This window comes from Pseudomonas sp. SJZ074, from assembly GCF_007828215.1.
GTDB lineage: Bacteria > Pseudomonadota > Gammaproteobacteria > Pseudomonadales > Pseudomonadaceae > Aquipseudomonas.
The window spans coordinates 1-55,782 of record NZ_VIUE01000032.1 but is presented as its reverse complement, the minus strand read 5'-3'; the positions used below and the strand labels follow the sequence as shown (position 1 = coordinate 55,782).

The following is a 55,782-nucleotide window of genomic DNA, read 5'->3' as shown; positions in this document are numbered from 1 at the left end:
GCAGTGATGGCCGAAGAGGCCAAGGAAGCAAAAGAGGGGGAGGCGCCGAAGGTCAGCTACATCACCCTGAGCCCGCCCTTCGTGGGTAACTACGGTCTGGATGGCACGGCGAAATTGAAGGTCTATAAGGCCGACGTAGCCCTGCGCGTGACCGGCGATGCCGCTGCGGCGGCGGTGAAGGCCAATGAACCGCTGATTCGCAACCAATTGGTTGCGCTGTTCGCCCAGCAGACCAGCGAGACCATGAACAACCTTGAAGCCAAGGAAAAGTTGCGCCAGGAAGCGTTGAAGCAGACCCAGCAAGTGATGAACGATGAGACCGGCAAGCCGATGGTGGATGATCTGTTGTTCAACAACCTGATCATTCAGTAAGGCATGTATTACCTGGGCGGGCCCCTTCGCGAGCAAGCCCGCTCCCACAAGAAACATCATCAGTCCTTGTGGGAGCGGGCTTGCTCGCGAAGGCGGTGTGTGAAACGCCGCATCTTTACGGCTTCAACGCAACTACCGCCGCCCACTGCTCTGCCGTCACCGGCATCACCGACAGTCGTGAGCCCTTCTGCACCAGTGGCATCTCGGCCAGGGCGGTCTGTTGTTTGAGGTAGTCGAGTTTCAGCACGCGGGGAAAGGTTTCGACATGGGCGACATCGATCGCGGTCCAGGGATTCTTATCCAGGCTGGCCTTCGGGTCGAAGTAGTGGCTGTCGGGCTCGAGTGCCGTCGGGTCCGGGTAGGCCGTCCGGACAATCTGTCCGATGCCGGCAATGCCCGGCTCCGGACAGCTGGAATGGTAGAAAAAGAAGCTGTCGCCCTGCGCCATGGCCCGCAGGAAATTGCGCGCCTGGTAGTTGCGGACCCCGTCCCAGCGGGCCTGGCCGAGTTTTTCCAGGCCTTGGATGGACAATTCGTCGGGCTCGGATTTCATTAGCCAATAGGCCATGACTTCTACTCCTGGGCGGTGTGCTAAAAATAGTTCAGCGATTTTATGACAAACCGACGGTCGGTTGACGCCAGCGTTTGCGTGACGATCAAGGTTGTCGCAAAATGCCGGCCTTCCAAGCTTGACGCTGCTGCACGGCCAATAAGAAAACCGCTGCTGTCATCGTGTGTGATATGCCTTGAGGGGGGCAATCGATGAAACGCAAACCGGATTTGTTGTGGATTCTGGTCATTCTGTTCGGTCTGGGTGTCGTGACCACGGGTTACGCCCAAAGCCTGTGGGCCAGCAAGACCGAGGCGCCGATGGATGTCACCCAACCCGCGCCACCGCTTAAACGCTGAAACTGTCTTCCAGGCGCCGCTGAGTTTCGCGGCGCCTACCCTGCAATATACCAATGCCTGTCACTGACCGTTCCTTGCAATGGTACATCCCAGCTCGCCTGCGCCAGTCTTTCGACTTTCTGGCATTCATGGGCCAGCCCCAGCAACGTCGGCTTGCGCCATAGCTTGCGTCGCGCCAGGTACGCCAGGCTGCGGTCATAGAATCCGCCTCCCATGCCCAGTCGGCCGCCCACATCATCGAACCCTACCAGCGGTAGCAATACCAGGTCCAATGCCCAGACCTTGCGTTGCCGGGCGAGGTCGATCCGTGGTTCGAGAATACGAAAACGATTGGGGTGTAGTTGTTCCCCGGGGCGGATGCGTTGGAAAACCATCTTGGTCCGCGGCCATGGGCTGAGCACTGGCAGGTAAGTAGCCTTGCCCCGGCGCTGGGCGGCGCGCAGCAGCAGGCGTGGATCGATCTCGCCGTCGTTGGGCAGGTACAGGGCGATGTGCCTGGCGCGGCGAAACATCGGATGTTGGGCCAATTGCCGGTAGAGTCCCTGGGCGGCTTGTCGTTGTTGGGCGGGCGTCAGGGCGCGACGGGCCTGGCGCAGCAGGCGTCGAAGTTGGGGGCGGGGCAGCAACGCGGGTTCGGACATGATCGATGCTTCGAGTCTGGCTTGGATGGCACAGCGTAACCGCAAACGTTGTCGCCAGAAATGCCTGCGCCAGACACGACAATGCCAGTCTTGAAGACTGGCATTGTCTGGAAATCAGGCTCCCCGGATGAACCGCTGCCGGCTTAGCCCTTGAACCCGAGAGTTCAAGGTGGAAGTTGCAGGAGGCGTTAAGGCTTTCCGTCAAGCGGACATGCACACCGGCCCCAACGTGCAACCCCCGTGGTTGTGCGTATCGGCTCAGGGACATCACCAACTGGCAAGCACCCCAGGGAGTGACGCAAGTATACCCCAGGCAGCTTCGCGAATCAGCCCTTGCTGACGTCCGGATCGGTGGCCAGCACCAGATCCACCCGTTCCAGCAGGTCGCGCACCTGTTCACGGGTCGAGCCGCTGACCTGCATATCCGGCGTATCCTGGCGATGCAGCAGGTCGTGGGTGATGTTCAAGGCAGCCATCACGGCGATGCGGTCGGCGCCGATGACTTTGCCGCTGCTGCGGATCTCGCGCATCTTGCCGTCCAGGTAACGGGCGGCGCTCACCAGGTTGCTGCGCTCTTCCTGGGGGCAGATGATCGAATATTCTTTGTCGAGGATCTGCACGGTAACGCTATTGCTTGAACTCATGAGTCTTGCTCCAGGGCCTTGAGGCGCGAAATCATCGATTCGACCTTACGCCGGGCGATTTCGTTTTTTTCAATGAGGTGAGCGCGTTCCTCGCGCCAGGTTTTTTCCTGAGCTAATAAGAGTCCGTTCTGGCTCTTTAGTTGCTCGACCCGGTCAATTAGCAATTCGAGTCTGGCCATCAGCGCTTGCAGGTCGGTGTCTTCCATTGTGTCCACTGAAGATTGTGTCTGATGGGGAGGTGTGTCGCACAGCCTCTGATAGTCTTGGCGAGTCTGTCGATGTAGGATACAAGGCCTCCATTCTAGACATAGCGCCGTCTGGCGCCTAGCTGCCCATGCCCATTCAGAATTCCCCGTATCAAGCTTTCGCCACCCTGCTGAGCACCAGCGGCCACCCCGTATCGCCTGCCGAACTGCATGGCCTGCTGCTCGGCCGTAGCTGCGCGGGCGCCGGCTTCGACGCCGAAGGCTGGCTGGCCGACGCTGCCGAGCTGCTCGAAGGCGAGCCGGCTGACAACGTCCGCAACGCTCTCATCGGCTTGCAGGAAATGGTCAAGGGCGAGCTGACCAGCGATGACATGACCGTGGTCCTGCTGCTGCCCACCGACGACGCGCCGCTGGCCGAGCGCGCTGCTGCCTTGGGTCAGTGGTGCCAGGGCTTCCTCGCTGGCTTCGGCTTGACCCGCCGCGAATACGCGCTGAGTGAGGAGGCGAAGGAAGTGCTGCAGGACCTGGCGGCGATTTCCCAGGTCCAGGATGCACTGGAAGAGTCCGATGACGGCGAAAGCGACTACATGGAAGTGATGGAGTACCTGCGGGTCGCGCCATTGCTGCTGTTCACCGAGACCCGGAAAACCGATGCAGCGGCCCCCAAGCCATCCTTGCATTGAATTTTAGAGGGAATACCGTCTGCCCATGATTCATATCCCGAAGTCGGAATACAGCCGTCGTCGAAAGGCCCTGATGGCGCAGATGGAGCCAAACAGTATCGCAATCCTGCCCGCCGCCGCCGTTGCGATCCGCAACCGCGACGTCGAGCATGTCTACCGTCAGGACAGCGACTTCCAATACCTCAGCGGCTTTCCCGAGCCGCAGGCGGTGATCGTGTTGATGCCTGGACGGGCCCATGGCGAATACATCCTGTTCTGCCGCGAGCGCAACGCCGAGCGTGAGTTGTGGGATGGCCTGCGCGCCGGGCAGGAAGGCGCGATCCGGGATTACGGCGCCGACGACGCATTTCCCATCACCGACATCGACGACATCCTGCCGGGCCTGATCGAAGGCCGCGACCGGGTGTATTCGGCCATGGGCAGCAACCCGGAATTCGACCGGCACCTCATGGAGTGGATCAACGTGATTCGCTCCAAGGCCAACCTCGGCGCCCAGCCGCCGAACGAATTCGTTGCCCTGGATCATTTGCTGCACGACATGCGCCTGTATAAATCGGCGGCGGAAGTGAAGGTCATGCGTGAAGCGGCGCGGATCTCCGCCCAGGCGCATGTCCGGGCGATGCAGGCGGCGCGGCCCGGGCTCTACGAGTACAGCCTGGAAGCCGAGCTGGATTACGAGTTCCGCAAGGGCGGGGCGAAAATGCCGGCCTATGGCTCGATTGTCGCGGCGGGCCGCAATAGCTGCATCCTGCATTACCAGCAGAACGACGCGCTGCTCAAGGATGGCGATCTGGTGCTGATCGACGCCGGTTGTGAAATCGACTGCTACGCCAGCGACATCACGCGGACCTGGCCGGTCAACGGCCGGTTTTCCCCCGAGCAGAAGGCGATCTACGAGCTGGTGCTGGCGGCCCAGGAAGCGGCGTTTGCCGAGATCGCGCCGGACAAGCACTGGAACCAGGCCCATGAGGCGACGGTCCAGGTCATTACCGAGGGGCTGGTGCGCCTTGGGCTGTTGGAGGGTGAGGTGGACGAGTTGATCGCCAGCGAAGCCTACCGGGCGTTCTACATGCACCGCGCTGGCCACTGGCTGGGCATGGATGTGCACGATGTGGGCGAATACCGCGTCGGCGGTGAATGGCGGGTGCTGGAAGTCGGCATGACACTGACTGTGGAGCCGGGCATCTACATTGCTCCAAACAACCGCAGCGTAGCGAAAAAATGGCGCGGCATAGGTGTGCGTATCGAGGATGATGTGGTGGTGACCAGAAGCGGTTGTGAGATCCTGACCCGGGGCGTGCCCAAGACCGTCGCTGAAATCGAGGCCCTGATGGCCGATGCACGGGAACAAGTGGCATGAGTCGGGTCACTCTGGCCATCATTGGCGGTGGCCTGGTCGGTGCGAGCCTGGCACTGGCCCTGCAAGCTGGTGCCAAGGCCCGGGGCTGGAAGATCGTCCTGATCGAGCCCTTCGCCCCTGGCCATGCCTGGCAACCGAGCTACGATGCCCGGTCCTCGGCGTTGTCCTTTGGCTCCCGGCAAATCTATCAGCGCCTGGGACGCTGGCAGGAAATATCCCAGCGTGCCGAGCCTATCAAGCAGATCCATGTGTCCGATCGGGGACGGTTTTCCACGGCGAGGCTGTCGGCCAGCGAGGAAGGTGTCCCGGCCCTGGGCTATGTAGTGGAAAACGCCTGGCTTGGTCAGTGCCTGTGGCAAGGCCTGGACAAGGACGTGGTCAGTTGGCGTTGCCCGGCGCAAGTCACTCGGATGGAGCCGCAGGAGGGCGGTTATCGCCTGACCCTGGATGACGAAACGCTCTTGGAGTGCGACCTGGCGGTGCTGGCCGACGGCGGCCGTTCCGGTCTTCGGGAACAGTTGGGCGTCGGTGTACGCCATCGACCGTATGACCAGAGCGCGTTGATTGCCAACATCACTCCCGGTGAAGCCCACGACGGCATGGCCTTCGAGCGCTTCACCGATGACGGCCCGATGGCCTTGCTGCCGCTGCCGGAGAATCGCTGCGCCCTGGTCTGGACCCGTCAGGGCATGGATGCACAGCGGCTGGCGGACCTCGACGAGCGCAGTTTCCTCAGCGAATTGCAGAGTGTGTTCGGCTATCGCCTGGGTGCCTTGAAACAGGTGGGCGTGCGACATCTGTACCCCTTGGCGCTGGTGGAGGCCGAGGAGCAGGTGCGCCCGCATCTGGCGATTCTGGGCAATGCCGCCCACAGCTTGCATCCGATTGCCGGGCAGGGCTTCAACCTGTCGCTGCGCGACGCCCAGGCTCTGGCCGATGCCTTGCTGGACAGTGAAAGCGCCCCGGGGGATTTTGCCGTGCTGCAAGCCTATCGCGAGCGCCAGCGGATGGACCAGGTCTTGACGGTGGGTTTCTCCGACCAGGTCACGCGGCTGTTCAGCAGTCGCCTGCCACTGGTGTCGGTGGCCCGTAACCTCGGCTTGCTCGGTCTCGACGCGTTGCCCCCCGCCAAGCGCTGGTTCGCCCGTCAGGCCATGGGCCTTGGGACCCGGCCCGATGTGTAGGCATGGGATTGAATATTCTTTTCATGGGCGGCTCATGTCGCCCGCAAAACAGGCATAAAGCATGGAATTGCGTGCAGATCTGCTGATTGTCGGCGCCGGTATGGTCGGCAGCGCCCTTGCGCTGGCGTTGCAGAGCAGTGGCTTGCAGGTGTTGTTGCTCGACGGCAGCCCGATGAGCGTCAAACCCTTCGATTCCCAGGCGGCATTCGAACCCCGGGTCAGTGCCTTGTCGACGGCCAGCCAGCGGATCCTCGAACGCCTTGGCGTCTGGGATGGCATCGCCACCCGCCGCGCCAGTCCCTACACCGACATGCACGTCTGGGATGGCAGCGGCACCGGACAGATTCATTTTTCCGCCGAAAGCCTGCATGCCGACACCCTGGGGCATATCGTTGAAAACCGTGTGGTGCAGGATGCATTGCTGGACCGGTTGCATGATTGCGACCTGGGTCTGCTCGCCAACGCGCGACTCGAGCAGATGCGCCGCTCCGGCGATGACTGGCTGCTGACCCTGGCCGATGGTCGCACCCTGCGGGCACCGCTGGTCATCGCCGCCGATGGCGCGAATTCCGCCGTGCGCCGCCTGACGGGGGTCGCCACCCGCGAGTGGGATTACCTGCACCATGCCATCGTCACCAGCGTGCGCAGTACCAAACCCCATCGAATGACGGCGTGGCAGCGCTTCACCGACAACGGTCCGCTGGCTTTCCTGCCCCTGGAGCGCGACGGCCGGCACGATTGGTGTTCGATTGTCTGGTCCACGACCCCTGGCGAGGCGCAGCGCTTGATGGCGCTGGATGACGGCGGTTTCTGCACCGAGCTGGAGCGGGCCTTTGAAGGCCGGCTCGGCCAGGTCCTCAGCGCCGATCCGCGCCTGTGCGTACCCTTGCGCCAGCGCCACGCCAAACGCTACGTGGCCGAAGGCCTGGCCTTGATCGGCGATGCGGCCCACACCATTCACCCGCTGGCCGGGCAGGGCGTGAACCTGGGTTTCCTTGATGCGGCGGTGCTGGCCGAAGTGCTGCTGCAGGCCGCCGCACGAGGCGAGCGGCTGGCGGACGTCAAGGTGCTGAGCCGCTACGAGCGGCGGCGCATGCCCCATAACCTGGCGCTGATGGCAGCGATGGAAGGTTTCGAGCGGCTGTTCCAGGCCGATCCATTGCCGGTACGCTGGTTGCGCAATACCGGGTTGAAGCTGGTGGACCGCCTGCCCGAGGCCAAGGCGTTGTTCGTGCGCGAGGCGCTGGGGTTGATCGGGGATCTGCCGGATCTGGCCAAGGCTTGAGATTTTGGCCTTGGGCTTATGGCCTCATCGCGAGCAGCCATCCCATTCCCCACGACAGCAACATTTGGAAATGTCTCCACCCACTGTTTGATTGAGCTGCCAAATGTGAGTCTTTATCATTTGCGCTCGTTCACCCATCGAGAGACCGCTTCCATGTTGGCACCCAAGCGCCTGCTGTCCGCCCTCGCCCTGACCCTGATCGGCTCCACTGCCGCGCAGGCCGCCGATGAGGTGGTGGTCTACTCCTCGCGCATCGATGAGCTGATCAAGCCGGTCTTCGATGCCTACACCCAAAAGACCGGTGTATCGGTGAAGTTCATTACCGACAAGGAAGCGCCGTTGATGCAGCGCATCAAGGCCGAAGGTGAAAATGCCACCGCCGACCTGTTGCTTACCGTGGACGCCGGCAATCTTTGGCAGGCCGAGCAGATGGGGATTCTCCAGCCCTTCACCTCCCCGGTGATCGACGCCAACATCCCCTCCCAATACCGTGCCTCTTCCCATGCCTGGACCGGCTTGAGCCTGCGGGCACGGACCATTGCCTACTCCACCGACCGGGTCAAACCCGACGAGCTGACCACCTACGAAGCCCTGGCAGACGACCAATGGGAAGGTCGTCTGTGCCTGCGCACTTCGAAGAAAGTTTACAACCAGTCCCTGACCGCCACCCTGATCGAAACCCATGGTGCGGAAAAAGCCGAGAAGATCCTCAAGGGCTGGGTCCGGAACCTATCCACCGACGTGTTCTCCGACGACACCGCGCTGCTTGAGGCGATCAATGCCGGGCAGTGCGACGTCGGCATCGTCAACACCTATTATTACGGCCGTCTGCACCAGCAGAAGCCGGACCTGAAAGTGAAGCTGTTCTGGCCGAACCAGGCCGACCGGGGGGGGCACATCAACCTGTCGGGTATCGGCCTGACCCGGCACGCACCGCACCCGGAGGCGGCGAAGAAACTGGTGGAGTGGATGACCACGCCCGAGGCGCAAAGTATCTTTGCCGACGTGAACCAGGAGTTTCCGGCCAATCCCAAAGTGGAGCCGTCAAAGGAAGTCGCAGCCTGGGGCAAGTTCAAGGCCGACACGCTGCCGGTGGAGGTGGCGGGCAAGCGCCAGGCCGAAGCCATTCGTATGATGGACCGGGCGGGTTGGAATTGACATACGGGGCGAGGTTCCCTGTGGCGAGGGGATAAATCCCCTCGCCACAGGTTTTGTGTGAGCCTGCCCATGCATCATTTGAACGAGCACCTTCCTTGACCCATCCCGCCCAACGCCGCTGGTACCCCCTGGTCTTCGCCGTCGCCGCGCTGGTCCTGTTGCCCTTGAGCGTGCTGCTGCTGTCCTGGCAAAGCATCGACCCGCAGATCTGGTCCCACCTGTGGGACACCCAGATGCCGCGTCTGTTGGGCAACACCGTGACGCTGATCGTGGGTGTGGGTTCAGGTGTGACGGTGCTGGGTGTCAGTCTTGCCTGGCTCACCAGTCTGTGTGAGTTCCCGGGCCGTCGTTGGCTCGACTGGGCATTGATGCTGCCGTTCGCGATCCCGGCCTACGTGCTGGCGTTTGTTTTCGTGGGCCTGCTGGACTTTGCCGGTCCGGTGCAGACCCTGCTGCGGGACTGGTTCGGCAGCGGTCTGCGCATGCCCCGGGTCCGTTCCACCGGCGGGGTGATCCTGGTGCTGGTCCTGGTCTTTTATCCCTACGTGTACCTGCTGGCGCGCAGTGCGTTCCTGGCCCAGGGCAAGGGCTTGATGGAAGCGGCACGGGTACTTGGACAATCGCCGTGGCAGGCGTTCTGGCGCGTGGCATTGCCGATGGCCCGGCCGGCCATTGGGGCGGGTGTGGCGCTGGCGTTGATGGAAACCCTGGCGGATTTCGGAGCGGTGTCGGTGTTCAACTTCGACACCTTCACCACTGCCATCTACAAGACCTGGTACGGCTTCTTCAGCCTATCCAGTGCTGCCCAACTGGCCAGCCTGTTGTTGCTGGCGGTGATGCTGGTGCTCTACGGCGAACGCCGGGCCCGGGGGGCCCAGCGAGCCAGTAACGAACGACCCAGGGTCAAGGCTTTGTATACCTTGCGCGGTCTCAAGGCAGCAGCGGCCAGCGGTTGGTGCCTGCTGGTATTCGTCTGCGCATTTGTCATCCCGGTTCTGCAACTGGTGGTGTGGTTTTGGCAACGAGGCCGTTTCGATCTGGATGAGCGCTATGCCGGGTTGATTGTCCACACCCTTTACCTGGGGGGGCTGGCGGCGCTTGTCACCGTTTGCGTGGCGTTGTTGCTGGCCTTCGCCCGGCGCCTGGCCCCGACCCGGGCTATTCGCGCCGGCGTGGGGCTTGCGAACCTGGGGTATGCCTTGCCGGGTTCGGTGCTGGCGGTGTCGATCATGCTTGCGTTCAGCTATCTGGATCGTGAGCTGGTTATCCCTCTGTCGACCTTGCTCGGTGGCGCGGGCAAGCCCTTGCTGCTGGGCAGCCTGTCGGCCCTGCTGCTGGCCTATCTGGTGCGTTTCCTGGCCGTGGCGTACGGCCCCCTGGAAAGCAGCCTTGGACGAATCCGCCCATCGTTGCCTGAAGCCGCACGCAGTCTCGGTGTCAGTGGGTCGCGATTGTTTTTCAAGGTGTATCTGCCGTTGCTGCTACCGGGCACTCTGAGCGCCGCGTTGCTGGTGTTCGTCGACGTGCTCAAGGAAATGCCCGCGACCTTGCTGATGCGCCCGTTCGGCTGGGACACGCTGGCGGTGCGGATTTTCGAGATGACCAGCGAAGGGGAGTGGGCCCGGGCCGCGCTGCCGGCGCTGACGTTGGTGCTGGTGGGGTTGTTGCCGGTCATCGGATTGATACGACGTTCGGCCCATCGAAACAGCTAGTGTCCTGTCTCGGAAATACGTTCTCTTTTGGCGAGTGGCTTGGGTGTCCGGACAAGGCGCCGCGACGAGTCATAGCAGGGCTATGGCGAGGAGTGGCAACGCCGGCCGGGCGCCCAAGACGCCGCCAACAGTGAACAGCTTATTTCCGAGACAGAACACTAGGTGCCAGTCCTACCTCATGCGGCTACAATGCGCGGCATTCGGTGCGGTCCGTCTGTCGGACCGGACAACTGAGAGCGTCAGAAAACTCCTTTTTCCAGACGCTCGCGCTACGCAGTGTCCATCCGCACCTTCGCCAAGCCCGGAAGGAGAAACCCATGGGACAGCGTACGCCTCTGTATGACCTTCATCTCGCCCTCGGCGCGAAGATGGTCGATTTTGGCGGTTGGGATATGCCTCTGCATTACGGCTCGCAAGTCGAGGAGCACCATCAGGTGCGTCGCGATTGCGGTGTGTTCGATGTATCCCACATGACGGTGATCGATGTTGCCGGTACCCAGGCCAAGGCTTGGCTGCAGCACTTGCTCGCCAACGACGTCGATCGCTTGCAGGACACGGGAAGTGCCCTCTACAGCGCCATGCTCAACGAGCAGGGCGGCATCGTCGACGACATGATTGTCTACCGCGTCGACGACGGTTACCGACTGGTCTTCAACGCCTCCACCCGGGACCAGGATCTGACCTGGATGCAGGCGCAGCTCGGGGAATACGAGGTGCAACTGCGCGAACGTCCCGAACTGGCGATGCTGGCCATCCAAGGGCCCCAGGCCCGGCACAAGATTGCCGAGCTGGTCTCGCAATCGCGCGGCCAGTTGATCCAGCAGCTCAAGCCCTTCGAAGGCCGTGTCGACGGTGACTGGTTCATCGCGCGCACGGGCTACACCGGTGAGGACGGCCTGGAGATTGTCCTGCCCGCCCACGAGGCGCCGAGCTTTTTCAATGATCTGGTGGGGGCGGGCATTTCGCCCATTGGCCTTGGTGCTCGCGATACCTTGCGCTTGGAAGCCGGCATGAACCTCTATGGTCAGGATATCCACCAGGATATTTCCCCGTTGGCCTCGAACATGGCCTGGAGCATCGCCTGGGAGCCGGCGAGCCGCCAATTCATCGGCCGCAGTGCGCTGGAAGCCGAGTTGGCGGGCGGCGTGCAACACAAACTGGTTGGGCTGGTGCTGGAAGAGCGTGGCGTCTTGCGCGCCCATCAGGTGGTTCGTATCGCCGATGTGGGCGAAGGTGAGATCACCAGTGGCAGTTTTTCTCCTACGCTTAGCAAGTCAATCGCCCTGGCGCGTGTTCCGACGGCTACCGCCGACCGAGCCGAGGTGGAAATTCGTGGTAAGTGGTACCCGGTACGGGTGGTCAAACCGACCTTCGTCCGCCATGGTAAAACCCTGATTTAACCGTTCACGGCGGGCCGCTGGCCGCTGACACTTTCTCTTGAGGACACAGAATATGAGTGATATCCCTGCCGAACTGCGTTTTGCCGAAAGTCATGAGTGGGCGAAGTTGGACGCTGACGGTAACGTCATCGTGGGCATTTCCGATCATGCTCAGGAAGCGCTGGGTGACGTGGTATTTGTCGATTTGCCGGAGATCGGTAAGGATCTTAAAGCCTCTGACGTGGCGGGCGTGGTGGAGTCGGTAAAGGCTGCTTCGGATATCTATGCCCCAGTCGACGGCGTAGTGATCGCTGTCAACGAAGAGCTGACCGGTTCGCCGGAACTGCTGAACTCCGAGCCGTACAACGCCTGGATCTTCAAGCTCAAGCCTTCCAGTGCCGATGCTGACCTCGGCAAGTTGCTTGATGCGGCTAGCTACAAGGCTACCATCGGCGAGTGACGAACAGCTGATGTGGGAGCGAGCCTGCTCGCGATGGCGGCGTGTCAGTCAGCATGAATATTGCTGACCTACCGGTATCGCGAGCAGGCTCGCTCCCACAGGAAGTTATTTGCCAGGCAAAAAAATGCCGCTCCATTGAGCGGCATTTTTCATGGGATTGGATCAGTCCTGGGCGACCGCGTTTTTCGCCAGGATCGCGTTGGCCAGTTCCATGTCGGTGGCCTGCAAGCCTGGGTTATCGGCCCGGACCTTCTGCATCGCGGCTTCCAGGTACGGGCCGCGGATGTTGCCGTCACTGGCGACAAAGCTGCCGGCGTCGTCCTGAGCGGCAACGATCAGTTTGTGATCCTTGAAAGTCAGATAGGTGGAACCGGTGGTTGCACCGGACGAGATGACGTTACGCCAAAACGTGTCGGCCATTGCCGAGCCAACAGGAAGAGACAGCAAGGCTAGGGTAGCGACAGCAAGTTTGAGACGCATGATGGTGACTCCACTGGGTTAACTATGACTTTGGATTACCTGCGCCTGTATTCAGTTCCGTGACCTGTTGCCCACGCGTCATCGGGCTCACTTGTGCTCGCTTTGCGGTGTTACCCGCAACACTTCCTCTACAGTGGTCAGCCCGGCGGCGATTTTCTGTGCGCCGGACAGGCGCAAGCTGCGCATGCCTTCCTTGAAGGCCTGGCGGCGTACTGCCAGCAGGTCGGTGTCGGCATGGATCAACCCCTTGATGCTGTCACTCAGCTGGAGAATTTCGTACACCCCGGCGCGGCCACGGTAACCGGTATCACGACATTCCAGGCAACCGACGGCTTGTTGGGCGTTGCTCGGCAATGGGGCCTGCCAGGGCCGGGTCAAGGTCTGCCAGTCCTCTTCGTCCAGGGCCAGGGGCGCCTTGCAGTGAGGACACAGCGTGCGCACCAGGCGCTGGGCCATGATCCCGAGGACTGTGGCCTTGATCAGATAGTGGGGCACGCCGAGCTCAAGCAGGCGACTGATGGCGCTCGGTGCATCGTTGGTATGCAGCGTCGAGAGTACAAGGTGTCCGGTGAGCGCCGCCTGGATCGCCATCTCGGCGGTTTCCAGGTCACGGATTTCGCCGATCATGATGATGTCCGGGTCCTGTCGCATGAGCGCGCGCACGCCTGCGGCGAAACTCAGGTCGATGTTGTGCTGTACCTGCATCTGGTTGAAGGACGACTCGACCATCTCGATCGGGTCCTCGATGGTGCAGAGGTTCACCTCCGGCGTCGCCAGTTTCTTGAGGGTGGTGTAGAGGGTGGTGGTCTTGCCGGAGCCGGTAGGGCCGGTCACCAGGATGATGCCGTTGGGCTGGCGCGTCATGTCCTGCCAGCGACGCAGGTCGTCGGTGGAGAAACCCAACTGGTCGAAATCCTTGAGCAGGACTTCGGGATCGAAGATCCGCATGACCATTTTCTCGCCGAACGCCGTGGGCAATGTCGACAGGCGCAACTCCACTTCGTTGCCGTCCGGGGTCTTGGTCTTGACCCGGCCGTCCTGGGGCTTGCGTTTTTCCGCGACGTTCATCCGTCCCAGGTTCTTCAGGCGGCTGATGATCGCCATCGTCACCTGGGGCGGGAACTGATAGACGGTGTGCAGTACCCCGTCGATGCGAAACCGCACGGTGCCCTGCTCGCGACGAGGCTCGATGTGGATATCACTGGCGCGTTGCTGGAAGGCGTACTGGAACAGCCAGTCGACGATGTTGACGATATGCGCGTCGTTGGCGTCCGGCTCCTGGTCGCTGGCGCCGAGGTTGAGCAGCTGTTCGAAGTTGCTGAGGTTGCTCGGTTGCTGTTCGGTCGTGGTGGCGCCACTGACCGATTTGGCGAGGCGATAGAACTCCACGCTCAGGCGCTGGATGTCCACGGGGTTGGCGACCACCCGCTTGATCGGCAGCTTGAGCACATGGGTCAGGTCCGACTCCCAGCTGCTGACGTACGGTTGGGCGCTGGCGACGGTGACGGCATCGTGATCGACTGCCACCGCCAGGATCTTGTGGCGCTGGGCGAAGGCGTAGGACATGAGTGGCGTAACGGCCGCGACGTTGATCTTCAGCGGGTCGATGCGCATGTACGGTTGGCCCGCCTGCTGGGACAACCACAGCGTCAGGCTCTCCAGGTCCAGGCGCTTGCCGGGACGGCTGAGGTCATCCAGATGCTGGTTGGCGATGAACTCCAGCGGATGCAACTGGCTGTTGGTGTTGTGGCGTCGCCGGGCATTGAGCGCGGTTTCGGCCGAGTCCTGGCTGATGAAGCCTTGGGCGACCAGTTGACGCAGCAGCTCATTGAGGTCCAGCCAGCGGTCCTGAGTGGCGTGTTTGGTGGACATGCGGGTTTCCTATTGGACAATTGCAGCAAAGCCGCGATACAGACGCTTGCGCGCCCCGAGTCGGTCTGCAAAAGAATAGTCTCGACCTTATGAACCGTTGGGCCACTACCCGACCAATGCGTTTCGAATTCTTGCCTGCTACCCCTCAAGCCGTCGCCTGGATCGGCGCAGACCACGCAATATCGGGGCGTTGCAGATCCACCGAGCACACGCTGATCAGGTTGCGTAACTTTTCCGCAAGCACCTGGGCACGGTGCCAGCTCAGCCCTTCGATAAGGATCTCCATCGTCAGCAGCTCATTGTGGCGTTCGACGTGGACCTGCTCTGGCATCAGGCCCTGCAGGGCGAACAGGTTAAGGGCCCGGCAGAGCAGATCGGCTTCGGCTTCGGCCAGTAACCGGTATTGCACGCGGCAATGGGCGTTGGCGGTATGCCAGACATCGGCGCGCGGGGCGACGGCTTCGAATGAGGGCATGGACGGTCTCCTTGAATAGAGAGAAATGTTTACATGCACGAGCGGGAATTTCTTCTCTAAGATGCACGTATCAGCTGCCAAGGCGAATAATTTGATTCTTTACTTGATGATTTTCGGGTTTATTTATGCATAGCGAACTGGATGGCTACGACCGCAGGATACTGGCGTTGCTTCAAGAGGACGCTTCGTTGTCCAGCGCACAGATCGCCGAACAGGTCGGTCTGTCCCAGTCGCCGTGCTGGCGACGGATCCAGCGGATGAAGGAGGAGGGGATCATTCGCGGTCAGGTGACGTTGCTCGATCGCAAGAAAATCGGACTCAATACGCAGATCTTCGCCGAAATCAAACTCAACGCCCACGGTCGTTCGAACTTCACCGAATTCACCGAGGCGATTCGCGGTTTTCCCGAAGTCCTGGAATGTTATGTGCTGATGGGGTCGGTGGATTTCCTGCTGCGCATCGTTACGGCAGACATCGAGGCCTATGAGCGATTCTTTTTCGAGAGGCTGTCACTGGTGCCGGGGATACAGGAAGTGAACTCGATCGTGGCGCTTTCAGAGATCAAGTCCACGACGAGTTTGCCGGTGGTGCGCTGATTCTGTGCCGGCCTCTTCGCGAGCAAGCCCGCTCCCACACTGGATTTTGGGTGTCGCAGGATGTGCGACCAACCCGATCAAGATGTGGGAGCGAACCGGCTCGCGATGGCGGCATTACAGACGCAACAACATCTTCCAGGCCCGATTCTGGTACACCGCAATTGCCTGATGCTTGCGCGCATCCAGGGCTTCGTCGGTAATGGGCTCGTTGGCCAGTTGTGCCAGTTTGTTCAGCTCGCCATAGAGACGGTCCATCTCCGGAATATCCAGCACCGCACGGGCATGGTGCAGCCAGACCTGGATGCGCTCGATGCGCGGCAGCTGTTCGGCCAGGTCTTCCGGTTGCTGCTGGTAGCGTTGTAACTGCAGGGATGAGGCTTCCTCGCCCAGCAGCCGTGGCAGCCAACTATTGAGTTGCGCCGCGCCCTGGCGGTTGCCGCGGGTGTTGCGCTCGGTCGTCCAGCTGCGAGCCAGCAGCCAGCGCGAAGCGTTCAGGGAAAACAGACCCCAGCGTGGGTCCTGCAGTTCTTCAAGAAACTGCTCCGGAGCGGCCTTGCGCACATCTTCGTCGTCCAGGCCGGCCTGGACCAGTGGACGCCAGTCTTCCAGCAGGGCGTCCAAGGCAGCGCGCAAGTCGTGGGTCGATTGACGCGGTGCCGCCTGGCCGAGGCTGCTGAGCAAGGCCCGCAGTTCGGCGAGGTTTTCCACCCAATCCAACAGCAGGCGCCAATGGCCATTGAAGCGATATTGTTCGGCCAGGCGCTGGCTGCTCGCCAGCAAATGCCAGCTCAGCGCGGCGAAGGCGTCGTCCAGTGGCATCTCGGCGGTCAATTGCGGGGTGGGCAGGCTCAGGGCGTAGCTGCTTGCATCGTGCAGGCGGTAGCCACGTTCGGCCTTGCTGATATCGCAGGGCATCAAGGGCAGGGTCGCGGCCAGTTCGGCGGCCAGTTCCAGCAGCGCGGCGGGTTCGCCTTCGCGCAGCTCCAGCTCCAGCTCGCAGATTTCTTCTCTCTGCTTGCCGACCACGACATGGCCCAGGTCCAGCGCGGCTTCGATGACCACTTTGCTTTTGCCACGGCCCCAGGCGATTTCGGCGCGCTCGCGGACGAAATCGGTGGTGAAGATGGCCTTGAGGGTTTTCTTGTCCAGTTCGGCCAAGGCCTCGGGCCAGCATTCACCGTCGAGTTTCTTCAGGTCGAGCTTGGCTTTGGGCAGGTGCCAGTCATATTCGTTGCGCTCGGACAGGCCGGCGATGCTCTGGCCACGGGTCTTGAGGGTCTGGATCACCTCTTCGCCATCGCGGCGCAGGCGCAGGGCGACCTTGGCCCGGGCCAGGTCACGCTCGGGCGTGTCGAAATACTGGTTCATCAGCTCTCGGCGTTCCCAGCCGCCTTTGTTGCGTTTTTTCAGCAGCGGATGCTCGCGCAAGGCTGCCAGGGTCTCGCGGCTGACGCGGAGTTTGATTTCGGTTTCTTTCTGCATGGCCGGAAAATCCAGGGATCGGGTGCGCAGCCGGGGGAAGGTGTGGCTGCCAAGGCCGTGCAGTGTACAGGAGTCCTCCGTCCTACGCGCCGCGGCGGTTTATTCCTGGTGTCCTGTTTCGCAAATACGCTCCTTTTTTGACGAGAGGTTGTTGTCGTCAGGCAAGGCGCCGCGACGAGTCATAGCCTGCTATGGCGAGGAGCGGTAACGCAGCATGACGGCAACAGACACCGTTAGAAAAGAGCAGTATTTGTGATACAGGACACCAGCACCGGATGGTTCTATGATGGTTGTCAATTTGTGAGTCCGGAGCCAGCGATGCCTTTGCCGTCCATGAAAGATCAGTTCGCTGCCCTGATCGCCGCGCCTTCGGTCAGTTGCACGCAGCCTGCGCTGGACCAGTCCAACAGCACCGTGATCGAACTGCTGGCGGGCTGGCTTGGCGACCTCGGGTTTTCCTGTGATATCCAGCAGGTCAGCCCCGGCAAATTCAACCTGCTGGCGAGCTTCGGCAGCGGCCCCGGTGGCCTGGTGCTGGCCGGGCACAGCGACACGGTGCCGTTCGACGGTGCACTGTGGCAGACCGATCCGCTGAAGCTCACCGAAGTCGATGGGCGCTGGGTCGGGCTGGGCAGTTGCGACATGAAAGGCTTTTTCGCCCTGGCCATCGAAGCGCTCAAGCCACTGCTGGACCAGCCGTTCAAGCAGCCGTTGCTGATCCTCGCCACTTGCGACGAGGAAAGCTCCATGGCCGGTGCCCGTGCGCTGGCCGAGGCCGGACGTCCCTTGGGGCGCGCTGCCGTCATCGGTGAGCCGACCGGCCTGCGGCCGATTCGCCTGCACAAAGGCGTGATGATGGAACGCATCGACATTCTCGGGCGCAGCGGCCATTCCTCGGACCCCAGCCTGGGCCACAGCGCGCTCGAAGCCATGCACGACGCCATGGGCGAACTGCGCGGCCTGCGCCTGCAATGGCAGCGTGAGTTCCGCAACCCTCAGTTCACGGTGCCGCAACCGACCCTGAACTTCGGTTGCATCCACGGTGGCGACAATCCCAACCGGATCTGCGGCCAATGCTCCATGGAGTTCGACCTGCGTCCCTTGCCGGGCATGGATCCGCAGGTGTTGCGGGCGGCGATCCAGCAGAAGCTCAACCCCATCGCCGAGCGGCACAAGGTCAGGATCGACTATGCGCCGCTGTTCCCCGAGGTACCGCCATTCGAGCAGCCGGAGGACGCCGAACTGGTCCGCGTGGCCGAGCGACTCACCGGCCACCGTGCCGAAGCAGTGGCATTCGGCACCGAAGCGCCTTATCTTCAGCGCCTTGGTTGCGAAACCCTGGTACTGGGCCCTGGCGATATCGCCTGCGCCCACCAGCCGGGCGAGCACCTTGAAATGTCACGTCTGCAACCTACCGTGCAATTGTTACGGCAGTTGATCGAACACTATTGCCTGACACCGGCCACCGCCGGCTACTAGATCGCCCTTATCCGGGCCCATGTTCAAGAGGAGAGCGCGCGTGTCGCCAAGCCTGTTCCGACGATAACCATCAGCCTGCTGTGCGTTCCGTTTCGTCTTTTTTCGGCTGTTATTTATTACAGGTCCAGGTTCATGCCCGAATACGTCAATTGGCTTCGTCACGCTTCGCCCTATATCAATGCCCACCGCGACTGCACCTTCATCGTCATGCTGCCCGGCGACGGGGTGGAACACCCAAATTTCGGCAACATCGTCCATGACCTGGTGCTGCTGCACAGTCTCGGTGTGCGGCTGGTGCTGGTCCATGGTTCACGCCCGCAGATCGAAACCCGTCTCGCCGCACGAGGGCTGACCCCGCATTATCACCACGGCATGCGCATCACCGATGCCGCGACCCTGGAATGCGTGATCGATGCGGTTGGCCAGTTGCGCATTGCCATCGAGGCGCGCCTGTCGATGGACATGGCTTCCTCACCGATGCAGGGCTCGCGGTTGCGGGTTGCGAGCGGCAACCTGGTTACCGCAAGGCCTATCGGCGTGCTGGAAGGCGTGGACTATCACCACACCGGCGAAGTGCGCCGGGTCGACCGCAAGGGTATCAACCGCTTGCTGGACGAGCGCTCCATTGTCCTCCTGTCACCGTTGGGCTATTCGCCAACCGGAGAAATCTTCAACCTCGCCTGTGAGGATGTCGCCACCCGGGCCGCCATCGACCTGGCGGCCGACAAACTGCTGCTGTTCGGTGCCGAGCAGGGCTTGATCGGCGAGGACGGGCGTCTGGTGCGCGAGTTGCGCCCACAGCAGGTGCCGGCCCATATGCAGCGTCTGGGCAGCGACTATCAGGCCGAACTGTTGGATGCTGCCGCCCAGGCTTGCCGGGGCGGCGTGGCTCGCAGTCATATTGTCAGCTACGCCGAAGATGGTGCGCTGCTGGCCGAGCTGTTCACCCGGGATGGCAGCGGTACTTTGGTCGCCCAGGAACAATTCGAAGTGGTACGCGAAGCGGCCATCGAAGACGTCGGTGGCTTGCTGGACCTGATCAGCCCGCTGGAAGAGCAGGGCATCCTGGTGCGTCGCTCCCGCGAAGTGCTGGAGCGGGAAATCGAGCAATTCAGCGTGGTCGAGCGCGAGGGCATGATCATCGCTTGCGCGGCGCTGTACCAGATTGCCGATTCGGACGCCGGGGAGCTGGCCTGCCTGGCGGTGAACCCGGAATACCGCCACGGTGGCCGGGGTGACGAGCTGCTGGAGCGGATCGAGACCCGTGCCCGCGCCAAAGGGCTCAAAACCCTGTTCGTGCTCACCACCCGTACCGCCCACTGGTTCCGCGAGCGCGGCTTCGAGCCCAGCAGCGTTGAACGTCTGCCGGCTGCCCGGGCGTCGTTGTACAACTATCAGCGTAACTCGAAGATCTTCGAGAAAGCCCTGTAGGTTCCGGTAATCCTGTGCGCCCCATTGCTGTGCAATGGGGCGCACTCTTTTTGATTTCAGACAATGAAGTGTCTGTCTCAAAACCTTCACGATTATGGTCTATGCTGCTCCGGACGCATTGAGGTAGAGAGATCGAGGCTTGTACGACGAGCCCCGATGTCTAAATTTTTTGCCCTGAAAAAGTGCATAAAAATACCCATTCAGTAAATTCCCAGGCTGGCCGATATGTCAGGTCTGCCGTGAAAAAGCGTGATGGCACCCATATGTCCAAATCGACTGAAAACTTATGAAACAATTCTTTTTGGAATTATAAATAATCCATTATTCTTCCGCCCGGTGTCGTGGGGTTAGACCTTGGTCGTAGTCATAAATGGTTACGATTGACTTGTCGGTCACGGTCTGGCGCTAATCGCGCATCAGCGGATTCCGGACGTTCGATCCGGAACCAAAGAAACACAAGAATTAGAAAACGAGAGGAGCGAAGCATGAACAAGTCCACCTTGGCCCTGGCTGTGGCCGTTGGGGTTCTGGCGCAGCAGGCAGGCGCCGCCGGTTTTATCGAAGACAGCAAGGCGTCGGTCAGTTCTCGTACGCTTTACTTCAATAACGATAACCATGAAACGGGCAGCGAGGACCTGCGCGAAACAGGCACCGGCCTCAAATTCGACTACAAGTCTGGCTTCACGCAAGGTGTCGTGGGTTTCGGTATCGATGCCCAGGCGCTGGTGGGTATTCGTCTCGATGGAGGCAGGGGCCGTAACAACGGTTCCTATATGCCAAGCGATACCGATGGTGCGGCGGTACATGACTGGAGCCGTTTGTCGGGCAACGTCAAGGCGCTGTTCTCCAAGACCGAGGCTCACGTAGGTGGTGCATTGGCACCGAACCTGCCAATCCTGGTCGCCAACGACAGCCGTCTGCTGCCGCAGACCTTTGAAGGTGGCACCATCACCTCCAAGGAAATCGACAATGTCACTTTCAACGCTGGTCAGTTGGAACACGCCACAGGTCGTGCATCGAGCAACAGCACTGGCCTGGCAGTAGCGGGCGGCACCGAGGACAGCAACCAGTTCCGTTTTGGCGGTGCTGACTGGAAGGTCACCAAAGACCTGACCCTGCAGTACTACTACGCCAACCTGCAGGATTACTACAAACAGCACTTCCTGGGTGCCGTACACGTTTTCCCGATCAGCGAAGGCCAATCGTTCAAGACTGACCTGCGTTACTTCGACAGCAGTTCGGATGGCCGTAACGGCGACGCCGGCTACCGCTTCAACAACAACGGTGGCTACGCCAAGCACGCTGGCGAGGTCGATAACAAGACCTGGAGCGCCATGTTCACCTACACCCTGGGTGGTAGCGCCTTCCTGTTGGGTCACCAACAAGTCGGTGATGACGGCGGCTTCGTCTACCTGAACCAGGGCAACGTGGTTAACAGCAACGGTCGTCCTGAAGGGGCCGGCGGTGCGAGCTTCTACCTGTTCACCGACAGCATGATCAACGGTTTTGTCCGCGCCGGTGAAAACACCACGTTCGGCCAGTACTCGTATGACTTCGCCTCGGCTGGCGTTCCGGGTCTGAAAGCATCGATTTCCTACCTGCGTGGCGACGATGTCAAAACCGCCTCTGGTGGAAGCGATTACTCCGAGTGGGAACGCGACATGCGTGTGGATTACGTGATCCAGCAAGGCGCATTGAAAGGCTTCGGCACTACCCTGCGTCAGGGTACCTACCGCAGCAGCGGTGTGGGCGACAGCCAGGATCAGACCCGTCTGATCTTCAACTACACTTACAACTTCATGTAAGACGTAGAGCCGAAAAAAAGCCCCGTCCGGCACACGCCGGACGGGGCTTTTGCGTTTTCCGGGTCCTGTGCATGGCTGCCGAACAGGTACACTGCCAATAAATCAGGCAGATGGCTTTGCAGATACGTCAGCAAGGCTTGAGTGTTCAGGCTGCCTATCCTAGCCGTTCGTCCTGAAATCGCGGCAATAATTTCCATAATGTGAATACAAAACAAAAAAGCCCCGCCCGATAACGCCGGGCGGGGCTTTACGTTTCGAGTCAGGCCCACCCCTGTAGCCCTCCTCGAACTTCTCCTCTTTACAGCAACTCGAGGCCTTCTCGAAACCTCGTCGAGAATCCTGGACCCCTAAGTACGTCCAGGCCAGTGAACAGTTTTTTATATTCACAAAAAATCTAGCGAGATCGATATTCATTCTTTTTAAAACCGCCGGAACCGAGGCACAGTCAGGCTCCACAAGATCTCATCCAGGAGCCACATCATGAGCCTCAGACTGGGCGACATCGCCCCCGACTTCGAACAGGAATCCAGCGCCGGCAGAATCCGCTTCCACGAGTGGCTCGGCAATAGCTGGGGCGTGCTGTTTTCTCACCCGGCGGACTTTACGCCGGTCTGCACCACTGAGCTGGGCCTCACCGCCAAGCTCAAGGATGAATTCGCCAAGCGCGGCGTCAAGGCCATTGCCCTCTCGGTCGATCCGGTGGACTCGCACCACAAATGGATCGAGGACATCAACGAAACCCAGAATACCGTCGTCAACTTCCCGATTCTGGCTGACGCCGATCGCAAGGTGTCGGACCTGTACGACCTGGTCCACCCCAATGCCAGCGACACATTGACCGTGCGTTCACTGTTCGTGATCGACCCGAACAAGAAGATTCGCCTCACCATTACCTATCCGGCCAGCACCGGACGCAATTTCAACGAAATCCTGCGGGTGATCGACTCCTTGCAACTGACCGACAACCACAAGGTCGCCACGCCCGCCAACTGGCAGGACGGTGATGAAGTGGTGATCGTGCCATCGCTCAAGGATGAGGAAGAGCTCAAGCAGCGTTTCCCCAGGGGTTATCGCGCAGTGAAGCCGTACTTGCGCCTGACTCCACAGCCCAATCGCTGACGCAAGGTCAGCCAAAATACTCTTTTCTGTGGGAGCGGGCTTGCTCGCGAAGGCGGCGTTTCAGGTTAACCAATGTCGTCCGATACACCGCCTTCGCGAGCAAGCCCACTCCCACAAAGGGAAGCCGTGTCCAAAGGGATTCCGGCCGTTTCGACGGCCTTTTTTCATGCCTTGAAGAAAGTTGATCGCATATTTCTATATTGAATAACTAAATGAATAAATATGATTTATGGATATATGAAGGCGCTGCTATGGTTTGACCCATCCAGCGAGATCGCCCACAGCGAATCGCACAGAACGTTAAAGGAATGGCAGGTATGTTGGTCGTCTCACTCGGTGGCAGTCCCAGCCAGCGTTCCCGCTCCGGGGTACTGCTGGAGCGCTCGCAGCGCTGGTTGCAACAGCACGGTGTGGAAGTGGTGAGCTATCGGGTGCGCGATTTTCCGGCCGAAGATCTGCTCCATGCCCGCTTCGACAGCCCGAAGATCATCGATCTGCTCCAACAGATCGAGAATGCCGACGGGCTGCTGATCGCCACACCTGTCTACAAGGCATCTTTTTCCGGCGCGTTGAAGACCGTGTTGGATCTGCTGCCCGAGCGGGCCTTGAGCCATAAGGTGGTGCTGCCCATGGCGACTGGCGGCAGTATTGCCCACATGCTGGCGGTGGATTATGCCCTCAAGCCGGTGCTGTCAGCGCTCAAGGCTCAGGAATTGCTCCAGGGAATCTTTGCCGAAGACAGCCAGATCGCCTATGGCGAAGGCAGCGCCCAAGCACAGTTGGTGCCGGCACTGGAGCAACGGCTGGATGAGGCGCTGGAACAGTTTTACAGCGCCATGGCCCGTCGCCCAAAGCCGTTGGAGCCAAGCCTATTGAACGAACGCCTGTTGAGTGCTCGCTGGAGCATTTGAACCCCGATATACCCTGATTCAACTCACCTTACTCAGCCGCCAACGGCCCAGCGGGTGCAGCCAAACCCCACAGCAAAAAGGAGAAGCGCCATGCGCTCTGTCATTTTGCGTCGCGGGCTGGTCGCTCTGTTTGCTGCGGCTGTGTCCTTCGGCGTCATTACCCAGGCTCAAGCCGAGACCTTGCGGATCGGTTATCAGAAATATGGCACCCTGGTCCTGCTCAAGGCCAAGGGTACGCTGGAAAAACGCCTCGCCGCCCAAGGCGTGGACGTGCAATGGACCGAGTTCCCGGGCGGCCCGCAATTGCTTGAAGGCCTGAACGTCGGCTCCATCGATTTTGGTGTCACGGGAGAAACCCCACCGGTGTTCGCCCAGGCGGCCGGGGCCGATCTGCTCTACGTCGCCTACGAACCGCCGGCCCCTAACAGTGAGGCCATCCTGGTGCCCAAGGACTCGCCGATCCAGTCGGTACAGGACCTCAAGGGCAAGAAAGTCGCGCTGAACAAAGGCTCCAATGTCCATTACCTGTTGGTGCGAGCGCTGGAGGATGCCGGCCTCGCATATAACGAGGTCCAGACCGTATTCCTGCCGCCGGCCGACGCCCGTGCCGCGTTCGAGCGGGGCAGTGTCGACGCCTGGGTGATCTGGGATCCATACCAGGCTGCCGCCGAACAACAACTGCAGGCGCGCACCCTGCGCGATGGCAAAGGTATCGTCGACAACCACCAGTTCTACCTCGCTACCCGAACCTATGCGCAGAAAAATCCCCAGGTCATCAGCGCCCTGGTGGAGGAAGTTCGCGCGGTGGGGGAATGGTCCAAGGCCAACCCCGAAGACGTGACCCGACAAGTGTCGCCACTGCTCGGCCTGCCTGAGCCGATCACCCTGACGTCGATGAAGCGCCAGGGGTTCGGGGCCCTGTTCCTCACGCCGGAAGTGGTCGCGGCACAGCAGAAGATTGCCGACACCTTCTACCAACTCAAGCTGATTCCCAAGCCCCTGAGCATCCGGGACGTGATCTGGACGCCGCCGGCGGCCGTTGCGAACGCGCAGTAATCCGATTTCCTTAGGAGACCACTCCATGAGCCTCAATATTTTCTGGTTCCTGCCTACTCACGGCGACGGCCATTATCTGGGCACCGTCGAAGGCGCCCGTGCCGTTGATCACGGTTACCTGCAACAGATTGCCCAGGCGGCGGATCGGCTGGGTTTCGGCGGCGTGTTGATTCCCACCGGACGCTCCTGCGAGGACTCCTGGCTGGTGGCCGCATCGTTGATTCCGGTAACCCAGCGTTTGAAATTCCTCGTTGCCCTGCGTCCCGGGATCATTTCCCCGACGGTAGCGGCGCGTCAGGCGGCGACCCTGGACCGGTTGTCCGGCGGCCGAGCACTGTTCAACCTGGTGACCGGTGGTGATCCGGAAGAGCTGGCCGGTGATGGCCTGTTCCTGGATCATGAGGCGCGTTATCAGGCTTCGGTGGAATTCACACGCATCTGGCGTCGTGTGCTGGAAGGCGAGACCGTCGACTACGACGGCGAACACATTAGTGTGAAGGGGGCCAAGCTGCTCTATCCGCCCATCCAGCAACCGCGTCCGCCGCTGTATTTCGGCGGTTCGTCTGAGGCGGCCCAGGACCTCGCTGCCGAGCAGGTGGAGATGGTGCTGACCTGGGGCGAGCCGCCCGCCGCCGTGGCGGAAAAAATCCGACAGGTGCGTGCCAAAGCCGCGAAGCTCGGCCGTACCGTGCGTTTCGGCATACGTTTACATGTGATCGTGCGTGAAACCAATGCCGAAGCCTGGCAAGCCGCCAATCGGCTGATCTCCCACCTGGACGACGACACCATCGCCCGCGCCCAGGCTTCCCTGGCGCGCTTCGATTCGGTGGGCCAGCAACGCATGGCCGCGTTGCATGGGGGGCGGCGTGACAAGCTGGAAGTCAGCCCCAACCTCTGGGCCGGTGTCGGACTGGTGCGTGGTGGTGCCGGTACGGCGCTGGTGGGCGATGGCCCGACGGTGGCTGCGCGGGTCAAGGAGTACGCCGAACTGGGGATCGACACCTTTATTTTTTCCGGTTATCCACATCTCGAAGAGTCGTACCGCGTGGCGGAGCTGTTGTTCCCGCACCTGGACGTTGAGCGCCCGGAGCTGCCGAAGGGCCAGGGCTATGTCAGCCCATTCGGGGAGATGGTCGCCAATGACATTCTCCCCAAAGCCGCATCCCAGAGCTGAGGCGGCCATGAAGAAATTTATCCACAACCTGACACCCTGGGCACTGCCGCTACTGTTGCTGGCGGTGTGGCAACTGGCGGTTTCGGCGGGCTGGTTGTCCACGCGGATCCTGCCCGCCCCGGTGGCCGTGATCGAGGCCGGGGTCAATCTGGTGCGCAGCGGTGAAATCTGGACCCACCTGGCAATCAGCGGGTGGCGGGCAACGGTCGGTTTTCTGCTCGGCGGGAGTATCGGGTTGGTGCTGGGCTTCATCACCGGTCTGTCGAAATGGGGCGAGCGTCTGCTGGACAGTTCGGTGCAGATGGTGCGCAACGTGCCGCACCTGGCATTGATTCCGCTGGTGATCCTGTGGTTCGGCATCGATGAGTCGGCGAAGATTTTCCTGGTGGCGCTTGGCACGCTGTTTCCGATCTACCTCAACACTTACCACGGCATCCGCAATGTCGATCCGACGCTGGTGGAAATGTCCCGCAGTTACGGTTTGTCCGGCTTCAGCCTGTTTCGCCAGGTGATCCTGCCGGGCGCGTTGCCTTCGATCCTGGTGGGGGTACGGTTTGCGCTGGGTTTCATGTGGTTGACGCTGATCGTTGCGGAAACCATCTCCGCCAGCTCCGGCATTGGCTACCTGGCGATGAATGCCCGGGAGTTCCTACAGACCGACGTGGTGGTGCTGGCGATTCTGCTGTACGCCGTGCTTGGCAAGCTGGCCGACCTTGCCGCTCGTGGACTTGAGCGGGTGTGGCTGCGCTGGCATCCGGCGTATCAGGTCAACAAGGGAGGTGTCGCATGACCGCCCAACAACCCCCGCGCCTGCTGCAAGGCATTCCGCTGGCGGTGCGCAAACTGCAGAAAACCTTCGGTTCACGCCAGGTGTTGCGGGATATCGACCTGCACATCCCGGCCGGACAGTTCGTGGCCGTGGTCGGTCGTAGCGGTTGCGGCAAAAGCACCTTGCTGCGCTTGCTGGCTGGTCTCGATCAACCCTCGGATGGTCAATTGCTGGCAGGCTCCGCGCCTTTGAACGCCGCGCAACAGGACACCCGCCTGATGTTCCAGGAGGCGCGCCTGTTGCCCTGGAAGAAAATCATCGACAACGTCGGCCTGGGGCTCAAAGGCAACTGGCGAGCCCAGGCATTGCAGGCGCTGGACGCCGTAGGCCTGGCCGACCGCGCCGATGAGTGGCCGGCGGCGTTGTCCGGCGGCCAGAAACAGCGGGTGGCCCTGGCCCGCGCGTTGATTCATCGGCCGCGCCTGTTGTTGCTCGACGAACCCTTGGGCGCGCTCGACGCCCTGACCCGTATTGAAATGCAGCAACTGATCGAACGCCTGTGGCAGCAACACGGCTTTACCGTGCTGCTGGTCACCCACGACGTCAGCGAAGCGGTGGCCATCGCCGACCGGGTGATCCTGATCGAAGACGGCCGGATCGGTCTCGACCTGCCCATCGATCTGCCACGCCCGCGGATTCGCGGTTCCCATCGCCTGGCGACCCTGGAGACCGAAGTCCTCAACCGCGTGCTGTCCCTACCTGGCCAACCGCCGGAACCCGAACCTGTTTCACCCTTGCCCACGCAATTGCGCTGGGCGCAATAAAGCAGCTTCAAGCGGCAAGCTACAAGAAGAGGCGCGTGCTTTTACTTGCAGCTTGCAGCTCGCAGCTCATTTCGACCCAGGAGAAATCGTATGACCATCAAAGCCATCAACGTGCGCAACCAGTTCAAAGGCATCATCAAGGAAATCGTCGAAGGTGACGTACTGTCGGAAATCGACGTTCAGACCGCCTCCGGCATCGTCACTTCGGTCATCACCACCCGTTCGGTCAAGGAGCTGGAACTGGCGATCGGCAGCGAAGTAATCGCTTTCGTCAAATCCACGGAGGTGTCGATCGCCAAGTTGTGAGCGCTGCTCCAGCCGATGCCCCGAATGGCGTTGGCCTTTTGGGGCTCGTTCCCACGCAGAGCGTGGGAACGTCCTTCAGCGGCATTTAAAAGCGTTTTATAAGGTTTAAAGAGACTTATAAGGATGCTAATCCTGAAAATTTTTAACGTTTATTGAATTTAAGCGGTGCTATAGTTCGCTTTAGAATGCCTTAGCAGCTTTTGAGCGCCGTTTATGAACGAGTTTTTCCCCATCGAGTGTGCCGACAGCCTTCACGCCATTGGGGCGCTGGTGAAAAGCCGACGCCTGCAAAATCGACAGCGACAGAAAGATCTCGCCGCGTCACTGACCATTTCGGAAAGGACGGTACGCAAGATCGAGGCCGGTGACCCGTCCGTGGAACTGCGCTCATTCATGCTAGTGCTGTGGCAATTGGGGTTGACTCAGGAAGTGTTTCAGAGCCGCCAGCAGATCGAAGCTTCATCCCTTGCGTCCGTTCAAGCACCCCGCAAAGCCCGCGTGCGGCTGGCCGGTGCCAAAGGGGACTTCTGATGCCCAGGGCATACATCTATGTGGAAAATCCCGAAACTGGAGAGGTTCATACACTGGGCCGGTTGAGCATCGACAATGGTCAGGGAGAGTTTATTTACGACCCCGACTATGTCGCCGGCCATACCTGGGTACCCGACCCGATCCGTTATCCACTTCGTGCCCAGCCCTTTGCTGGCATCACCACTAACCGTGGCGTACCCGGTTTCATCAACGATGCAATGCCTGATGGTTGGGGGGAACGCGTTTTGCGGGACCTTCATCGAACGGATCTAAACCCGGTCGAGTATTTACTCAAGTCGCCGAACAACGATCGCGCGGGCAACCTGATGGCTGGCGCAACTCGTCATCCACCCCATGGTGTCGGCCAGGAGGCGTTGCCTTCCTTGAAAGGCCTCGCTGCATTTATCGAGGCGACGGATGCCATCTTCGATAACCAGCTAGATGATGAGGCGATCAGGACCCTCCAACTGCGTAAGCAACGCTCCTCTCTGGGGGGCGCAAGACCGAAGCGAACGTTGCAGGATGAGGGTGTGTTCATCCTGGCCAAACCCCGGGATCGCTATGACACCTGTGATGTTCCGGCCATGGAGCATGCCTGCATGACGTTTGCGGCGCTCAAGGGGCTGAATGTCGCGAAAACTGCGTTATACGCCGGTACACCCTCGACATTGCTGGTCAAACGATTCGACCGTTTTCCGATCGCCGAAGCCGGACGCCGTATACCGATGTTGAGTGGGCTGACATTGCTGGATGCCGATTGGCAATCCAATGATCGAAGCGCCTGGGTTTATGCTGGCCTTGCCAATGAAATGAAGCGACGCGGAGTACCGGATGACGACCTGCGTGAACTATTCAAGCGCATGTGTTTTAACGCTTTGGTTGGCAATGACGATGATCACCCAAAAAATCATGCAATCCTTTGGCTCAAAGGGCGATGGCGGTTGGCGCCGATGTACGACGTAGTGCCAGGACTCGATGGTTCTTCGCCGCCTTATCTTTCGATGGCGGTCGGTCGGCACGGACGAGTCATCACCCGGGAAAATCTGCTCAGCCACTGTATGCACTTTGCTTTGATGCCTGAGCAGGCAGCCAGCCTCTTGGACGAAGTAATGGGTTGGGAAGGTGAGCTTGGCGCCCATTACGGTCGCCACCTGGATGGCGCTGAACTGGACCTCGCTCTAAGCGCGATGGGCGCTATACGTATGAAAGGCTGAGGATCAGACCGCTTCGCGCTTGGGCAAATACGGCGGCAGGTACAACCCCAGGTAGGCATCGAACACCCGCATGCCTTCTTCGGCCAGGCGTGGGGTGATTTGGCCGTGTTGTTGCACCGAGCGGGCATAGACCCGGTCGCCGAGCTCCATTGCGAGGGCGAAGACGTCGACGTCGGTGGGCAGTGGCGGCAGTTCGAAATGTCGGGCGAAGACTTTGTGCATCAAGTCACTGAGCTCAAGATCGTGCTGGCGGTCGGCCTGGGTGACTTCGGTCAGGCCATGCTGGGCCAGAATCAACTGGCGTGCGGCGGCGTCCTGGTCGTAGATCGTCAGCATGCGTTGTTCCACCAGTCGTGACAGGTCGTGCCAATGATGCAGCGCGTCATGATCGATCGGTGCCTGGAGGCAGGCGCGGAAGGCGGCGTGGACGTCGGCGGTGAGCGCTTCGAGCAGCGCAGGCACGCTGGCGAAAAAGTGATACACGGAGGAGGGCGGGATCTCGGCGCGCTCGGCCACGCTGTAGATCGACAGGCTGGCCACGCCTTCGGCCGCCAGCAGCGTGCGGGCGGCATCAAGGATCGAGTCGATCCGGGCCTGGCTGCGTGCGCGGGGTTTGCGAGGCGTGGCGGTGCGTGTCATGGATGGCTCCTGCGGGATTGCGCGCATTGTACGAGCCGGGAGGTAGGTTGTCTGCCCGGCCGCCATCGCGAGCAGGCTCGCTCCCACATGGGATCTGCGGGGAGGCCACAAAATTGGGGGCACTCAATATTCTGTGGGAGCGAGCCTGCTCGCGATCCGCCGAAGGCGGCCATAAAAAACGCCGCAGCCCACTAAGGCCTGCGGCGTTCTCTTGCCGCAACCGCTTAAACGGTATGCAGGTACCAGTTGTACTCAAGATCGGAGATGGAGTGTTCGAACTCCTCCAGCTCGCTTTCCTTGCAGGCCACGAAGATATCGATGTACTTCGGATCGATGTACTTGGCCATGACTTCGCTGTCGTCCAGCTCGCGCAGGGCATCGCGCAAGTTGTTCGGCAGGCTCTGCTCGTTCTGCTCGTAGCTGTTGCCTTCCACCGGTGCGCCCGGCTCGATCTTGTTGACCAGGCCATGATGCACGCCCGCCAGTACGGCGGCCATCAGCAGGTACGGGTTGGCATCGGCGCCGGCCACGCGGTGCTCCAGGCGTACGGCATCGGCGGAACCGGTGGGTACGCGCAGGGCCACGGTACGGTTGTCCAGGCCCCAGGTCGGCGAGTTCGGCACATAGAACTGTGCGCCGAAACGACGGTAAGAGTTCACGTTCGGGCAGAGAAACGCCATTTGCGCAGGCAGGGTCTCGAGCACACCGCCGATCGCGTGGCGCAGCGCGGCGTTCTGCTCGGGATCCTCGCTGGCAAAGATATTCCTGCCATCCTTGTCCAGAATCGAAATGTGAACGTGCAGACCATTGCCTGCCTGGCCGGGATACGGCTTGGCCATGAAGGTGGTGTCCATTTCATGGTCGTAGGCGATGTTCTTGATCAGGCGCTTGAGTAGTACCGCATAGTCGCAAGCCTTGATCGGGTCGGCCACGTGGTGCAGGTTCACTTCGAACTGCGCCGGGGCACTTTCCTTGACGATGGCGTCGGCGGGAATGCCTTGCTCCTTGGCGCCTTCCAGGATGTCCTGGAGACAGTCGACGTATTCGTCCAGGTCGTCGATCAGGTAGACCTGGGTCGAGTGCGGGCGTTTACCGGAGATCGGCGAGCGGGGCGGCTGTGGACGACCGTTCACGTTCTCCTGGTCGATCAGGTAGAACTCCAGCTCGAATGCCGCGCAGATGGTCAGGCCCAGTTCGTCGAACTTGGTCACGACCTGGCGCAGGACTTCGCGAGGGTCGGCGAAGAAAGGCTCGCCTTCCAGTTCGTGCATGGTCATCAGCAGTTGCGCGGTAGGGCGCTTCTGCCAGGGTTCGTTGGAAAGGGTGCCAGGGATTGGATAGCAGATCCGATCGGCGTCGCCGATGTCCAGGCCCAGGCCGGTGCTTTCCACCGTCGAGCCATTGATATCCAGGGCAAACAGGGAGGCCGGCAGGTTGATGCCTTTCTCGTAAACCTTGTGGAGGCTGGTGCGTTCGATGCGCTTGCCGCGCACCACACCATTCATATCCGCAATCAGAAGGTCAACGTACAGAACCTCAGGATGTTCCTTAAGGAACGCGTTCGCTTCGTTAAGCTGAACGGCACGCGGGGGTACCGACATGATGCAACACCTTTGTTGTTAAAAATATCAATCATTGATCTCTTCGAAAGCCAGTCAACCCGAACGGCATGCCGAAGTCAAGCAGGGCCTTTTTTGCCCTAAAAAAGCACCTGGGGGGCTTTTTTGAGGCAGTTTGGGGCGTTTTTTTCCCTTTGAGGGACTTGCCGCCCGCAAGCTTGAGCGGGCCGTGTTGTATTTTTTACGGGGGTGTTGTGTAAAAAAATGAACAAGGCTAAGCTCGATTCAAACCCATAACAGCAATAATACCGGGGTGCTTCATGTCTCGCCTGCCGTACCAACGGCCTCACCAACGGTTCCAGCAGATCGGTTGGCATGCTTGTCGCAACGCTCATCGCATCACTGATGACACCCGCTCCCCGGCCACGATGAGGGCCGCCAGGCGCTTGCCCATGCTGATGTCTCTCCCGGCGGATCAGTCGTCATCGTCGTCCAATATTCTGGACGCCCTGGACGAATCTCTCTTTCGCGGCTCTCCTTCAACTTTAGAACCTTTTTCCGGCCGATTGTCGGGCAAGGGCAACACAACGCGACGCCGATGCGTCAAACAACGCCTGGCTACTGAAAGCAGCCAGGAAACTCACGCCTAGAGGCATTTATGAGTAACAACCTCGACCAGCTCACCGATTGGTTGAAAAACCATAAGATCACAGAAGTCGAATGCATGATTGGCGACCTGACCGGCATCACCCGGGGCAAGATCTCGCCGACCAACAAGTTCATTGCCGAAAAAGGCATGCGCCTGCCCGAGAGCGTCCTGCTCCAGACCGTTACGGGCGACTATGTCGAAGACGACATCTATTACGAACTGCTCGACCCTGCCGACATCGACATGATGTGCCGCCCGGACGAAAACGCAGTGTTCCTCGTGCCCTGGGCCATCGAGCCCACCGCCCAGGTGATCCACGACTCCTACGACAAGCAGGGCAACCCCATCGAGCTGTCGCCGCGCAACGTGCTCAAGAAGGTGCTCAAGCTCTATGCCGACAAGGGTTGGCAACCGATCGTCGCGCCGGAAATGGAGTTCTACCTGACCAAGCGCAGCGACGACCCTGATTTCCCGCTGCAACCGCCCGTAGGCCGTTCCGGTCGCCCGGAAACCGGACGCCAGTCATTCTCCATCGAGGCGGCCAACGAATTCGATCCTTTGTTCGAAGACGTCTACGACTGGTGCGAATTGCAGGAGCTGGACCTCGATACCCTGATTCACGAAGACGGTACGGCGCAGATGGAAATCAATTTCCGTCACGGCGATGCGCTGTCCCTCGCCGACCAGATCCTGGTGTTCAAGCGCACCATGCGCGAGGCGGCGCTCAAGCACAACGTCGCCGCGACCTTCATGGCCAAGCCCATGACCGGCGAGCCCGGCAGTGCGATGCACCTGCACCAGAGCATCATTGACAAGGAGACCGGCAAGAACGTTTTCTCCAATGAAGACGGGACGATGAGCGAGCTGTTCCTGCACCACATCGGTGGCCTGCAGAAATTCATTCCCGAGCTGCTGCCGCTGTTCGCCCCCAACGTCAACTCGTTCCGCCGCTTCCTGCCGGACACCTCGGCACCGGTGAACGTGGAGTGGGGCGAAGAGAACCGTACTGTCGGCCTGCGGGTGCCGGATGCCGGGCCGCAGAACCGTCGGGTGGAAAACCGCTTGCCGGGCGCCGACGCCAACCCGTACCTGGCGATTGCCGCCAGCCTGTTGTGCGGCTTCATCGGCATGGTCGAGGGCATCAACCCCAGTGCGCCGGTGGTGGGTCGTGGCTACGAACGGCGCAACCTGCGCCTGCCGCTGACCATCGAAGACGCCTTGGAGCGCATGGAAAACAGCAGCACCATCGAGAAGTACCTGGGCAAGAAATTCATCACGGGCTACGTCGCAGTCAAGCGGGCCGAGCATGAAAACTTCAAGCGCGTCATCAGTTCGTGGGAGCGGGAATTCCTGCTCTTTGCCGTCTGAGGCGCCGGGTGAGGTTGCCTCCGGCAGCCTCGCCCCCACCGATATAAAGGAGAATTCGCATGACCCGCAACAACCCGCAAACCCGTGAATGGCAGGCCCTGAGCAGCGATCATCATCTGGCCCCGTTCAGCGATTTCAAGCAACTCAAAGAGAAAGGCCCGCGCATCATTACCCGCGCCAAGGGCGTCTATCTCTGGGACAGTGAAGGCAACAAGATTCTCGATGGCATGGCTGGCCTGTGGTGCGTGGCCGTCGGCTACGGCCGCGATGAGCTGGCCGACGCCGCCAGCCAGCAGATGCGCGAGTTGCCGTACTACAACCTGTTCTTCCAGACCGCCCACCCGCCGGCGCTGGAGTTGTCCAAGGCCATCGCCGACATCGCCCCTGAAGGCATGAACCATGTGTTTTTCACCGGCTCCGGCTCCGAAGGCAACGACACCATGCTGCGCATGGTCCGCCACTACTGGGCGATCAAGGGCCAGCCGAACAAGAAAGTCATCATCAGCCGCAAGAACGGTTATCACGGTTCCACCGTGGCCGGCGCGAGCCTGGGCGGCATGACTTATATGCACGAGCAGGGCGACCTGCCGATCCCGGGAATCGTCCACATCGCCCAGCCTTACTGGTACGGCGAAGGCGGCAACATGAGCCCCGAGGAGTTCGGTGTATGGGCGGCCAATCAACTGGAAGAGAAGATCCTGGAGATCGGCGTGGACAACGTCGGGGCCTTCATTGCCGAACCGATCCAGGGCGCGGGCGGGGTGATCGTGCCGCCGGACAGCTACTGGCCACGTATGAAGGAGATCCTCGCCAAGTACGACATCCTGTTCGTGGCCGACGAAGTGATCTGCGGTTTTGGTCGCACCGGTGAGTGGTTCGGTACCGACTTCTACGGTTTGAAGCCGCACCTGATGACCATCGCCAAGGGGCTGACCTCCGGTTACATCCCCATGGGCGGCCTGATCGTGCGTGACGACGTGGTCGCGGTGCTCAACGAAGGCGGCGACTTCAACCACGGCTTCACCTACTCCGGCCACCCGGTGGCGGCGGCGGTGGCCCTGGAAAACATCCGTATCCTGCGTGAAGAAAAGATTATCGAGCGGGTCCACAGCGAAACGGCACCCTATTTGCAGAAACGCCTGAGGGAACTGAACGACCACCCGCTGGTGGGTGAGGTGCGCGGTGTCGGGCTGCTGGGGGCAATCGAACTGGTCCGGGACAAAGCCACGCGCCAGCGCTACGAAGGCAAGGGTGTGGGCATGATCTGCCGGCAGTTCTGCTTCGACAACGGACTGATCATGCGTGCCGTGGGCGACACCATGATCATTGCGCCGCCGCTGGTGATCAGCAAGGCCGAGGTGGATGAACTGGTGTCCAAGGCACGGCAGTGCCTGGACCTGACCCTCAGTGCGTTGCAAGGCTAAGTGCTAGGCTCTGTGCGAGGCGCTTCCAAGGGCCTCGCCCAGTCTGAACAAAAGGTCGGGCTTGTGTTGAAAGCCTGCCCTGTAACTTGCCAGACTACCGACCGTTCAAGTTGCCCGCGAGCCGGCTACTGAACTGTGGCTAAAAAGAATAACTGGAGCATCATCCATGAAGGCAATAGGTATGAAGATAGCTGGCAAGACCCTCCTCGCCATGTCCCTGATGGGCGTGATGGCGAGTGCCGTTCAGGCGGACGATAAAGTGCTGCATGTCTATAACTGGTCCGACTACATCGCACCGGACACGGTCGCCAAGTTCGAGAAAGAGTCGGGCATCAAGGTGGTCTACGACGTGTTCGACAGCAACGAGACCCTGGAAGCCAAGTTGCTGGCCGGAAAGTCGGGTTACGACATCGTGGTGCCGTCGAACAACTTCCTGGCCAAGCAGATCAAGGCCGGCGTCTACCAGCCGCTGGATAAGTCCAAGTTGCCGAACTGGAAGAACCTCGACACCGACCTGCTCAAGGCCGTGGGCGATGCCAGCGACAAGGGCAACCAGCACGCCTTCCCTTATATGTGGGGCACCATCGGCATCGGCTACAACCCAGAGAAGGTCAAGGCCGCACTGGGCGTCGACAAGATCGACTCGTGGGACACGCTGCTCAAGCCGGAAAACATCGCCAAGCTCAAGGGCTGCGGTGTGAGCTTCCTCGATTCGCCGACCGAAATGATCCCGGTGGCGTTGCACTACCTGGGCTACCCGACCGACAGTCAGGACAAGAAGCAACTGGCTGACGCCGAGGCGCTGTTCCTCAAGATCCGTCCTTCGATCAGCTACTTCCATTCGTCCAAGTACATCTCTGACCTGGCTAACGGCAACATCTGCGTAGCCGTGGGGTACTCGGGTGATATCGAACAGTCCAAGTCCCGTGCGGCCGAAGCCGGTGGCAAGGTCAAGGTGGCCTACGCCATTCCAAAAGAAGGCGCCGGCTCGTTCTACGACATGGTCGCTATTCCAAAGGATGCCGAGAACGTCGAGGCTGCCTACAAGTACATGAACTTCCTAATGAAGCCGGAAATCATGGCCGAGATCACCGACAACGTGCGCTTCCCGAACGGCAACAAGGCTGCTACGGCGTTGGTAGACAAGGAAATCTCCGGTGACCCGAACATCTATCCGTCTGACGAAGTGAAGGCCAAGCTCTACGCGATCAGCGACTTGCCGCCGGCCACCCAGCGGCTGCTGACCCGCAGCTGGACCAAGATCAAATCCGGTAAATAAACCGGCTTGAGGCATCTTCCGGTTGTCGCCGTCATCGTGGCGGCGGCAACAGGAGCAATTAAATAACTAAAAGTTTTGCTGGATCGGTTTATCGAGGGTAAGTTGCGCGCCGGTTTTGTTGCTGGGTCCATCGCGACCAGGCAGCGGGGGCAACTTGGGCCCGACTATTTAAGAGGACCTCCACGTGCCAGTCTTTTCTTTGTTACGCAATGCCTTGCTGGTTGGTGCAGGCCTGACGCTCGCGGTCAGCGTCCAGGCTGCTTCCACCGTGCATATTTATAACTGGTCGGACTATATCGGCGAGACCACCCTGGCTGATTTCGAAAAAGCCACCGGAATCAAGCCGGTCTACGACGTGTTCGATTCCAATGAAACCCTGGAAGGCAAGTTGCTGGCCGGTCGTACCGGTTACGACGTGGTCGTGCCGTCCAACCACTTCCTGGGCAAGCAGATCAAGGCCGGGGCCTTCCAGAAGCTCGACAAGGCCCAGTTGCCCAACTATGCCAATCTCGATCCCGCGCTGCTCAAGCGCCTGGAGCGTAACGATCCGGGCAACCAGTACGCCGTACCGTACCTGTGGGGCACCAACGGTATCGGCTACAACGTCGAGAAGGTCAAGGCCGTCCTGGGAGTCGACAAGATCGATTCGTGGGCCATGCTGTTCGAGCCGGAAAACATCAAGAAGCTCTCCAGTTGCGGCGTCTCGTTCCTCGATTCGGGGGACGAAATGATCCCGGCGATGCTCAATTACCTGGGCTTGAATCCCAACAGCGAAGACCCCGAAGACTACAAGAAGGCCGAGGCCCAGCTCCTCAAGATCCGGCCTTACGTGACCTACTTCAATTCCTCCAAGTACATCTCCGACCTGGCCAATGGCGAGATCTGCGTGGCGGCCGGTTTCTCCGGCGACATCTTCCAGGCCCGTTCACGTGCCAGCGAGGCCGGCAAGGGCGTCGAGATCGCCTACGTGATCCCCAAGGAAGGCGGCAATCTCTGGTTCGACATGCTGGCGATCCCACGTGATGCCACCAACATCAAGCAAGCCCATGCCTTCATCAACTACCTGCTCAAGCCTGAGGTTATCGCCCAGGTCAGCGACACCGTCGGTTATGCCAACCCGAACCCAAAGGCTGGCGAGCTGATGGATCAGAAAGTCCGTACCGACGAGGCGGTTTACCCACCGCAAGCAGTCGTCGACAAGCTCTACGTCAACTCCGAGTTGCCGCCCAAGATCCAACGACTGATGACCCGCAGCTGGACCAAGGTCAAGTCGGGTAAATAACCGCTCTAACCAAGGTTCGTCCGTATGGGGCGAGCTGTAAATTCTGTGGGAGTTTCGTAAATGGCTGTTGCCTCCGGCGCCTATAAGAAAGCCCTCGAGGGCGACCAGACACCCAAGCAGGTGCTGGTCAAAATCGACCGGGTCACGAAGAAGTTCGACGAGACGATTGCCGTGGACGATGTGTCCCTGGAAATCAAGAAAGGCGAGATCTTCGCCTTGCTCGGCGGTTCGGGTTCGGGCAAATCCACCTTGCTGCGCATGCTTGCCGGCTTCGAGCGGCCCACGGAGGGGCGGATTTTCCTCGACGGCGAGGACATCACCGACATGCCGCCCTATGAGCGGCCGATCAACATGATGTTCCAGTCCTACGCCTTGTTCCCGCATATGACCGTGGCGCAGAACATCGCCTTCGGCTTGCAACAGGACAAGATTCCGAAAGCCGACATTGACGCCCGCGTGGCGGAGATGCTCAAGCTGGTGCAGATGAGCCAGTACGCCAAGCGCAAGCCGCACCAGCTCTCCGGCGGCCAGCGCCAGCGTGTGGCCCTGGCCCGTTCCCTGGCCAAGCGGCCGAAGCTGCTGTTGCTCGATGAGCCGATGGGCGCGCTGGATAAAAAACTGCGCTCGCAGATGCAGCTGGAGCTGGTGGAGATCATCGAGCGGGTTGGCGTGACCTGCGTCATGGTGACCCACGACCAGGAAGAGGCCATGACCATGGCCGAGCGTATCGCGATCATGCACCTGGGCTGGATCGCCCAGATCGGCAGCCCGATCGATATCTACGAAACCCCGACCAGCCGCCTGGTCTGCGAGTTCATCGGCAACGTCAACATCTTCGAGACCGAAGTGGTGGACGACGCAGAAGGCCACGCGGTGCTGACCTGCAAGGACCTGGACCGCAACATCTACGTCGGCCACGGTATCAGTACCTCGGTGCAGGACAAGTCGGTGACCTATGCCATTCGCCCGGAAAAACTGCTGGTGACCGTCGAACAACCGACCTGCGAGCACAACTGGTCCAGCGGCAAGGTCCATGACATCGCCTACCTGGGCGGCCATTCGGTGTTCTACGTCGAATTGCCGAGCGGCAAGCTGGTGCAATCTTTCGTCGCCAACGCCGAGCGCCGTGGTCAGCGGCCGACCTGGGGCGACCAGGTGTTCGTCTGGTGGGAAGACGACAGCGGCGTGGTGCTTCGCTCATGAACATGCGCAAACTCAAACGCCGACTGGATCGAATAACGCCCGGTGGCCGTCAACTGGTCATCGGGGTGCCCTTCATCTGGCTGTTCCTGTTCTTCATGCTGCCGTTCTTCATTGTCCTGAAGATCAGCTTCGCCGAAGCCGACGTGGCCATTCCGCCGTACACCGAGATCTACAGCTACGTCGACCAGAAGCTGCAGCTGCTGCTCAACCTCGCCAACTACGCAATGCTCAGCGAGGACGAGCTGTACATCGCTGCCTATCTGGGCTCGTTGAAGATGGCCCTGATCAGCACCGCCCTGTGCCTGCTGATCGGCTACCCGATGGCCTATGCCATCGCCAATGCCCGCAAAGAGACGCAGACGGTGCTGGTGCTGCTGATCATGATGCCCACCTGGACCGCGATCCTGATCCGCGTCTACGCGTGGATGGGCATCCTCAGCAACAACGGCCTGCTCAACGGCTTCCTGATGAGCATGGGCTGGATCAGCGAACCGCTGCAGATCCTCAACACCAACCTGGCGGTCTATATCGGCGTGGTCTATTCGTACCTCCCGTTCATGATCCTGCCGCTGTACGCCAACCTGGTAAAACATGACCCAAGCCTGCTGGAAGCCGCCTCCGACCTGGGTTCGAGCACCTTCAACAGCTTCTGGAAAATCACCGTGCCGCTGTCCAAGAACGGCATCATCGCCGGTTGCATGCTGGTATTCATTCCAGTGGTGGGCGAGTTCGTGATCCCGGAATTGCTGGGCGGTCCGGAAACCCTGATGATCGGTAAAGTGCTGTGGCAGGAATTCTTCAATAACCGTGACTGGCCGGTGGCGTCCGCCCTGGCGGTGGTGATGCTGGCGATCCTGATCGTACCGATCATCCTGTTCAACCGCAGTCAGGCCAAAGAAATGGAGGGCAAGGAATGAAGCGCTTCAGTTTTTCAAGCCTGATGCTGGTGCTGGGTTTGTTGTTCATCTACGCACCGATGCTGATCCTGGTGATCTATTCGTTCAACGCCTCGAAGCTGGTGACGGTGTGGGGCGGTTGGTCGATCAAGTGGTACGTCGGCCTGCTGGACAACACCCAGCTGATGGGCTCGGTGGTGCGCTCGCTGGAAATCGCCTGCTATACGGCGGTCGCCGCGGTGGCCCTGGGGACGCTGGCGGCCTTCGTGCTGACCCGCATTACCCGTTTCAAGGGACGCACGCTGTTTGGTGGCCTGGTCACAGCGCCGCTGGTGATGCCGGAAGTGATCACCGGTCTGTCGCTGTTGCTGCTGTTCGTGGCCATGGCACAGATGATCGGCTGGCCCCAGGAGCGTGGCATCGTCACGATCTGGATTGCCCACACTACGTTCTGCGCGGCCTATGTGGCGGTGGTGGTCTCGTCACGCTTGCGTGAGCTGGACCTGTCCATCGAAGAGGCGGCCATGGACCTCGGTGCACGGCCGTGGAAGGTGTTCATCCTGGTCACCATCCCGATGATCGCGCCATCGCTGGCGGCGGGGGGCATGATGTCGTTCGCGTTGTCCCTGGACGACCTGGTACTGGCAAGCTTCGTGTCGGGCCCGGGTTCGACGACCTTGCCGATGGAAGTGTTCTCGGCGGTGCGCCTGGGCGTGAAGCCGGAGATCAATGCCGTGGCGAGCCTGATCCTGCTGGTGGTGTCGCTGGTGACCTTCCTGGTCTGGTACTTCAGCCGTCGCGCTGAAGAAAATCGCAAGCGGGCGATTCAGCAAGCCATCGAAGAAAGCGCCGCCGATTCCTGGAAGCAGCCGGAAGTACGCCGGGCCGAGACCGCACCGGTCTGACCCGACACAGCTCCACCGTGGGAACGAGCTTGCTTGCGATAGCGATGTGACAGCCGACGAAAATGTTGAATGTCAGTCCGCCTTCGTGAGCAAGCCCGCTCCCACAGGTTTTTTGGATGACTCACAAAACTGTAGACAGCCGCAAATCCAATGTGGGAGCGGGCTTGCCCGCGAAAGCGGTGTGGCAGTCAATGCAAAAGTGGGCGGTTACGAATTCCAGGGGGATGTGCGGATGATTTCCACGAAGTTCATCGGCTTGAACCCCGGCTCCTGGTCCACCAGTACGTCGGTCTTCACGTTGCCAAAGGTGGTCTGCGGGCGATGCCGCAAGCCGTTGGCGAATGCGCAGATGATGCACTCCTTGAATTCCTCTCCACGTGGGTGGGCATGCACCACCGCTTCACGCTGCGCTGCCGGGAAGACGGCATAGTCCATGCCCAGTACATCCATCTCCACCCCGGCGGTCACCAGGGCGACGGTGGGACGCAGGTGTTTCGGTATGCCCGGCGTGGTATGCAGGGCGATGGACAGCCACACCTGTTCGATATCGTCATCGCTCAACCCATAGGGTTTGAGAAACGCTGCGGCAGCATTTGCACCATCCACTTCAAAGCGCTCATCGTCGCTGCGATGGCCTTCCATCAAGCCAATGTCATGGAACATCGCACCGACGTATAGCAGCTCCGGGTCGTAGGCCAGTTGCCGACGCTGGCCGCTCAAGGCTCCGAACAGAAACACCCGGCGGGAATGGTGATACAGCAGATCGGATTCGACGTCGCGGATGTATTCGGTAGTGGCGCGGGCAAGGGCGCTGTCGGGGATCTTGATGCCGGCGATGCTGTTCATGCTGTTCTCCTCTTGACGATGCGCCAGGGCGGCGCCGAGGGCACAAGTCTGATCGCGGGGATGCAGCGCAACAATTTCTCCATGGCTGCGATCCATGCCAATAAGCCTTGGTTTCGTGCCAAGTGGCGTCCTGCTGATGGATTGGCTAGCGTAGGCTGTGTTCCCGTTCAACTCGAAGGCAAGCAGGCGTCCATGGAAAAAACGGTTGCGGTCGTGGTGTTCGCTGGCGTCCAGTCGCTGGACGTGAGCGGACCCATGGATGTGTTCTGCGAGGCCAATCGGTTCCTCCCCCCAGAGGAGCATTATCGGCTTGAGGTCATTGGGATCGAGCCGGGAGCAGTTACCTGTTCCAACGGTCTGTCCCTCAATGCCCATCGTCAATTCAGTGAAGCTAGACAGGCGTACGACCTGCTGCTGGTGGCGGGCGGGCCGCATTTGCCGTTCATGGATTTCGGTGCGACGTTCGATGTCTGGTTGCGTGGCGCCTGTGGGCGGGCACGGCGCTTTGGCTCGATCTGCAACGGCGCGTTCATGCTCGCCCGGGCCGGGTTGCTGGAGGGGCGGACCGTCACCACCCATTGGGGCGATGCCGGGACGCTGGCGCAGTTGTGTCCCTCGACCCGGGTCGAAGCAGATCGCCTGTACGTGCAGGACGGCGCGCTCTATACCTCGGCCGGGGTCACCGCAGGGATCGACCTGGCGTTGTTCCTGTTGGCGCAGGATCATGGAGCGGACGTGGCTCTGAGCGTAGCCAAGCGGCTGGTGGTATTTACCCAGCGTTCAGGCGGGCAATCGCAGTTCAGTCCTTTTCTCGTTCCCCACGCCACGCCGACGTCCGCCGTGGCCCAGGTCCAGACCTATGTGCTGGCAAACCTGAACGGTGACTTGGGTCTCGCCAATCTGGCCAATGCCGCGAACATGAGCCAGCGCAACTTTTCCCGGGTGTTCACTCGGGAAGCCAAGGTCACCCCGGCGGAATTCGTCGAGCGGGCCCGGGTAGACGCAGCCCGCGTAATGCTGGAAAGCACCCAGGCCCCGCTCAAGACCGTGGCCTGGCAATGTGGCTTTCGCGATGCCCAGCACATGCGCAACGTCTTCAATCGCAGATTGGGGGTGACGCCGCAACAGTTCAGGCTCAATTTCGCAGCAATTGCTTAGTTCATTTCTTCAGCATGTCATGGGCCTCCAGCGCTCGCAGCGAGTAGATGTACGCTGCGCCGGCATTCAATGACACCGCCGTGGCCAGGGTCGCGGCGATTTCTTCGCGGGTGGCACCGGCTTTGATAGCGGCGTCGGTGTGCACGCCGATGCAACCGTCGCAGCGGGTCGTGATCGCCACGGCGATGGAAATCAGCTCCCGGGTCTTGGCATCGAGCACGTCGTTCTCGGCAGCCGCTTCATCCAGGGCCATGTAGGCCTTGACCATTTTCGGGTTGCTCTTGCCCAGGGCACCAAAGGCGCTCTTGATGATGGGCAGCAGTTCGGACCAGTTATTGAACATCGCAATGACTCCATTGGGGGTGGACGAAGAGAAACCCCTGTAGTCTTGACCAACAATGACAATCAAGCCTGTCGGTGACGGAAAAAAATGAATGCCGCCGACTCAGGGCGTTGTCCTGGCCGGCAACAGCTTCAGGGTGTCATGGGTGTTGGCGGTCACTTCTTCCTCGGCCAGGTGCGCCTGGTGATACAAACCCTCGATGTAGGCCTCGGCCTGATCGGCGTAATACTTGTCGAACGGCACGCCGCTCTGGCCGACCGGGTTGATGGTGACGCTGTGGGTCGGGTCGGCGAAATCGATGATGCGCCGGGTGGACGGGCCGTAGGTGACCGGCCAGGGAGCCGGGCCGATCCTGGCGGAAAGATTGTTGGGCACTTCATGGGTGCCGGGTGCGGCGAATGGGCCGACATTGAAGATCCGGTCCAACGGCTTTTGCATGCCCAATGGGTGCCCATGTGTGAGGGTATGGGCATTGCCCCATTGCCATTGCATGGCATCGTCACCAAAGGTGGCCTTCAGGTGCGCCAGGCTCTTGCTCCAGGCTGTTTTGACGATGTCGCTACGGCTTTCCTTGCCCAGGGTCGTGCGATCGTCCCACCAGGGCGAATCCGCCGAGGCGGCCAGGCGCGGCAGTGCGGCGTCAATCACTCGGGTGGACAGGGCAGTGTCGAAAAAACCGTCCCCCAGTTCATCGTGCAGGGTGGCATCCGCCAGGTTGAACAGGAACTGGTTGAACAGCGTGGCGCTGACGGAATCCAGAGGGTAATCGCCCTGCCATTGCGCCAGTTGTTCCACCCACTTGCGTTCCTGCGGGTCGCTGACCACGTCCCTCAACACCGGCAGCAAAGGTGCCAGCAAGCGCGGGCCATAGGCGGTGGTGGTGCCCAATTGCAGCTTGCGGGTGGTTTCGATGTCCCACTTTGCCTGTTTGTCGCTGAGCTGGAGATTGAGTTGCTGCCCACGGTCTGGGAGGTTGTAGTAGCCCGGAATCTCGATACCGCCGGGTGAAACCGGCTGGAAATTCGCCGAAACGATGTAGCCGCGGGCCGGATTCTCCTCCTGGGGATTGTTACTGAAAGGGTAGAAGCCTTCCTTCTCCGCCTCTGGGCTGCTGCCATCGAGCAGGAAGCCGGGTTTCACTCCCGCCGGGCGCTTGGGCAGCTGGGCGGCGGCCCACCAGCCGATATCGCCCTTGGCATTGGCCCAGACGACATTCAGCCCCGGTGCATGGATCTTGGCCGATGCTCCGCGGGCCTTGGCCAATGTGTCGGCACGGTTGAGCTGGTAGAAGGCCTCGAGGATCGGATTGCGGCTTTCCAGGAAACCCCACCACATGGCAATCGGTGTGTGGCCGGCATTGGCGCCGAGCACATCGTTGACGATCGGGCCGTGGGGCGACTGGCGCAGCACCAGCGTCACCGGCGCCTGGCCTTTTACCGCGATCTGCTGTTCGCTGCGGGTCATGTCCACCCATTGATCGCGATACCAGACCTGTTCGGGGTTGTCCGGGTTGACCTTCTCGGCAATCAGGTCCAGGTCGTCGTTCTGGAACATGGTGATGCTCCAGCCGAAATCCTTGTTCATGCCCAGCGTCGCAAACGGCAACAACGCCTGGTAGTGCCCGTAGAGTTCGAACCCCGGTGCCGAAAGGTGGGCCTCGTACCACACCGAGGGAGCGGAAAAGCGGATGTGCGGGTCCCCCGCCAACAAAGGTTTGCCGCTGCGGGTATGGCTGCCGGCGACGACCCAGGCGTTGCTGCCTTCGAATTGTGGCAGGCCGCTTCCGACCAGGGCTTGTTCGCTCAAGCGGGCCAGGGCGTCGAGACCTTTCCAGTCGGCATCGGCCAAGGGCAGGGCGGTTTTGCGGTGCTCGCCCAGCACACCCTTGGGCTGCCAGTCGAGATCGAAAATATTCAGGTAGTCGGTGCCCAGTTGATCGCGCACGTAGGTCAGCAGCGGTTCGGTACGAAAGGCGGCAGCGAAGCTGTAGGCCATGTAACCGGTGATGCTCACTGTGTCTTCGGCGGTGAACGGGCGCTTGGGAATGCCCAGGACATCGAACTCCACCGGCCGGGCGTGGCTTTCCTGGTAGCGGTTGATACCGTCGAGATACGCCTGCATCGCGATCCAGGCCGGGGATTGTGGGTCCTGTTCCGCCACGTAGCGGGCGGCGCGCTCGCGGATACGCAGGCTGCGCATCAGTTTGTCGGTGTCGAGCAGTTTCGGTCCCAGCACCTCGGCCAGCTCGCCACGGGCGAGGCGGCGCATGACTTCCATCTGGAACAGCCGATCCTGGGCATGCACGTAACCGAGTGCACGGTACAGGTCGGCTTCGTTCTCGGCGCGGATATGGGGTACGCCGCGCTCGTCGTAGCGCACAGTCACCGAGCCTTGCAGCCCCTGCAACTGCACCGTGCCCTGGCGGGTGGGCTGCTTGCTGTAGAGGTAACCGCCGGTGACGATGATGGCGGTGACGACCAACGACAGGAGTGCGACGAGGCTGCGTTTCATGGTGTTCCCTTATTCGGATGATGCGTCCCTGCTCCATGGACAATAACAGCCCACCGCCATCGTGTGGGTTGCATTGACGGCGCGCCCCACGTTCAGGGCCTCGAGAATCGGTTCGATGAAACTGTTGCTCGAATTGCAGGTCAGGCCTTCGCTGTAGGGGCCAAAGTAGGCCAGTTCGCCGGTGCGATTCCAGATCGCCACGGCCGGGCTGGCGGGAATCTGCTCCGAGCCGGGCAATGCCGGAAGCGGCTTGAGGCTGCTCAGCGTGGCCGGTAGCTGGCCTTGAGTGCCGCTTTTCTGTACCGCATAGAACTCGACACCCTGCGGTGCATATTTATCGACCAGTTCGGACAGGTGCTGCTGATTGCCGACGTTGCACGGGCAGGCCGGATCCCAGAAGTGCACGAGGCGGATCGGGCCGGGCCCGGCCAGCTCGGGCGGCAGGCGCAGGGGGTCGCCGGAAAATACTGCCGTGTGTTGGCTGAAAGCGCGCAGGAAACGTCCCTGGAACCAGTCATAGGCGACCCACAACACGGCCGCGCAGCCAAGGGCAAGCAGACCGGCAAGCAGGGTTGTGCGGTGGGACGGGCGCATGGATTCATCCTCTGAAGCCGCGTAGCTTGCCATGCCTGTCGCGACAGATGAATATCGCAGGTCTACAAAGTCTGTTTCGCGCCTTGTGCATTTGCCTGGAAATATCGATGCCTGCCACTTTCGACCCCGATCACTTGCGTGCCAGCCTGCAACCGTTGGCCCAGTGGCAACCGCTGTCTGAGCAGGCGCAGGCCTATCAACAATTCTATGGCTTGGATTTTCCCCAGCGGACCTTGCGCAAGGGTCTCGGGCGTTTCGAGATCGATGGGTATGAGTTGGTCGCTCAGGTCTGGTGGCCGGAAAAAGCCGTGGCAACACTGTTCGTGTTCCACGGTTACTACGATCACATGGGACTCTACCGGTACTTGATCGAATGGGCGCTGAAGCAGCAGTTCGCGGTGATCGCCTGTGACCTGCCGGGCCATGGACTGTCCAGCGGCGAGCGCGCCAGCATCGGCGATTTCGCCGAGTACCAGGCCACGCTGCAGGGGCTGCTGGCCGAGGCCGGGAAGCTGGACCTGCCGCAGCCCTGGCACCTCTGTGGGCAAAGTACCGGTGGCGCAATCGTGGTCGATCATGTGCTCAACCAAGGGGCGAGCAGCCCGGCCCAGGGCCAGGTCATCCTGTTATCGCCCCTGGTGCGTCCCCGGGCCTGGGGCTGGTCGCGGCTGAGTTATTACCTGCTCAAGCCCTTCGTGACCGGCATCGCCCGGCGTTTCAGCGAAAACTCCACCGATCCGCAGTTCCTGCCATTCCTGCAAGCCGACCCGTTGCAACCGCTGCGCCTGCCTACCGCCTGGGTGGGCGCATTGGGGCGATGGATCAAGCGTATCGAAGCCGCCCCGAGCAGCCCGCGCCGGCCCTTGATCGTGCAGGGGCAGGCAGACATGACGGTGGATTGGAAACACAATCTGCAGGTGCTGCACGGCAAATTCGACCGGCCCCAGGTGCTGATGCTGCCCGAGGGCCGGCATCACCTGGCGAACGAAGCGCTGGCGTTGCGTCAGGAGATGTTTGGGTTTCTGACCAAGCGGATGAGCCGGATCCGGCGGTGACCGCACAAGCGCCATCGCGAGCAGGCTCGCTTCCACATTGAATTGAGATCGGCCGAGATATTTGAGTTCACTCAGCCCCTGTGGGAGCGAGCCTGCTCGCGATGGTGGTACTTCAGACGCTGAAGATCTATTGCCCGAGATTCTGCCCCACCGCCAACCCCGCCCGGATCGCCGCCAGGGCTGCCTGATAGTAAGCCTGGCCCTCGGCCGATTCGGCAAACGTGGCAAACTCCTCCAGTTCGGTATCGGTCAGGTCACGGTAGACGTACAGCAGTGTGTTGTTCAGGTCGGCGCCGATCTGATCCATCAGCCGTTGGCGCTGGCCGTTCAGCATACCCTGGGCCTGGCCGCCGCCCAGCAGGCCGGGGATCATCGAGCTCAGGCTGTCGGCCGCCACGCCAGCAATGGCCAGGCTGACTTCGGCACCAGCCTCGCGGGCGGGCAGGGCCTGGGCCAGGTGGCCGATGATCAGCAGGCGGTTGTCGCTGGCCTGCATCTTGGGCAGGCCCTTGGCGTTCTTTGCCAATTGATCGCGCCGGGTCGCCAACAGCTCGGCAGCCACCACCTTGCGTCCCAGGGGCGACTGGAAAAATGCCAGGGCCGGGTTCGGATCACGAAGATTCCTGCGCATCTGCGCTTCGGCCCGCTGGTCCATGGCCTGGGGGGCGAAACGCTGATTGCTATTGTTCACCAGGGCCTGGAACACCGCCGGCGGCAGGCTGTTCTGGTAACGCTGCTGCGCGGCGCTCAGGGCATCGTTGAAATGCGCCCGCTGTTCCGGCCAGCCGGCGACCTTGTACAACTGGTCGTAGCTGTCTGCCCAGGCGGGCAAAACGCAGAACATCAACAGTGAGAAAAGCAAACGACGCATAGGGACTCCTGTCAGCAGCCGACTATTCTCCGTGGGGGGCGGGAACTTGTCGAGAATTCGTATCAAGTTCGTACCGTGGTGCCACCTGGCGTTGCAAACCCGCTGCGTGGCGTTGTCGGTTCTGCGGGTACAGGCATACTATGCGCGCCATGCAAATACCATCTGATCACCCGTTGCTGTTACGCATCGTCGATGACCTGGCCGAGCGCGGCTGGTCGCAGCAGAACATCTTCCTGCCGGAGGCGCTGACCCGTGCCCTGGCGGCCGAGTGTCGCCAGCGTGCCGCCGAAGGCGAACTGGCCCCGGCTGCGGTCGGGCGCGGCTTGTCTTCGGAGATCCGCGAAGGCATACGGGGTGATCGCATCCAGTGGATCGAACCCGGCCAGGCCGAGGCCTGCGACCGTTACCTGGGGCTGATGGACAGCCTGCGCGAGGCATTGAACCGTGGGCTCTTCCTGGGCCTGGAGGATTTCGAAAGCCACTTCGCCCTGTACCCGCCCGGTGCGTTCTACCTCAAGCACGTCGACCGCTTCCGTGACGACGACCGGCGCATGGTGTCGGCGGTGCTTTACCTCAATGACGGCTGGTTGCCGGAGCATGGCGGGCAGCTGCGCATGTACCTGGATGAAGGAAGGGAGCAGGACGTGGTGCCCACCGGTGGCTGCCTGGTGGTATTCCTGTCGGGAAACATCCCCCATGAAGTGCTGCCGGCTACGCGGGACCGCCTGTCCTTGACCGGCTGGTTCCGACGCCGTGGCAACGAGTTGTTCTGAGCATGGAAAAAATTCTGGTCAGTCGTTGCCTGCTCGGACATCGCGTGCGTTATGACGGTGCTGCCAGCGGGCCGTTCGAGCGCCTCCAGCAGTGGGTCGATGAAGGCCGCGTCGTGCCGCTGTGTCCGGAAGTCGCCGGCGGCTTGCCCACGCCTCGGGCGGCGGCGGAAATTCCCGGCGGACAGGGCGTACAAGTACTCGATGGCCAGACGGCAGTGATGACCACCGAGGGGGAGGACGTAAGTGCGCAGTTCCTGTCGGGGGCGTACCAGGCCCTGGAGCTGGTGCGTGAACACGGTATCCGGATCGCCGTGCTCAAGGCCAACAGCCCGTCCTGCGGCAATCTGCTGACTTATGATGGGACGTTCGGCGGCGTGAAGGTTCCTGGCGAAGGCGTGACGGCGGCGTTGCTCAGGCGTCACGGAGTGCGGGTGTTCAGCGAGTTGGAGTTGGCTGAGGCTGCGGCGGCGCTCAAGCTTTGATCAACTGCTGATCTCCCCCTCGCCACAGGGGGTTGTGTCGTTTCAGAGCTGCGCGGCCAACTGCTCGATCTGCTCCTGCCGCTCGGCCTGACTCAACCTTGGATGGGCGTTGAGCGATGACCACTGCGGATACGCCCGGGCCTTGTTCAACGTTTCCGGCAGTTTGCCCTCTCGCCAGCCCTTGTCCTGGGGTGTGTCGATTCGAATGCTGTCCAGCGCCGCATGGCCGCGCTGGTTCAGGGCTTGCAGCAGTTGCCGTTGGCGCAGGGCCAGCAGGCGCAGCACGCTATCGTCTACCGTCAGTTCCCGCTGGCCCTTGAGCTTGCCCATCAACCGGTTGCCATAGCCGCGGGCGGTTTGCAGCGCACCGCCGGCAATGGCACCGACCAGGGCGGCGGCACCGAGGGTCAGGCCGCCCACCAGCAAATCCACACCCGCCCCGGCTGCCGCCCCGGCCGCGATTCCGCCACCGACCTGTACGCCCAGTTGTTTGAGGGTTGCCGGGTTGAACAGGTCATCGCCCCAGCGTCCATCGAGCAGCGGTAGATCACTGGCCGCGGCGTCCTGGGGACGGAAGGCGTAGAGCTTGAGCAGGGCCTCGACGCAGCGCTGTTCCCGTTGGCGCACCGCGTTGCGCAGCTCGCTGATGGCCTGGCGCTCCAGCTCGGCGTCGCTGGTCACGCTGCGTCGGCAGGCGGCGCAATCGATCAGCAACTCGGCGATCAAGCGCGCTGCGCTATGTTGGCGAGCCAGGCGTTGGGCCTGTTGATCGGCGATCAGCCGTTCCAGTTGGCCGCGCGCATTTTCCAACAACAGCGCGAGGCTTTCGTACAGGCGCCGCTCGCCATCCTCGGGCGGGGCAACGCTGTCGAAACGCACCAGGGCGTGCAGCCCCAAGCGGGCCAGGGCCTCGCGCCAGTCGGGTTCGCGGTGCTGGGCACTGCTGACGAAATTCAGCACCGGCAGCAGCGGTTTGCCGCAACTGGCGAGGACTTCCAGTTCATCGCGGTACTTGGCCAGCACCGGCTCTCGGGCATCGATCACGTAGAGCCCGGCATCGCTGGCAAGCAGTTGCCGCAGCACTTTGGCTTCCTGCTCGAAGCGCTGTCGCGCCTCGCTGCCCTCCAGGAAACGGGCCAGGCGCGCCGGGCCGTCCAGACGTTCACCCGGACGCTCCAGGCGTTCGAGGTAGTCGAGCAACGCGATGGCGTCCTCCAGGCCAGGCGTGTCGTACAGCTCCAGCAGCGCTTCGCCGTCCACCGACAAACGCGCGCCTTCGACGTGCCGGGTGGTACTCGGGCGATGGGACACTTCGCCAAAGCCGACGTCCCGGGTCAGGGTGCGCAGCAGCGAAGTCTTGCCGACATTGGTGTGGCCGACCACGGCCAGTTTCAGCGGCTTCATGGGCTCAGTCATGGCCGCTCTCCAGCCAGTTCAAGGGCGCACAGTCGGCGAAGGGTAGTTGCAACTGTTGCAGTGCGTTGTGCCAGTCCCCCAGGCGCTCGGCATCCAGGGCCTCGCCGGGGGGGGCCTGTAACAGCCAGACGCGGGTAGCACTGGCGCTGCGGGCCAGTTCGGCGATCAATGCCAGGCTGCCGCGGTCCGGTGAGCGTCGTGGATCGCAGGCAATCGCCAGGCGCGCCGGAGGAAAGCGCGACAGCTGTTCGAGGAGTTTGTGACGTGACTCGCGGCTGTCGAGGACGCCGGCGTTTTTTACTGAATCCGGCAACTTCGGCGGCCAGGGCCGTTCGTCCAGCTCGATGGCCACCAGCAGCGCCCCCGCGCTGACCATCGTGCCAGCCGGCTGCTCAATCTGATGCAATTGCCCAGGTGCGGCGTCGTTGACCCCCAACCGTTCGCTGCTGGGCATCAGGTGTTCGCGCAGTTGCGCGTAGCCCGGCAGGTTCAAATCCAGACGCAGGGTGGCGCGGCCGCGCCGCCAACGCCACAGGCACAGCAGCGCCAGGCCCAGGCGCGGCAGTACACCATACACCAGCACCACGCCCACCAGCCACGCAGCCCAGGCCTGACGGGCGCTTTCGATGTTCAGGGCGCCATCACCGCTGGCGCGAATCATCTCGACGGTAGGAACACTGAACCCCAACAGCGCCGGCAACGCGCCCAGGGTACGGGTCAGGGTGACGAAGGTTTCGCCACCGAGAAGGGTGGTTTCCCAGACGAAGCCATAGCGTCGGGTCGCCATCAGCAGCAGTACGATGACCAGCGCACTGAACATCGCCAGCAGCCACAGGCCATTGACCAGCATGCCGAGGGCCCAGCGATTGAGCTTGTGTCGTTGCAGCAAGAGCAGCAAGGCCGGCGCCAGTTGGGCGGCCTTGGCATCGCGGGCGAGTTTTTCGCTGAGCCACAGCCACAGGCGTCCCAGCGTCGCGCCTTGTTCCCCTGCGAATATCAGGCCCAGAGCCCAGCCGATGAGCAGGATCAGGTTGAGCCCCAAGAGGCTGCCGAGGGCCCAGAACACGTTGACGGGCGTTCGACCGTCGCCAAGGGCGGCAAACCCCAGGCCGGCGCCGCTAAGGATGGCGAAGACGGTCAATACGATCAGTGCCAGGCGTGCCCCTTGCAGCCAATGGCGCAGGGCTTCGATGAGGCCGTCGCGCTCGGCCAGCCAGTGGGCGCGACGGTGAATACGGGTCGATAGATCGCCGCCCGCCGCGCGGGCCAGGCGATTGGCTTCCTGGTCTTGGAGCGGCCCTGCGTGTTCTTCACGCAGGCGTATCGTCTCGGTCAGCCAGAAGTTCTGCAGTTCAGTCAGGGGAGCAGTCACGTGCGCTTCCGTTGCAAATGAGCGTTGAGGATAACCGCTGGGCGCCTGTCAGGGTACGCCGAGCCTCTGCTATCCTCGGCACCATGAAAAAAACTCTCCCCTTAAGCCTGATCGCAGCCCTCGGTGAAAACCGTGTGATCGGCGTCGATAACAGCATGCCCTGGCATTTGCCGGGGGATTTCAAGTATTTCAAGGCCACCACCCTGGGCAAGCCGATCATCATGGGTCGCAAAACCTGGGACTCACTCGGTCGGCCACTGCCGGGGCGTTTGAACATCGTGGTCAGTCGTCAGCCGGGGCTGGTGCTCGAAGGCGCTGAAGTCTTTTCCTCGCTGGAGGCCGCGGTGGAACGGGCCGAGGCGTGGGCGCTGGGGCAGGGGGGCGATGAGCTGATGCTGATCGGCGGTGCCCAGCTGTATGCCCAGGCCCTGGAGCAGGCTGATCGGCTTTACCTGACCCGTGTGGCACTGAGCCCGGAAGGAGATGCGTGGTTTCCGGAGTTTGATTCGAGCCAGTGGGAACTGGTTTCGAACCAGCCGAACCCGGCGGAAGGGGATAAGCCGGCCTACAGCTTTGAGGTTTGGGAAAAGCTTTAACAGCAAAAGTATCGCGAGCAGGCTCGCTCCCACAGGGTCTGGCGGTGACAGCGATTGCCGTGTTCACCGCAGATCCAATGTGTGCGAGCCTGCTCGCGTAGCGGTCTATCAGGCATGCGCCAACTCAGTATGCTCCTGCGCATCCAGCAAGGCCTTGTCGGTCTGCTGCATCATCTGGCTGGTAATCGCCCCGGCGGTGATCGAGCCGCTGACGTTCAATGCCGTCCGACCCATGTCGATCAGCGGCTCGACGGAAATCAGCAACGCCACCAGTGAAACCGGCAAGTCCATGGCCGGCAGCACGATCAACGCGGCGAACGTCGCGCCACCACCGACGCCGGCTACACCGGCGGAGCTCAAGGTCACGATGGCAACCAGGGTTGCGATCCACACCGGATCCAACGGGTTGATGCCCACCGTTGGCGCAACCATCACGGCCAACATGGCGGGGTAGAGGCCGGCGCAACCGTTCTGGCCGATGGTGGCGCCGAACGAGGCACTGAAACTGGCAATGGAACGCGGGATCCCAAGGCGGCGGGTCTGGGCTTCGATGCTCAGGGGGATGGTCGCGGCACTGGAGCGGCTGGTGAAGGCAAAGGTCAGCACCGGCCAGATCTTGCGGAAAAAACGCAGAGGGTTGATCCCGGCGGCGGACACCAGCAGGCCGTGAACCACGAACATCAGGCCCAGTCCCAGGTACGAAACCACCACGAAACTGCCCAGCTTGATGATGTCCTGCAGGTTGGAGCCGGCCACGACCTTGGTCATCAACGCCAGCACACCATACGGCGTCAGCTTCATCACCAGGCGCACCAGGCGCGTGATCCAGCTTTGCAGGGTGTCGATGGCGTTGACCACCTTCTGGCCTTTCTCGACGTCATCCTTGAGCAGTTGCAGCGCCGCGACACCCAGGAAGGCCGCGAAAATCACTACGCTGATGATTGAGGTCGGCTTGGCCCGGGCCAGGTCGGCGAAGGGATTCTGCGGAATGAACGAGAGCAGCAGTTGCGCAATGTTCAGGTCGGCGACCTTGCCGGCGTAATCGCTCTGGATCACTTGTAGCCGCGCCAGCTCCTGGGTGCCGGCAACAAGCCCTTCGGCAGTGAGGCCAAACAGGTTGGTCAAACCGATACCGATCAGCGCCGCGATGGCGGTGGTGAACAGCAATGTGCCGATGGTCAGGAAGCTGATCCTGCCCAGGGACGAGGCGTTATGCAGCCGGGCCACGGCGCTGAGAATCGAGGCGAAGACCAGCGGGATCACGATCATTTGCAGCAACTGCACATAGCCGTTGCCCACCAGGTCGAACCAGCCAATGGAGGCCTTGAGCACCGGGCTGCCGGCGCCATGGACCGTATGCAGGGCAATCCCGAATGCCACGCCCAGCACCAGCGCCAGCAGCACTTTTTTCGCCAGGCTCCAGTTGCGATGACGGGTTTGCGCCAGGCCGAACAGCAAGGCGAGGAATACCAGCAGATTGAGGATCAGCGGCAGATTCATCAAAAAAGCTCCGTTAAGACTTGCCAGTCGCCTGAAGCCGCGACCGCGAGCAAGGAAGCCTAACAGCCTGAAAAATAATGAATTAATACTAAAAAAGCATGTTGAATGTCGTTTATGGAATAAGGACTTGGCGTTTGCAGGTACGTCGCTGGCGTTTTCGAGACGCAAGCGGTCGCGGACAGGCGAGGACTGTCACGCGCATTTGTTAGCGTCGGATTCTTTGAACCTGGGAGAAATGCCGATGAAGCTCGTACCTCGTTTTCTCGCTGTCGCCCTGAGCCTTGGTCTCGCCGGCCAGGCACTTGCCACCGAACTCAAGCACTGGCCGGCGGAACAGGCCAAGGCACTGGATGCGATGATCGCGGCCAACGCCAACAAAGGTAACTTCGCGGTGTTCGACATGGACAACACCAGTTACCGCTACGACCTGGAAGAGTCGTTGTTGCCGTTCATGGAGAACAAGGGCCTCATCACCCGGGAAACCCTCGATCCCTCCCTGAAGCTGATTCCATTCAAGGACACGGCCGATCACAAGGAAAGCCTGTTCAGTTACTACTACCGCCTTTGCGAAGTGGATGACATGGTCTGCTACCCATGGGTGGCCCAGGTGTTCTCCGGCTTCACGCTCAAGGAGCTCAAGGGCTACGTCGACGAGCTGATGGCGTCTGGCAAGCCTGTACCGACCACGTATTACGACGGCGACAAGGTAGTCAACTACAACGTCAACCCGCCAAAAGTCTTCACCGGTCAGACCGAGCTGTACAACAAGCTGATGGAAAACGGCATCGAGGTCTATGTCATGACCGCGGCGTCGGAAGAGCTGGTGCGCATGGTCGCCGCCGATCCGAAATACGGCTACAACCTCAAGCCGCAGAACGTCATCGGCGTGACCACGCTGCTCAAGGATCGCAAGACCGGCGAGCTGACTACCGCTCGCAAGCAGATCACCGCCGGCAAGTATGAAGAGAAGGCCAACCTGGACCTGGAGTACACGCCTTACCTGTGGACTCCGGCAACCTGGATGGCCGGCAAGCATGCGGCGATCCTGACCTATATCGATGAGTGGAAAAAACCGGTCCTGGTGGGCGGCGACACGCCGAGCAGTGACGGCTACATGCTGTTCCACGACGTGGATGTGGCCAAGGGCGGTATCCACCTGTGGGTCAACCGCAAGGACAAGTACATGACCCAGATCAACGGCATGATGGCCAAGCACGCTGCCGCCCAGGCCAAGGAAGGGCTGCCGGTTACGGCGGACAAGAATTGGGTGATCGTCAAGCCTGAGGATATTCAGTAAGCCCAGTAACCCCTGTGGGAGCGAGCCTGCTCGCGATAACGGTGTGTCAGGCACATCGATGCAACTGATGCACCGCCATCGCGAGCAGGCTCGCTTCCACAGTTGATCACCATTGCCAAGAAATATCAGGCAATAAAAAGCCCGCGACGACGGCGTAATGCTGTTCACTTAAGCGGAGCGGCCTTACGATCTACCGGATACCGAGTTTTGGAAATCTTCACTGTCCTCGGCCGCCCTGGCCTTGGAC

General features: G+C 61.1%; 54 protein-coding genes, 1 other RNA gene and 1 pseudogene (1 of these 56 only partly in view). 36 read left to right on the top strand and 20 right to left on the bottom strand.

Features of this window, described 5'->3' with window-relative positions:
* Nucleotides 1–372, top strand: partial view of a flagellar basal body-associated protein FliL gene (locus FBX99_RS24880; protein ID WP_144926700.1) — the 3' portion only. It extends 45 nt beyond the left edge of the window; only the last 372 of its 417 coding nucleotides appear in the window; its start codon lies off the left edge, out of view; its stop codon occupies nt 370–372.
* Nucleotides 373–487: 115 nt separating this feature from the next.
* Here FBX99_RS24880 and FBX99_RS24875 read toward each other — a convergent pair whose 3' ends face one another.
* Entirely contained in the window at nt 488–940 is a 453-nt protein-coding gene (locus tag FBX99_RS24875) for an EVE domain-containing protein (RefSeq protein ID WP_144926697.1), read from the bottom strand.
* A 194-nt stretch (nt 941–1,134) separates the two neighbouring features.
* Here FBX99_RS24875 and FBX99_RS28970 point away from each other — a divergent pair, with 194 nt between their 5' ends.
* Entirely contained in the window at nt 1,135–1,281 is a 147-nt protein-coding gene (locus FBX99_RS28970; RefSeq protein ID WP_162843591.1) for a hypothetical protein, read from the top strand.
* 35 nt (nt 1,282–1,316) lie between these two features.
* On the opposite strand, the gene FBX99_RS24870 is transcribed toward FBX99_RS28970, so the two are convergent.
* The 4 genes from FBX99_RS24870 to FBX99_RS24855 form a co-directional block, all read right to left on the bottom strand.
* On the bottom strand, nt 1,317–1,922 hold the full coding sequence (locus FBX99_RS24870; RefSeq protein WP_144926694.1) for a 5-formyltetrahydrofolate cyclo-ligase: 606 nt from the start codon (nt 1,920–1,922) through the stop codon (nt 1,317–1,319).
* A 116-nt stretch (nt 1,923–2,038) separates the two neighbouring features.
* Nucleotides 2,039–2,218: non-coding RNA, 6S RNA (ssrS, locus tag FBX99_RS24865), on the bottom strand.
* Nucleotides 2,219–2,248: 30 nt separating this feature from the next.
* Nucleotides 2,249–2,566, bottom strand: a complete 318-nt coding sequence (locus FBX99_RS24860; RefSeq protein WP_144926691.1) for a cell division protein ZapA — start codon at nt 2,564–2,566, stop codon at nt 2,249–2,251.
* Nucleotides 2,563–2,772: a TIGR02449 family protein gene (locus FBX99_RS24855; protein WP_003177365.1), complete on the bottom strand. Its 210-nt coding sequence runs from the start codon at nt 2,770–2,772 to the stop codon at nt 2,563–2,565. The genes FBX99_RS24860 and FBX99_RS24855 overlap by 4 nt, the downstream gene beginning before the upstream one ends.
* Nucleotides 2,773–2,900: 128 nt before the next feature.
* On the opposite strand from FBX99_RS24855, the gene FBX99_RS24850 reads away from it, so the two are divergent.
* The 8 genes from FBX99_RS24850 to gcvH all read left to right on the top strand — a co-directional run bounded on the left by FBX99_RS24850 (nt 2,901) and on the right by gcvH (nt 11,993).
* Complete coding sequence (locus tag FBX99_RS24850; protein WP_144926688.1) at nt 2,901–3,455, top strand: YecA family protein; 555 nt, start codon at nt 2,901–2,903, stop codon at nt 3,453–3,455.
* Nucleotides 3,456–3,480: 25 nt separating this feature from the next.
* A complete protein-coding gene (gene pepP / locus FBX99_RS24845; protein WP_144926685.1) occupies nt 3,481–4,815 on the top strand; it encodes a Xaa-Pro aminopeptidase in 1,335 nt (444 codons plus the stop codon).
* The gene (gene ubiH / locus FBX99_RS24840; RefSeq protein WP_144926682.1) at nt 4,812–5,999 is read left to right on the top strand and encodes a 2-octaprenyl-6-methoxyphenyl hydroxylase; all 1,188 of its coding nucleotides are present in this window, start codon (nt 4,812–4,814) and stop codon (nt 5,997–5,999) included. The genes pepP and ubiH overlap by 4 nt, the downstream gene beginning before the upstream one ends.
* Nucleotides 6,000–6,066: 67 nt before the next feature.
* Nucleotides 6,067–7,284: a 2-octaprenyl-3-methyl-6-methoxy-1,4-benzoquinol hydroxylase gene (locus FBX99_RS24835; RefSeq protein WP_178112057.1), complete on the top strand. Its 1,218-nt coding sequence runs from the start codon at nt 6,067–6,069 to the stop codon at nt 7,282–7,284.
* Nucleotides 7,285–7,437: 153 nt separating this feature from the next.
* A complete protein-coding gene (locus FBX99_RS24830; RefSeq protein ID WP_144926677.1) occupies nt 7,438–8,442 on the top strand; it encodes an extracellular solute-binding protein in 1,005 nt (334 codons plus the stop codon).
* Between the two features lie 95 nt (nt 8,443–8,537).
* Nucleotides 8,538–10,154 (top strand): iron ABC transporter permease, encoded by a 1,617-nt coding sequence (locus FBX99_RS24825; RefSeq protein ID WP_145133215.1) that lies wholly within the window; start codon nt 8,538–8,540, stop codon nt 10,152–10,154.
* Nucleotides 10,155–10,471: 317 nt separating this feature from the next.
* Nucleotides 10,472–11,554, top strand: coding sequence for a glycine cleavage system aminomethyltransferase GcvT (gene gcvT, locus FBX99_RS24820; RefSeq protein ID WP_145133213.1), 1,083 nt, complete (start codon nt 10,472–10,474; stop codon nt 11,552–11,554).
* Between the two features lie 52 nt (nt 11,555–11,606).
* Nucleotides 11,607–11,993 carry a glycine cleavage system protein GcvH gene (gene gcvH / locus FBX99_RS24815; protein ID WP_144926668.1) on the top strand — a complete coding sequence of 129 codons (387 nt, stop codon included), beginning with the start codon at nt 11,607–11,609 and terminating at the stop codon, nt 11,991–11,993.
* Nucleotides 11,994–12,155: 162 nt separating this feature from the next.
* On the opposite strand, the gene FBX99_RS24810 is transcribed toward gcvH, so the two are convergent.
* The 3 genes from FBX99_RS24810 to FBX99_RS24800 form a co-directional block, all read right to left on the bottom strand.
* Nucleotides 12,156–12,476: a DUF2388 domain-containing protein gene (locus FBX99_RS24810; RefSeq protein ID WP_173668678.1), complete on the bottom strand. Its 321-nt coding sequence runs from the start codon at nt 12,474–12,476 to the stop codon at nt 12,156–12,158.
* A gap of 84 nt (nt 12,477–12,560) precedes the next feature.
* The gene (locus FBX99_RS24805; protein ID WP_144926665.1) at nt 12,561–14,345 is read right to left on the bottom strand and encodes a GspE/PulE family protein; all 1,785 of its coding nucleotides are present in this window, start codon (nt 14,343–14,345) and stop codon (nt 12,561–12,563) included.
* 145 nt (nt 14,346–14,490) lie between these two features.
* Nucleotides 14,491–14,820: a hypothetical protein gene (locus FBX99_RS24800; RefSeq protein ID WP_144926662.1), complete on the bottom strand. Its 330-nt coding sequence runs from the start codon at nt 14,818–14,820 to the stop codon at nt 14,491–14,493.
* Nucleotides 14,821–14,945: 125 nt separating this feature from the next.
* Here FBX99_RS24800 and FBX99_RS24795 point away from each other — a divergent pair, with 125 nt between their 5' ends.
* Nucleotides 14,946–15,416 (top strand): Lrp/AsnC family transcriptional regulator, encoded by a 471-nt coding sequence (locus FBX99_RS24795; protein WP_144926659.1) that lies wholly within the window; start codon nt 14,946–14,948, stop codon nt 15,414–15,416.
* A 114-nt stretch (nt 15,417–15,530) separates the two neighbouring features.
* Here the strand turns inward: FBX99_RS24795 and FBX99_RS24790 are convergent, their stop codons facing one another.
* Nucleotides 15,531–16,898 carry an inorganic triphosphatase gene (locus FBX99_RS24790; protein WP_145133211.1) on the bottom strand — a complete coding sequence of 456 codons (1,368 nt, stop codon included), beginning with the start codon at nt 16,896–16,898 and terminating at the stop codon, nt 15,531–15,533.
* A 318-nt stretch (nt 16,899–17,216) separates the two neighbouring features.
* Between FBX99_RS24790 and argE the strand changes: the two genes are divergently transcribed.
* The 3 genes from argE (at nt 17,217) to FBX99_RS24775 (ending at nt 21,613) form a co-directional block, all read left to right on the top strand.
* Nucleotides 17,217–18,377, top strand: a complete 1,161-nt coding sequence (gene argE, locus FBX99_RS24785) for an acetylornithine deacetylase (protein WP_145133209.1) — start codon at nt 17,217–17,219, stop codon at nt 18,375–18,377.
* A 132-nt stretch (nt 18,378–18,509) separates the two neighbouring features.
* Nucleotides 18,510–19,808, top strand: a complete 1,299-nt coding sequence (gene argA, locus FBX99_RS24780) for an amino-acid N-acetyltransferase (RefSeq protein WP_041024457.1) — start codon at nt 18,510–18,512, stop codon at nt 19,806–19,808.
* Between the two features lie 485 nt (nt 19,809–20,293).
* Nucleotides 20,294–21,613: an OprD family porin gene (locus FBX99_RS24775; protein ID WP_144926651.1), complete on the top strand. Its 1,320-nt coding sequence runs from the start codon at nt 20,294–20,296 to the stop codon at nt 21,611–21,613.
* Nucleotides 21,614–21,678: 65 nt separating this feature from the next.
* On the opposite strand, the pseudogene FBX99_RS29400 reads toward FBX99_RS24775, so the two are convergent.
* A pseudogene (locus FBX99_RS29400) lies at nt 21,679–21,762 on the bottom strand (nucleotidyltransferase domain-containing protein); the annotation flags it as partial.
* Nucleotides 21,763–22,093: 331 nt separating this feature from the next.
* Between FBX99_RS29400 and FBX99_RS24765 the strand changes: the two are divergent.
* From FBX99_RS24765 to FBX99_RS24725, 9 genes are all read left to right on the top strand, one after another.
* Nucleotides 22,094–22,732: a peroxiredoxin gene (locus FBX99_RS24765; protein WP_144926648.1), complete on the top strand. Its 639-nt coding sequence runs from the start codon at nt 22,094–22,096 to the stop codon at nt 22,730–22,732.
* 317 nt (nt 22,733–23,049) lie between these two features.
* Nucleotides 23,050–23,643, top strand: coding sequence for an NADPH-dependent FMN reductase (gene ssuE, locus FBX99_RS24760; protein WP_144926645.1), 594 nt, complete (start codon nt 23,050–23,052; stop codon nt 23,641–23,643).
* A gap of 90 nt (nt 23,644–23,733) precedes the next feature.
* Nucleotides 23,734–24,699 carry a sulfonate ABC transporter substrate-binding protein gene (locus FBX99_RS24755; protein ID WP_144926642.1) on the top strand — a complete coding sequence of 322 codons (966 nt, stop codon included), beginning with the start codon at nt 23,734–23,736 and terminating at the stop codon, nt 24,697–24,699.
* Nucleotides 24,700–24,724: 25 nt separating this feature from the next.
* Entirely contained in the window at nt 24,725–25,873 is a 1,149-nt protein-coding gene (gene ssuD / locus FBX99_RS24750; RefSeq protein ID WP_144926639.1) for an FMNH2-dependent alkanesulfonate monooxygenase, read from the top strand.
* 7 nt (nt 25,874–25,880) lie between these two features.
* Complete coding sequence (ssuC, locus tag FBX99_RS24745) at nt 25,881–26,663, top strand: aliphatic sulfonate ABC transporter permease SsuC (protein ID WP_144926636.1); 783 nt, start codon at nt 25,881–25,883, stop codon at nt 26,661–26,663.
* Entirely contained in the window at nt 26,660–27,466 is an 807-nt protein-coding gene (ssuB, locus tag FBX99_RS24740) for an aliphatic sulfonates ABC transporter ATP-binding protein (protein WP_145133207.1), read from the top strand. Before ssuC ends, ssuB begins: the two co-directional genes overlap by 4 nt.
* Nucleotides 27,467–27,556: 90 nt before the next feature.
* Nucleotides 27,557–27,772 (top strand): molybdopterin-binding protein, encoded by a 216-nt coding sequence (locus tag FBX99_RS24735; protein ID WP_024780485.1) that lies wholly within the window; start codon nt 27,557–27,559, stop codon nt 27,770–27,772.
* Nucleotides 27,773–27,985: 213 nt separating this feature from the next.
* On the top strand, nt 27,986–28,303 hold the full coding sequence (locus FBX99_RS24730; protein ID WP_256662506.1) for a transcriptional regulator: 318 nt from the start codon (nt 27,986–27,988) through the stop codon (nt 28,301–28,303).
* Nucleotides 28,303–29,517, top strand: coding sequence for a type II toxin-antitoxin system HipA family toxin (locus FBX99_RS24725; RefSeq protein ID WP_144926631.1), 1,215 nt, complete (start codon nt 28,303–28,305; stop codon nt 29,515–29,517). Before FBX99_RS24730 ends, FBX99_RS24725 begins: the two co-directional genes overlap by 1 nt.
* Before the next feature lie 3 nt (nt 29,518–29,520).
* Here the strand turns inward: FBX99_RS24725 and FBX99_RS24720 are convergent, their stop codons facing one another.
* Both FBX99_RS24720 and FBX99_RS24715 read right to left on the bottom strand, forming a co-directional pair.
* The gene (locus FBX99_RS24720) at nt 29,521–30,156 is read right to left on the bottom strand and encodes a TetR/AcrR family transcriptional regulator (protein WP_144926628.1); all 636 of its coding nucleotides are present in this window, start codon (nt 30,154–30,156) and stop codon (nt 29,521–29,523) included.
* Nucleotides 30,157–30,380: 224 nt separating this feature from the next.
* Complete coding sequence (locus FBX99_RS24715) at nt 30,381–31,757, bottom strand: glutamine synthetase family protein (RefSeq protein WP_144926625.1); 1,377 nt, start codon at nt 31,755–31,757, stop codon at nt 30,381–30,383.
* Nucleotides 31,758–32,373: 616 nt separating this feature from the next.
* Between FBX99_RS24715 and FBX99_RS24710 the strand changes: the two genes are divergently transcribed.
* The 7 genes from FBX99_RS24710 to FBX99_RS24680 all read left to right on the top strand — a co-directional run bounded on the left by FBX99_RS24710 (nt 32,374) and on the right by FBX99_RS24680 (nt 40,721).
* A complete protein-coding gene (locus FBX99_RS24710) occupies nt 32,374–33,732 on the top strand; it encodes a glutamine synthetase family protein (protein WP_024780478.1) in 1,359 nt (452 codons plus the stop codon).
* Between the two features lie 59 nt (nt 33,733–33,791).
* Nucleotides 33,792–35,156 (top strand): aspartate aminotransferase family protein, encoded by a 1,365-nt coding sequence (locus tag FBX99_RS24705; RefSeq protein ID WP_144926622.1) that lies wholly within the window; start codon nt 33,792–33,794, stop codon nt 35,154–35,156.
* A gap of 181 nt (nt 35,157–35,337) precedes the next feature.
* Entirely contained in the window at nt 35,338–36,435 is a 1,098-nt protein-coding gene (locus FBX99_RS24700) for a polyamine ABC transporter substrate-binding protein (RefSeq protein ID WP_041021473.1), read from the top strand.
* Between the two features lie 184 nt (nt 36,436–36,619).
* Complete coding sequence (locus FBX99_RS24695; protein WP_144926619.1) at nt 36,620–37,717, top strand: polyamine ABC transporter substrate-binding protein; 1,098 nt, start codon at nt 36,620–36,622, stop codon at nt 37,715–37,717.
* Nucleotides 37,718–37,777: 60 nt separating this feature from the next.
* Complete coding sequence (locus tag FBX99_RS24690) at nt 37,778–38,920, top strand: ABC transporter ATP-binding protein (protein ID WP_041021471.1); 1,143 nt, start codon at nt 37,778–37,780, stop codon at nt 38,918–38,920.
* The gene (locus FBX99_RS24685) at nt 38,917–39,837 is read left to right on the top strand and encodes an ABC transporter permease subunit (protein ID WP_144926617.1); all 921 of its coding nucleotides are present in this window, start codon (nt 38,917–38,919) and stop codon (nt 39,835–39,837) included. The genes FBX99_RS24690 and FBX99_RS24685 overlap by 4 nt, the downstream gene beginning before the upstream one ends.
* Nucleotides 39,834–40,721 (top strand): ABC transporter permease subunit, encoded by an 888-nt coding sequence (locus FBX99_RS24680; RefSeq protein WP_145133205.1) that lies wholly within the window; start codon nt 39,834–39,836, stop codon nt 40,719–40,721. Before FBX99_RS24685 ends, FBX99_RS24680 begins: the two co-directional genes overlap by 4 nt.
* 207 nt (nt 40,722–40,928) lie before the next feature.
* Here FBX99_RS24680 and FBX99_RS24670 read toward each other — a convergent pair whose 3' ends face one another.
* On the bottom strand, nt 40,929–41,567 hold the full coding sequence (locus FBX99_RS24670) for an HD domain-containing protein (protein ID WP_145133203.1): 639 nt from the start codon (nt 41,565–41,567) through the stop codon (nt 40,929–40,931).
* A 192-nt stretch (nt 41,568–41,759) separates the two neighbouring features.
* Between FBX99_RS24670 and FBX99_RS24665 the strand changes: the two genes are divergently transcribed.
* The gene (locus FBX99_RS24665) at nt 41,760–42,725 is read left to right on the top strand and encodes a GlxA family transcriptional regulator (protein WP_145133201.1); all 966 of its coding nucleotides are present in this window, start codon (nt 41,760–41,762) and stop codon (nt 42,723–42,725) included.
* 1 nt (nt 42,726) lies between these two features.
* Here the strand turns inward: FBX99_RS24665 and FBX99_RS24660 are convergent, their stop codons facing one another.
* The 3 genes from FBX99_RS24660 to FBX99_RS24650 all read right to left on the bottom strand — a co-directional run bounded on the left by FBX99_RS24660 (nt 42,727) and on the right by FBX99_RS24650 (nt 46,173).
* Nucleotides 42,727–43,068 carry a carboxymuconolactone decarboxylase family protein gene (locus FBX99_RS24660; RefSeq protein WP_144926604.1) on the bottom strand — a complete coding sequence of 114 codons (342 nt, stop codon included), beginning with the start codon at nt 43,066–43,068 and terminating at the stop codon, nt 42,727–42,729.
* 102 nt (nt 43,069–43,170) lie between these two features.
* Nucleotides 43,171–45,579 (bottom strand): penicillin acylase family protein, encoded by a 2,409-nt coding sequence (locus tag FBX99_RS24655; RefSeq protein ID WP_144926601.1) that lies wholly within the window; start codon nt 45,577–45,579, stop codon nt 43,171–43,173.
* A 9-nt stretch (nt 45,580–45,588) separates the two neighbouring features.
* Nucleotides 45,589–46,173, bottom strand: a complete 585-nt coding sequence (locus FBX99_RS24650; RefSeq protein WP_144926598.1) for a DUF6436 domain-containing protein — start codon at nt 46,171–46,173, stop codon at nt 45,589–45,591.
* Between the two features lie 107 nt (nt 46,174–46,280).
* Between FBX99_RS24650 and FBX99_RS24645 the strand changes: the two genes are divergently transcribed.
* Nucleotides 46,281–47,228 (top strand): alpha/beta hydrolase, encoded by a 948-nt coding sequence (locus FBX99_RS24645; protein ID WP_144926595.1) that lies wholly within the window; start codon nt 46,281–46,283, stop codon nt 47,226–47,228.
* A gap of 127 nt (nt 47,229–47,355) precedes the next feature.
* Here the strand turns inward: FBX99_RS24645 and FBX99_RS24640 are convergent, their stop codons facing one another.
* Nucleotides 47,356–48,099, bottom strand: coding sequence for a DUF2059 domain-containing protein (locus tag FBX99_RS24640; protein WP_144926592.1), 744 nt, complete (start codon nt 48,097–48,099; stop codon nt 47,356–47,358).
* Nucleotides 48,100–48,239: 140 nt separating this feature from the next.
* Here FBX99_RS24640 and FBX99_RS24635 point away from each other — a divergent pair, with 140 nt between their 5' ends.
* On the top strand, nt 48,240–48,872 hold the full coding sequence (locus FBX99_RS24635; RefSeq protein WP_144926589.1) for a 2OG-Fe(II) oxygenase: 633 nt from the start codon (nt 48,240–48,242) through the stop codon (nt 48,870–48,872).
* Between the two features lie 2 nt (nt 48,873–48,874).
* On the top strand, nt 48,875–49,354 hold the full coding sequence (locus FBX99_RS24630) for a DUF523 domain-containing protein (protein WP_145133199.1): 480 nt from the start codon (nt 48,875–48,877) through the stop codon (nt 49,352–49,354).
* Between the two features lie 42 nt (nt 49,355–49,396).
* On the opposite strand, the gene FBX99_RS24625 is transcribed toward FBX99_RS24630, so the two are convergent.
* Entirely contained in the window at nt 49,397–50,770 is a 1,374-nt protein-coding gene (locus FBX99_RS24625) for a GTPase/DUF3482 domain-containing protein (protein ID WP_144926583.1), read from the bottom strand.
* Nucleotides 50,763–52,130 carry a DUF2868 domain-containing protein gene (locus FBX99_RS24620; protein WP_144927021.1) on the bottom strand — a complete coding sequence of 456 codons (1,368 nt, stop codon included), beginning with the start codon at nt 52,128–52,130 and terminating at the stop codon, nt 50,763–50,765. The genes FBX99_RS24625 and FBX99_RS24620 overlap by 8 nt, the downstream gene beginning before the upstream one ends.
* A gap of 95 nt (nt 52,131–52,225) precedes the next feature.
* Here FBX99_RS24620 and FBX99_RS24615 point away from each other — a divergent pair, with 95 nt between their 5' ends.
* Nucleotides 52,226–52,738: a dihydrofolate reductase gene (locus FBX99_RS24615; RefSeq protein WP_144926581.1), complete on the top strand. Its 513-nt coding sequence runs from the start codon at nt 52,226–52,228 to the stop codon at nt 52,736–52,738.
* A 108-nt stretch (nt 52,739–52,846) separates the two neighbouring features.
* Here FBX99_RS24615 and FBX99_RS24610 read toward each other — a convergent pair whose 3' ends face one another.
* Nucleotides 52,847–54,238, bottom strand: coding sequence for an L-cystine transporter (locus FBX99_RS24610; RefSeq protein WP_144926578.1), 1,392 nt, complete (start codon nt 54,236–54,238; stop codon nt 52,847–52,849).
* A gap of 241 nt (nt 54,239–54,479) precedes the next feature.
* On the opposite strand from FBX99_RS24610, the gene FBX99_RS24605 reads away from it, so the two are divergent.
* Nucleotides 54,480–55,535: a haloacid dehalogenase-like hydrolase gene (locus FBX99_RS24605; RefSeq protein WP_145133197.1), complete on the top strand. Its 1,056-nt coding sequence runs from the start codon at nt 54,480–54,482 to the stop codon at nt 55,533–55,535.
* Nucleotides 55,536–55,782 lie beyond the last annotated feature (247 nt).

Coding starts and splice junctions, on each gene's coding strand:
- FBX99_RS24875 (WP_144926697.1), bottom strand. CDS start 940: ATGGCCTATTGGCTAATGAAATCCGAGCCCGACGAATTGTCCATCCAA.
- FBX99_RS28970 (WP_162843591.1), top strand. CDS start 1,135: ATGAAACGCAAACCGGATTTGTTGTGGATTCTGGTCATTCTGTTCGGT.
- FBX99_RS24870 (WP_144926694.1), bottom strand. CDS start 1,922: ATGTCCGAACCCGCGTTGCTGCCCCGCCCCCAACTTCGACGCCTGCTG.
- FBX99_RS24860 (WP_144926691.1), bottom strand. CDS start 2,566: ATGAGTTCAAGCAATAGCGTTACCGTGCAGATCCTCGACAAAGAATAT.
- FBX99_RS24855 (WP_003177365.1), bottom strand. CDS start 2,772: ATGGAAGACACCGACCTGCAAGCGCTGATGGCCAGACTCGAATTGCTA.
- FBX99_RS24850 (WP_144926688.1), top strand. CDS start 2,901: ATGCCCATTCAGAATTCCCCGTATCAAGCTTTCGCCACCCTGCTGAGC.
- pepP (WP_144926685.1), top strand. CDS start 3,481: ATGATTCATATCCCGAAGTCGGAATACAGCCGTCGTCGAAAGGCCCTG.
- ubiH (WP_144926682.1), top strand. CDS start 4,812: ATGAGTCGGGTCACTCTGGCCATCATTGGCGGTGGCCTGGTCGGTGCG.
- FBX99_RS24830 (WP_144926677.1), top strand. CDS start 7,438: ATGTTGGCACCCAAGCGCCTGCTGTCCGCCCTCGCCCTGACCCTGATC.
- gcvT (WP_145133213.1), top strand. CDS start 10,472: ATGGGACAGCGTACGCCTCTGTATGACCTTCATCTCGCCCTCGGCGCG.
- gcvH (WP_144926668.1), top strand. CDS start 11,607: ATGAGTGATATCCCTGCCGAACTGCGTTTTGCCGAAAGTCATGAGTGG.
- FBX99_RS24805 (WP_144926665.1), bottom strand. CDS start 14,345: ATGTCCACCAAACACGCCACTCAGGACCGCTGGCTGGACCTCAATGAG.
- FBX99_RS24800 (WP_144926662.1), bottom strand. CDS start 14,820: ATGCCCTCATTCGAAGCCGTCGCCCCGCGCGCCGATGTCTGGCATACC.
- FBX99_RS24795 (WP_144926659.1), top strand. CDS start 14,946: ATGCATAGCGAACTGGATGGCTACGACCGCAGGATACTGGCGTTGCTT.
- FBX99_RS24790 (WP_145133211.1), bottom strand. CDS start 16,898: ATGCAGAAAGAAACCGAAATCAAACTCCGCGTCAGCCGCGAGACCCTG.
- argE (WP_145133209.1), top strand. CDS start 17,217: ATGCCTTTGCCGTCCATGAAAGATCAGTTCGCTGCCCTGATCGCCGCG.
- argA (WP_041024457.1), top strand. CDS start 18,510: ATGCCCGAATACGTCAATTGGCTTCGTCACGCTTCGCCCTATATCAAT.
- FBX99_RS24775 (WP_144926651.1), top strand. CDS start 20,294: ATGAACAAGTCCACCTTGGCCCTGGCTGTGGCCGTTGGGGTTCTGGCG.
- FBX99_RS24765 (WP_144926648.1), top strand. CDS start 22,094: ATGAGCCTCAGACTGGGCGACATCGCCCCCGACTTCGAACAGGAATCC.
- ssuE (WP_144926645.1), top strand. CDS start 23,050: ATGTTGGTCGTCTCACTCGGTGGCAGTCCCAGCCAGCGTTCCCGCTCC.
- FBX99_RS24755 (WP_144926642.1), top strand. CDS start 23,734: ATGCGCTCTGTCATTTTGCGTCGCGGGCTGGTCGCTCTGTTTGCTGCG.
- ssuD (WP_144926639.1), top strand. CDS start 24,725: ATGAGCCTCAATATTTTCTGGTTCCTGCCTACTCACGGCGACGGCCAT.
- ssuC (WP_144926636.1), top strand. CDS start 25,881: ATGAAGAAATTTATCCACAACCTGACACCCTGGGCACTGCCGCTACTG.
- ssuB (WP_145133207.1), top strand. CDS start 26,660: ATGACCGCCCAACAACCCCCGCGCCTGCTGCAAGGCATTCCGCTGGCG.
- FBX99_RS24735 (WP_024780485.1), top strand. CDS start 27,557: ATGACCATCAAAGCCATCAACGTGCGCAACCAGTTCAAAGGCATCATC.
- FBX99_RS24730 (WP_256662506.1), top strand. CDS start 27,986: ATGAACGAGTTTTTCCCCATCGAGTGTGCCGACAGCCTTCACGCCATT.
- FBX99_RS24725 (WP_144926631.1), top strand. CDS start 28,303: ATGCCCAGGGCATACATCTATGTGGAAAATCCCGAAACTGGAGAGGTT.
- FBX99_RS24720 (WP_144926628.1), bottom strand. CDS start 30,156: ATGACACGCACCGCCACGCCTCGCAAACCCCGCGCACGCAGCCAGGCC.
- FBX99_RS24715 (WP_144926625.1), bottom strand. CDS start 31,757: ATGTCGGTACCCCCGCGTGCCGTTCAGCTTAACGAAGCGAACGCGTTC.
- FBX99_RS24710 (WP_024780478.1), top strand. CDS start 32,374: ATGAGTAACAACCTCGACCAGCTCACCGATTGGTTGAAAAACCATAAG.
- FBX99_RS24705 (WP_144926622.1), top strand. CDS start 33,792: ATGACCCGCAACAACCCGCAAACCCGTGAATGGCAGGCCCTGAGCAGC.
- FBX99_RS24700 (WP_041021473.1), top strand. CDS start 35,338: ATGAAGATAGCTGGCAAGACCCTCCTCGCCATGTCCCTGATGGGCGTG.
- FBX99_RS24690 (WP_041021471.1), top strand. CDS start 37,778: ATGGCTGTTGCCTCCGGCGCCTATAAGAAAGCCCTCGAGGGCGACCAG.
- FBX99_RS24685 (WP_144926617.1), top strand. CDS start 38,917: ATGAACATGCGCAAACTCAAACGCCGACTGGATCGAATAACGCCCGGT.
- FBX99_RS24680 (WP_145133205.1), top strand. CDS start 39,834: ATGAAGCGCTTCAGTTTTTCAAGCCTGATGCTGGTGCTGGGTTTGTTG.
- FBX99_RS24670 (WP_145133203.1), bottom strand. CDS start 41,567: ATGAACAGCATCGCCGGCATCAAGATCCCCGACAGCGCCCTTGCCCGC.
- FBX99_RS24665 (WP_145133201.1), top strand. CDS start 41,760: ATGGAAAAAACGGTTGCGGTCGTGGTGTTCGCTGGCGTCCAGTCGCTG.
- FBX99_RS24660 (WP_144926604.1), bottom strand. CDS start 43,068: ATGTTCAATAACTGGTCCGAACTGCTGCCCATCATCAAGAGCGCCTTT.
- FBX99_RS24655 (WP_144926601.1), bottom strand. CDS start 45,579: ATGAAACGCAGCCTCGTCGCACTCCTGTCGTTGGTCGTCACCGCCATC.
- FBX99_RS24650 (WP_144926598.1), bottom strand. CDS start 46,173: ATGCGCCCGTCCCACCGCACAACCCTGCTTGCCGGTCTGCTTGCCCTT.
- FBX99_RS24645 (WP_144926595.1), top strand. CDS start 46,281: ATGCCTGCCACTTTCGACCCCGATCACTTGCGTGCCAGCCTGCAACCG.
- FBX99_RS24640 (WP_144926592.1), bottom strand. CDS start 48,099: ATGCGTCGTTTGCTTTTCTCACTGTTGATGTTCTGCGTTTTGCCCGCC.
- FBX99_RS24635 (WP_144926589.1), top strand. CDS start 48,240: ATGCGCGCCATGCAAATACCATCTGATCACCCGTTGCTGTTACGCATC.
- FBX99_RS24630 (WP_145133199.1), top strand. CDS start 48,875: ATGGAAAAAATTCTGGTCAGTCGTTGCCTGCTCGGACATCGCGTGCGT.
- FBX99_RS24625 (WP_144926583.1), bottom strand. CDS start 50,770: ATGACTGAGCCCATGAAGCCGCTGAAACTGGCCGTGGTCGGCCACACC.
- FBX99_RS24615 (WP_144926581.1), top strand. CDS start 52,226: ATGAAAAAAACTCTCCCCTTAAGCCTGATCGCAGCCCTCGGTGAAAAC.
- FBX99_RS24610 (WP_144926578.1), bottom strand. CDS start 54,238: ATGAATCTGCCGCTGATCCTCAATCTGCTGGTATTCCTCGCCTTGCTG.
- FBX99_RS24605 (WP_145133197.1), top strand. CDS start 54,480: ATGAAGCTCGTACCTCGTTTTCTCGCTGTCGCCCTGAGCCTTGGTCTC.